Consider the following 57,671-nt stretch of genomic DNA (forward strand, 5'->3'; position numbering starts at 1 on the left):
GGCTTGGTCAGGACCGCATCGAAGACTTCCGCTTCATGTGGATCGATATGCATGCCATACGGGATCAGAACAATGACCGGTGAATCTGTAACCAAGCGCTTCAGCTTGTGTACAAAATCCACAGCACCACCCTCCAACAGTCCCATATCCACAACGGCCACATCAGGCTTAAAGCCCTCCTGAATCCAGTCGTACGCTTCGGTGGTAACTGAGGTCATATGCACATCCATCTCCCATCTGCGCATCAGGGAAGAGGCCCCTTGCAGAATGTCAGGGTCCTTGGCAAGCAGCACCTTTTTGCCCTTCAGTCGATGCTGAATATTGGCAAGCTGAGGCAGTTCCCAATGTCTGCGGAGCGGCAGGCAGATCTCGAATTCTGTCTCCTTGTCTCCCATGCCATGCACCTGAATACGGCCGTTCATTAGGATGGCAAGATTCTGGCTGACCGCCAAACCGAGATTGGTTCCTACCAGCTTCTGTGTACTTATATTTCCATCCAAATTGTTAAATGATCTAAGCTTATTGTCCGAAGACAACATACGTCCGGTGTACTTCACATGGAGTTGAAGCGTACCTGCCTCCTCTGCATCTCCACCAGCTACGGTTGCCGTAACCAATACCGAACCTGTCCGTGTTGAATCTAGAGCATACTGAATGACATGGGCCAATAGTTGCCCGATCTTGATCTCATCCCCGACAAAAACCTGGGACACATTCAGATCAAGGTTCAATCCCAGCTCAATGTTCTTGCTCAGCGCCAGTCCCGCATAGAGATAAACGGTATTCTCAATCGTGGCTACCAGATCAAATGGATCATCGTGTACAACCGTTTTGCCTGCGTCATTGACGTTAAAACTCATCATATTATTCAGCAGGGAGAGCAGAATGTTACCGCTGGTTTCAATCATATTCACATATTCTGCCTGCTCGTCCGACATATCTGGTGTACGCATCAGATCCGTTAATCCCAGAATGCCGTTCAGCGGATTACGTATTTCGTGGCTCATCAGCGACAGCATCTGCGTCTTGGTCATTGCCTCAGACTCCGCACGTTCCTTCTCTGCCTGCAACTGCTCTTGTAGTTGCTCCGAATCACTCAGCTTCTGTTCCTGGACTTGCAGCGTATCTTCCAGATCCACAACATATCCGAGAAAAACGGCCATGGCTTGCAGAGTTTTCATATCCGTTTCACTGATCACATAATCAGGGTCATCCATCAGACAGATCGTGCCGAACGTTTCCCCGGATCTCCTCATAATGGGAATCCCCACAAAGAAACGATTGCCCAGTCCGCTTGTTACGTCCATTGATTTCGTAAGGGGATGTTCACATGTATCCGTGATGATCAGACTGCTGCCCTTATCTCTTAAGACCAGGCTGCAATATGACGCTTCAAATGGAAGTTCACTACCTTTGGCGATCAACTCTTCCTCGCGGTTAAAAGCTTCCATAATAACATTCGTCACGCCATCATTCGTGGCAACGAAAATGGTGTTCACCTTTAATATACCGCTTAATACATCTACAATATGGGATGCGGCTTCCTGTATATTTTCATAGAAGCCCCTTGTAATGCCTAACGTTCCCATGATTCACCCCTCTTGTTTTAGCTGCACTTCAAATCCGTATCCCACAGTATGATTCAATCGATTAACGAGGGATCAAATGTTCCAAAACAGCTGTCACAAACTATTCATATATGAAGTTTTCTATCCTTTTTTCAAGCATCGTCAACTGAACTTGCACGGTAAATAGAAATTATACGCTTACCCTCCAGCTTTGAAAACATTTATCATTCAGGGCTATAAATCATGACAGTCGATCAGCCTCTCCCATGTGATCATTATCACACCTAAATAACAATATATAGTTTATAAATGGATAAAGAAAATCTACATGTAGTGTTCAATGAATGGACATTATCCCTATACAATTTCAATTTCATTATTTAGGAGGAACTGATATGAACATGCTTGAGTATGCCTCTCCACCGGCATCTGATCTTCTATCTGACCTGGGAAGACGAATTATTGGTGCTGAAGATGCCGATACGCTGAGGGAGAATGCCAATCTGAACGGAGACTCGTTCAGCGGCAAGATGAGCAGGCTCGGTTCGGAGACCGCCAAGTGGCATGCTCTGCGTCATGTGTTGCCTAAGGAGCTCGCTCTAGCTGTGGAGAACGGCGATCTGTATGTACACGATCTGGATCAGTATGCCCTTGGGACGACCAACTGTATCTTTATTCCGTTTGACCGACTGCTGGCCTCCGGATTCAATACCGGCAACGGTTCGGTTCGTACACCACAGACAATCATGTCTGCCATGGCACTGGTGGCCATTATTTTTCAATCCCAGCAAAACAGCCAGTACGGCGGTGTATCCGCCAATAAAATCGACTGGGATCTCGCACCTTATGTGAAGCGTTCGTTCCGTAAGCATTATCGGAAGGGGCAACGGCTGTTTGGGGAGATTGCCCCAATTGAGGATGAGCAACTGCATCTGGATAGCGATGAAGCAAAGGAGAAGTGTCCTCGAGCCTTTGCCTTTGCCTGTGAAGAAACGGAACTGGAGACCGAACAGGCTGCCGAATCTCTGATCCATAATTTGAACACCATGAGCAGTCGTGCTGGGGGACAGATTCCGTTCACTTCGCTGAACTACGGGCTGTGCACTTCAGCCGAAGGTCGGCTCGTGTCCCGGTCGTTGCTGGAAGCGACCATTCGGGGCCTGGGTAACGGAGAAACGCCCGTGTTCCCACAACATATTTTCCAGTGCAAGCAAGGAATTAATCAATCTGAGGGAGATCCGAATTACGACTTGTTCCGGCTTGCTGTGACCTGCTCCTCACGGCGCATGTATCCGAACTTTGTCAATGTGGATGCTTCCTTCAACCTTCTCTATTATCAACCGGAAGATCCCGATACGATCATTGCGACGATGGGATGCCGGACACGCACACTGGCTGATCGCTTCGGACGCAATCGTCAGAGCGGCAAAGGCAATCTGTCCTTTAACACCATCAATCTGGTCAAGCTCGGCATTCGATATGGGATCTGCCAGGGAGCAAGAGCCATCGCTGACCGGGCTGGCTTCTATACGGCGCTGGAATCGGTCATGCACAATTCTACGGATGGACTGCTGCACCGGTATCGAATTCAGATGAACCAGCCTGCCAAAGCATCGGACTTCATGATGCGGGAAGGAGTATGGGAAGGCGGTGAACAATTGGCTCCGAATGAACCGGTCGCCGATCTGTTGAAACATGGTACGTTATCCCTTGGTTTTATCGGACTTGCTGAATGTATGACCGCTCTATATGGCCGTCACCATGGACAAGACCTCCATGTACATCGAGAAGCCTTGAATATCATTCGTACGATGAGAGAATTCTGTGACCGGATGAGTGAGCAGCATAACCTGAATATCACCTTGTTCGCTACGCCCGCCGAGGGACTGTCCGGCAAATTCACCAAGATTGATCGTGAGCGATACGGCAGCATCGCGGGGGTCAACGACCGGGAATACTACACCAATTCATTTCACATTCCGGTCTATCATTCCCTTCCTGCCTATCGCAAGATTGAATTGGAAGCTCCCTTCCACTCACTATGTAATGCCGGAGCGATCTCTTATGTCGAACTCGACGGGAACGTAAGGGCCAATACAGCCGCTTTCCAACGAATCGTTCAATACGCGCTGGCCCAGGACATCGGGTATTTCTCCATTAATCATCCGATTGACCGCTGTCCGTCCTGTGGCTATGAGGGCGTTATTGGAGATGTATGTCCCGGATGTGAGGCTCATGAAAACCACGTGCATTTCCAGCGTCTGCGCCGAGTGACGGGATATCTGACCGGTGACTATAAAGTGCGCTTCAATGGGGCGAAGCAGGCCGAAGTGAGAGACCGGGTGAAGCATCGGTGAATCTGTACGGTTACATCCCGGAATCGGTGAATGAGGGGCCTGGCCTGCGTGCCGTGTTGTTCATCAGCGGATGCCGCCATGCCTGTCCGGGCTGCTTCAGCCCCGGCTCATGGAGCTTCCGTGCAGGCGAACCATTTACGGAGGAGCGGCAGCAGCAGATTTTGCATGAGGTAACCTCTCATCCCTTGCTGGAAGGGGTAACGTTATGCGGAGGTGATCCTTTTTTCTCTGCCGCAGAATGCGCCTCCTGGGTTCGGCAGCTTCGGGCTGCACGACCTGATCTGACTGTATGGGCATACACGGGGTTTGTATATGAGGAACTAATTACAGACCCGTCACGGGCGGAGTTATCCCAGCTATGCGACGTCATTATCGATGGGCCTTATATCGCAGCTGAACGTGATGTGTCTCTTCCTTTTCGTGGCAGTCGTAATCAGCGCATCGTTAATGTGGGTGCAACAATGGCAGGCCAGACAATCGTTACCATGCAGTTAGATGCATGGTAACGATTTTTTTATTTGAGGGGGATCAAGCACAGCGTGGGCGATGATATGGTTCATTTTAAGGAGTCAAATCTGCCAATATATCTAGGATTCATAGAGCAATATTTCATTTCCGATCGGATTAATGATATATGTTGCAAGCCCTTAGGTTATCGTCTATGATTGGTAGCATAAGAGCAAGTATACGACGATTGCATCATGATACAATCTATCATCTATGCTTGGTCGCCAATTTCATAGCCAGAGATGTGTACGCACATTTCTGCACACGGAAACAGGTGCCTACCGTGCTACATGCGTGGTCAGGCTTAAAAGGGAAGCACGGTGTAAATCCGTCGCGGTCCCGCCACTGTATACGGGGAGTCTGTGCATATAATCCACTGGTGTAACCACCGGGAAGGAATGCATATGACCATGATCCGCAAGCCAGGAGACCTGCCTGTTTCGACAGCATCGCATGACCTACGGAAGATAGGAAGGTGTTAGAGCAACCGCTACAACTACTTATAGCAGGTGTTCTTTCCCATTCTATCTTTGTGCACAGTCGTCATTCATGATGCCTGTTTCTCGGGGTATGGAATCGGAAGGAATGCCTTTTTTTGATGCTTTCAAAAGAAACACACTACAATAGCTTCAACTTGATGAGTTTACCTATTATAAATGAGGAGGAATTTTACATGTCGCAATCACAGCAACAACAGCCACAAGTACTGACAGGCAACCTCGGTTACCCCCGCATCGGTGCGGGACGCGAATGGAAAAAAGCACTGGAGTCCTTCTGGGCTGGCCGAATCGATGAATCTACGCTTCATCAGGAGCTAACCACGCTTCGGTTGCAGGATCTGAAGAAACAGCAGGCACAGCAGCTCGATCTGATTCCTGTAGGCGACTTCTCCTACTATGATCATATTCTTGACGTATCGGCGATGTTTGGCGTCGTTCCTGAGCGCTTTAACCATTCAGGCGGACCCGTATCCGTATCTACCTACTACGCCATGGCCCGGGGTAATGATCAGGCAACAGCCTGTGAGATGACCAAGTGGCTGAACACGAACTATCACTACATCGTACCTGAGATTCATAATGATACTGCATTTGCATTGCTTGAAAATAAACCCCTTGCCGCCTATCGCGAAGCGAAGCAGGAGCTTGGGCTGGAAGGTAAACCAGTCGTTGTCGGTCCGTACTCGTATGTACGATTCGCCAAAGGCTATGACGCGGAACGCTTCGCAGCAATCGTCACTCGCCTCGTTCCCGTATACGCCCAGCTTCTGTCTGAGCTTCAAGCAGAAGGCGTACAGTGGGTACAGATCGACGAGCCTGCTCTGACGCTGGCCGTCTCTTCCGAAGATGAAGCTTTGCTGCAACAGGTGTATGCTGCCTTGGCACAAGCTGCACCGGAGTTGAAGCTGCTGCTTCAAACGTATTTCGAATCGGTGGAAGCTTATCCGGTCGTGACAGCTCTGCCTGTTGCCGGAATCGGCCTGGACCTGGTCCACGGCTATGAAGGCAACTTCGCCAGCCTGCGGGAGCATGGCTTCCCGCAGGATAAATGGTTGGGCGCCGGTGTCATCGACGGGCGCAACATCTGGCGTGCCGATCTCGCAGAGACGGCGAAGCTGCTGGAGCAGGTGGCTGAATTCGCAGCCGAAGGCAAGCTGATCATTCAGCCTTCCTGCAGCCTGTTGCATGTACCGGTTACTGCCGCTCAGGAGAGCGCGCTTGATCCGGTACTGCGCAATGCCCTGGCCTTTGCTGACGAGAAGCTGGAGGAAATAGCGACGCTCGGCACGTTGTTGTCCGGCGGTGCAAAGCAGGCGGACCAAGCAGCGGCTTTGGCTGAAGCCAGCCGCCGCGCCCAGGCAAGCACCGAAGCGGTGCGCCTGCTGAGTGAGTCCGAATCACGGACACGCCTGAGTGGTGCGCCTGCAGGGGTGCATGCTGATGAGCAGCTGCTTCGCAACGCGTCATTCCAGGAGCGACGCGAATTGCAGCAGCAAAAATGGTCGCTCCCGCTGCTGCCAACAACAACCATTGGCAGCTTCCCGCAAACGGCAGACGTGCGCAAAGCACGTGCACTCTTCCGTAAAGGGGAATGGAATGCGGAGCAATATGATGCCTATGTACGTGAACAGATCCAAGAATGGATTACTATCCAGGAGGAAATTGGTCTGGATGTGCTGGTACACGGTGAGTTCGAACGTACCGATATGGTCGAGTTTTTCGGTGAGAAGCTGACCGGATTCGCCTTCACCAAAAATGGCTGGGTACAGTCCTACGGCTCACGCTGCGTGAAGCCACCTGTAATCTACGGAGATGTACTGTTCAATGAACCGATGACGGTGAAAGAAACAGCCTATGCACAGACACTGACCAGCAAACCGGTGAAAGGCATGCTAACAGGTCCGGTAACGATCCTGAACTGGTCCTTTGTCCGCTCGGATATTCCACGCAGTGAAGTATCCTACCAGATTGCTCGCGCCATTCGCGACGAGGTTGAAGCGCTGGAGCAAGCAGGCATTGAGATGATTCAGGTCGATGAGCCAGCTCTGCGTGAAGGACTTCCGCTCAAACGGAGCAAGTGGGATGAGTACCTGCAATGGGCCGTGGAATCCTTCCGTTTAGCTACTGCTACCGTAAAACCAACAACGCAGGTGCATACCCATATGTGCTACTGCGAGTTCGATGATATTATTGAAGCCATCAGCGACCTAGATGCAGATGTGATCTCGATCGAAACATCCCGTAGCCATGGGGAACTGGTAGGCAGCTTCGAGCAGAATACGTATGACAAAGGCATCGGACTCGGTGTATACGATATCCACAGTCCGCGTGTTCCAGGCAAGGACGAGATGTTGAATATGATTGAGCGTGCACTTCAAGTGCTGCCAGCAGATCTGTTCTGGGTAAACCCTGACTGCGGACTGAAAACACGTGGTAAAGCTGAAGTTGTAGATGCATTGAGCATCATGGTGGACGCTGCTCGTACAGCAAGAGAACGAGTAACCGCTGATTCCTCAATCTAAACAAAGCTTGTGAATGCAAATAAAAGCCTCCGAATTCCTTCGGAGGCTTTTTTCATTTACTATCATTCTATTTGTTTATCTGGCAATGTCTTTTTATCCGACTTAACGAATCTCGAAATGGCTGACACGTACTCCTGCGCCAGTTCAACGTGTCCTGCCAGTTACCGTCCGGTACACCCGGAACAACCATGCAGAAGCTAAAGGTATTTGAAACTGCAGCTAACTCTTCTAAAGGATCATATATTATCATTTCTCTCTATTTTATTCCTTATTGCATGACGATATATGATATAGGCAGTTATTAAATAACAATTTAAAACAATCGTTTATCAGATCAGAAAATTGAGGAGATGGACCTTTCCAATGGATATGATTCAATCACTAATCGCATGTATGCCCTTTTTTCGGGATACGATTCGCCAAGATGTAACCCTTTCCATTATTGACCGGGAGAAATTCCTGTATTTTTCCGCAGGAGAGTCGTTAAAACAACTGGAGTTCAAAGCAGGTGATCCACTGCTCGAGCCTAATCGTGATTTTGCCGATCTGAAAGGCGGTACGGACAAACAATTTGATCATTACCCGAAGGAGTTATTTGGAGTGCCGTTTGATGTCGCCTACCTTCCGATCAAAAATGAACAGGGCGAGGTCATCGCTATATTCAACCTGCTCTATAGTATGGATGATCAGGATCAGCTGCAGCAGCTCATGAATGCTACCGAAAACCTGACCAACCAGTTGATTGACAGCGTTCAGCACGTAGCTGCACATTCGGAGGAGCTGAGCGCCACCACCGAAGAAATTCGCAACAACTCCAAACAAGCTGTACAGAAATCAGGCAACGTGACTCAGGTCGCCAGCTTCATCCGTGAAATCTCGGAACAAACGAATCTGCTCGGCCTGAATGCCGCCATCGAAGCTGCTCGTGTCGGTGAAGCAGGTGCAGGATTTGGCGTCGTCGCCAAGGAAATCCGCAAGCTGTCCGTAGATACAAAGGAAGCGACCACGCGTATTGAAGAGTCCCTCCTCTCCGTCCGCCAATCCATTCAGGGGATGGAGAATGAACTTGGGGAGATTACCGCGAGTTCTCAGGAGCAAGCGGAACTGGTTAACAATTTTATGAGCACGATTGAGCAGTTGAATGCAACGAACCAACAATTGAAACAATTTGTGCACAAACTGATTACATTTGACGGAAAGTAAAAAGGAAAAAGAAACTCCTAACCCACTCAACCAAATGCACAAACAAAATCCTCCGAATCTCTTCGGAGGATTTTTCATTTACTATCATTCCATTTTGGTCATGGTCATCTTGCTAATGTTATTCTATCCGACTTAATGAATCTCGAAATGGCTGACACGTACTCCTGCGGACAACATGAGGTATACATCCTGTTGACCTGATACACCTTTCAGGTCTGCCTTAACCGTGGACCACTGCTGTGCCTTACCCTGTGCCAGCTCCACGCGTCCTGCCAGTGTACCGTCAGGTGCGCCCAGTCGAATTTCCAATACCGCATCTGCCTGCTCTGATGATACACGAGCTTCAAGCGCTGCTGCATTGCTTCCCAGATCTGCATCCTTGAAGGCAATCCAGCCTTGTTCACCAATCACACGGACAGAGGCTCCGCCTTCTTTGCTCTCATCCAGATCCACACCGAAGTATGCATCGTAATTTTCGGCGCGAGTAGCCACACCCAAATTACGTGAAGGAATAGTCTCCCCTTGTACCGTCAGGTCAGCAACAAGCTGAACATCAGCAGAAGATTTGCCCACCATAATGGAGTAGGTACCGCTTTCGACCACATAGCGATCACGGGTTACATCCCAGATCGCCAGTTCCTGAACTGGCAGTGTGAAGCTGACTTTCACTGTAGCCCCAGCTTCAATATGAAGACGACGGAAACCTTTTAACGTTTTGAGTGGACGTTTAACACGGGACTGCCCGGCACGCACATACAACTGCACAACCTCATCACTGGCGATCGTTCCTGTATTCGTCACATCCACATGCACAGTAATGGTCTCTTCGACTCCAGCTTGGGCCGGGTTCAGCTCCAAATTACTGTATTTAAACGATGCATACGTTAATCCATGTCCGAATGGATATAGTACATCACCTTCAAAATACTGATACGTACGTCCGGATTGAATGATATCGTAGTCTCTGATATCGGTCAGCTGATCTGCCGATTGCACCCACGTCATATTCAGGCGGCCTGCTGGTGCATAATCGCCATACAATACGTCAGCCACAGCGTTCCCCAACTCTTGTCCTGCATGGGATGTATACAATACAGCCGGAATGTTCTCCTGCACCCAGTTGGACGTGAACGGGTAACTTCCCACGATAACTACAACGGTATTTGGATTCGCTGCATAAACGGCTTCAACCAGACGCTGCTGGGATTCAGCCAGGTCCAGACTTGGGCGGTCGATCTCTTCTTTACCATTCACAAGTGGATTGTTGCCGACAAATACAATCGCTGTCTCCGCTTCCTTCGCGGCCGCTACCGCTTCCTCCAACCCATTCACCACAATATCCTTTTTGAACGTTTCCGTAGCACCGAAAGATTTCAACTCTTCGGATACCGCAAACGCATCGTTTCCATTATTGGGTGCCGTTACTGTTTTACCGTTCCAAGTCGTCAGCCCCACGCTTCCGTCCTGTTGTGGCAACAGATGGAATACTTCCTTCACAAACCAGCCATATACTTCATCCGCCGATGCCGTAACCGTTTCTTCATCCGTCGTCAGGTATTTCCCATTACTGTCTGCCTTCAACGTGTAGCTGCCAAAGCCCCAGTCACTCACTTTAAATGTCTCAGCATTCCCTGAAGCAATGATGGATGATTTCTCATCCTCAGCCAATCCGACAGCCTTACCGCTTGCCACTGAAGTCAATGTAATGCGGTCATTGCCATCCTTGAATGCAACCTTGTCGCCGCCTACTTTGCCACTGATCGCTTCAAGCGGGGATACGCTATATGGCATGGTGCCTGCATACCAGTCACGATAGACTGTTCCGCCCAGTTGGCCAATCACGGCCACTTTGCCGGATTTTGTTTTATCCAGTGGAAGCGTGCCTTGATCATTTTTAAGCAATACAACTTGTTCTCTCGCTGCTCTCAGTGAAAGGGCCTTCGCCTTCTCCGTCATCATCGCTTCTTCACCAATCGAAGCATATGGATTGCCCTCAGCCGGATCAAATTCACCTAGACGGAAACGCACACGGAACGTATTGAACAACGCCAGATCGATGTCTTCCATTGTGAGTGTACCTTGCTCCAGCCCTTCACGCAGCGCCTGCTTCGACAGATCCGCATCATCGGTAATACTGTCAATTCCGGCTTTGACGGACTCCACTGTTCCTGGTGTGTGAGAATCATAGTATTTATGATCGTTCTTGATCCCCATGACATCCCCTGCATCACTCACGATGAAGCCATCCATGCCCCATTCGCCCTTCACAATCTCGTTTACAAACGGATGCAGCAATGCCGGTGTACCATTAATAGAGTTGTACGCGGTCATCATTGATTGTGCGCCGCCCTCTTTGAACGGTTTCTCGAACGCTTTCAGATAATATTCACGCATGTTGCGCGGATCAATACTTGATGAACCACTGCCACGATCCACTTCATTATTGTTTGCAAGGAAATGCTTCAACGTAGCAACCGCCTTGTAATACTTCGGATGGTCGCCCTGGATTCCCTTAACCAGCGCCGTTGTCAGTTCAGCAGTCAGTTCCGGGTCTTCACCATAAGCTTCTTCGTTCCGCCCCCAACGTGGATCACGCTCCATATCAACCGTAGGTGCCCACAGAGTCAGACCGTTTACTGCTGGATTGCGTTTATAAAATACACGTGCCTCGTCTCCGATCACGGAGCCGATCTCTTTCATCAGGTCCGCATCCCAGGTACACGCCAGCCCTACTGGCTGCGGGAAGGAAGTCGCTTCGCCAAGCCAGGCCAGACCATGGGCTGCTTCTGTGCCGTGTTTATATGCTGCGATACCCAGTCGTTCAACTGCGGGTTGGTATTGCAGCATCGATTCGATTTTCTCATCTTCCGACAGACGGGACACGAGGTCCTTTACACGTGTATCCAGTTCGATCGTTGTATCCTGAAACGGATATTTCGTTTGGTTGGTCATAATATGGAATCTCCTTTGGGAATTCATTGATTTATTTAGAATGATAGCGGATACATAATTGATAAATTAATACGATGTATTCTTGACGTATCCGACCTCACGATTCGAAGATTTAACCTTTTAGAACAAGCACTTTACGAGCCGTCGTTAACTCTTCATTTCATTTACTAAAACGGTTTCGGTAAATCTATCATATAGCATGTTTAGCAAAAAAAACAGGGGGGCTTCACAGGAAAATGTGAACTTTCCTCAGGAAAGTATGCGGACAATCGTTTTATTCTGGCACAGTATGGTAATCATGGATAGGAGTATAGATATGACGTACTTATTGAGCTAAGCATAGTCCTTAATGAAGAAGAATATTGAAGGAGGAAAATCAAGTGAGTGAGCATCAACAGCCCCCGACAGGTTTGCCTTCCATACCGGAATCCCTGTGGAGAGCGACAAACACATTCAATGAATATCCGAAACTGACAGAAGATACAACAGCCGATGTAGCCATTATTGGTGCAGGAATTGCAGGTATCACAACAGCTTATTTACTGGCCCAGACGGGGATGAGCGTGGTTGTGCTTGAAGCTGGAAAAGTACTGGATGGCACAACAGGCCATACAACGGCCAAAGTATCGGCACAGCATGGTGTAATATTTGATGAATTGCTTCATCATTTTGGAGAAGAACAGGCCCGCATGTATTATGAAGGCAATGCAACAGCCGCCAAGTGGATGCGCGATCTGGTAAAAGAGAAACAGATTGATTGCCAGTGGGCAGAGGAAGATGCCTATGTCTACATTCAATCCGAGGAGAATCTCAAGAAGCTGGAGATTGAGCTGACTGCCTATGGCAAGCTGAATATTCCTGGTCAATGGGTTGATCCCCTTCCCATCCCTGTTCCGGCCAGAGCAGGTGTTAAGATGCCGGGACAAGCTCGCTTTGACCCGCTTAGTTATTTACATTACCTGCTGGAATCCGCAGTCAAGCAAGGTGTCCGCATCTACGAACATACAACGGTAACCGATGTGGAGGAAGATGCCTCGCTACATGTGCGGACATATGAGAATGGTCCATCCGTAACGGCCGAACATGTCGTTGTTGCCTCCCATTTCCCGGTCTATGACCCCGGATTTTATTTTTCAAGGCTGCACGCCGAGCGTTCCTATGCTGTTGTTGTTGAACCTCAGAAACCTTTCACAGGTGGCATGTATATCTCTGACGATAAACCCTATCGATCCCTGCGTACTGTCATTCATAAAGGGAAGGAACACATCCTCTTTGGAGGGGAAAATCACAAAACCGGACAGGGCATATGCACTGTCGGTCATTATGAAAATTTGGAGCGTTATGCAGCCGATACATTTGGCATTCGCAACATCCCTTTCCGCTGGTCAGCTCAGGATCTGATCTCCATCGATAAGGTCCCTTACATTGGGCCAATTACTGGACGACATGAACGTGTCTATGTAGCTACCGGCTTTGCCAAATGGGGCATGACCACAGGAACGATGGCTGGACATATCCTTACAGACCGGATTACTGGACGAGATAACTCTTACGCAGCAGTATTCGATCCTGCAAGATTCAAGGTAGACCCTGGTGTGAAAAACTTCCTTGTAGAGAATGTCAATGTAGCCGCGGAACTGATCTCTGGCAAAGTCGGCATTATTCACAAGAACACGGGAGAACTCGGCAACGATGAAGGAGCTGTTGTTCGCCATGACGGCAAACGTGCTGGCGCCTACAAGGACCCGACTGGCAAACTCTTTCTTGTGGATACCACCTGCACCCATTTGGGTTGTGAAGTGGAATGGAATGCCGGGGAACGTTCATGGGATTGCCCATGCCACGGATCACGTTACGATTACGCGGGCAAAGTCATTGAAGGACCTGCCGTTAAAGACCTTAAGATGCTGGAAGCACAAGAATAAACCAAGCTGATACCCCCATCAGCGTATATCTTCATCCCATAGACCCGGATCGGAATCCGCCTTCAGACGGAAGTAACCGATTCGGGTTTTGCGTATGCTGATCTATAGATAAAATAGCGAGAAAACGAAGTTAATCCAACTTAGCGGGAAATCGTGATACGGAACTATTTTAAAATCACTACCTTGCATTAAACAGTACCGGATGCTATGATGAATTTACGACTACTGAACAATACACACTAGTGATTGGATAGAGCAACAAGGAGGAACCCAAGTGAATGTTAATATTCAATTCAAAAAAGGGGTGCTGGAACTATGCGTCCTCGTGTTAATCAACCGCCAGGATCGTTACGGCTACGAACTGGCTCAGGCTGTATCCCAGCATATTGAAGTGGCGGAAGGTGCGCTGTATCCCCTTTTGCGAAGATTGGTCAATGACGGCTATTGTACGACTTACCTGCAGGAATCCAGTGAAGGACCACCACGTAAGTATTACAAACTGTCTGATACCGGCCGTGACTATATGAAGACTCTGACGAATGAATGGAATGGTTTTGTGCGCAATGTCGCAAATCTTATAGAGGAAGGTACCCCCAATGAATAGACAACAATTCATGCAGGCAATGGAGATTCATTTAAGACCGATGGACCCGCTGGAACGGGCAGAATTGCTCGCTGATTATGAACAGCATTTTGAGATGGGATTAAGAGAAGGAAGACCGGAAGAAGAGATTGCACGGGAACTGGGGCATCCGATCGAGATTGCCAAAGAAGCGCTCGGTGACCGGTATGATGCACAAACGCCAGGATCTGATCCGTTCTACGCACGGACATTCGAAGAAATGCGTTCACAGCAAAAGAAGGGAAATCGAGCTGCACGCAACTTCTTCACGGCAATCGGACTTTTTTTCCTGAACATTATACTGGCGATTCCACTAGGACTGACTCTGTGGTCGGTATGGCTCACGATTGCCAGTTTGTCGCTGCTGGTCGTAGCCCCGGTTGCTGCTGCTGTGGATTTCTTATATCTCGGCCATTTCGAGTATTCTGAATTATTCGTTTCGATTGGAGTATTCGGTATAGGCATTCTATTCGCCATTGCGACAAAAAGGGTGTTTACAGCCTTTAAGTTGATCACTCTTCAGTATATAAGATGGAATCAAAAGACGATGAAGGGAGATGTCTAATCATGAGCACCAAAAAATGGATCGCTTTAGCGATACTATGTATCGGCATCGGTTTGCTCGGAACCTCCATATACGGAGTTCAGTTCGGAGACGAGAGAGAACCCTACTCCAAACGTTGGGAATTCAAAAATGATGAGCTGCACAATATCATGATGAATGCCAACTTAAGCGCAGATATTGAATTCGTTGTCAGTCCGGATTCCAATGGCTATATTGAAGTCGACGGAAAGTGGGACCCGGCCACCATTGAAGCTTTTAAACAGGCTTCGATCACGGATGGAACCTTTACGTTAAACCAGGAAGAGCGTTTGCGTTTGCAATTTTTCACCCTTTATTGGAATAATCAGCAGCAAACGATCACAGTAGCGTTACCTGAAGGACATCAGCTGGATGAAGTTAACATCGTCTCTTCTTCCAGTGACCTGGATCTGAAGGGTCTGCATGCCAATACCTTGGACCTTAACACTACGTCTGGAAGCATTCACCTTCAGGACATTACCGTACCAATCATTCAACTCGATCTAACTTCAGGAGACATTAAAGCTGCAGCAATTGCAGGAGATATGGAAGTCAAACAAACTTCCGGAAGTTTCACGCTGAATGGCATTGATGGCGATGTGACCCGAAGTGTACAGTCGGGAGATACCAAAATTACGCAATTGAACGGTGCAGCAAATGTTAACTTCACTTCCGGTAGTGTGAAAATTGAGCAAGAAGTTTCCGGTCCAATTGATGTATCGGGACAGTCAGGAGATATTTCCATACAGGCGGCGCCTGATTTTGACGGTATTTACGATGCACAGGCCACTTCCGGTGATGTAAATATACCTGATTCCCCCATGGTAAGCCGTGAGGTCATCAAAGCTCGCACTACCTCAGGCAGTATCAAAATCAAACAATTATGATGAAGCAAATATTCGAACTGTGGGTAATATAGTATAATTAAATGCTAGTCCAATTCTAAGGAGGAGTTACCCACATGGAACTTAAAAATAAAACGGCTGTCATCACTGGCGCTGGTAAAGGTATTGGCCGTGCCATTGCTGAAGCACTTGCCAAGGAAGGTGTGCATCTCGGACTGATCGCTCGGACGGCCTCCGATCTTGAGGCTCTCCAGCAATCGCTGAGCCAGGAATATGGTGTAAAAGTAACCAGTGCTATTGCGGATATTTCCGATCGCACTCAGGCTGAAGCAGCCGTAGCTGCGATTGAGATGGAGCTTGGCGCAGTCGACATTCTGATCAACAATGCAGGCATTGCAAGCTTCGGCACACTGCTGGATATGGACCCGGAAGAGTGGGAACGTATCCTGCATGTTAATGTCATGGGTACATACTATGTAACTCGTGCCGTACTGCCAAGCATGATTAAGGAAAGCAGCGGTAGCATTATCAACATCGCCTCCACCGCAGGCGAGCGTGGATTTGCTACAGGCTCAGCTTACTGTGCTTCCAAATTCGCACTGCTCGGCATGACCGAATCCCTGATGCAGGAAGTGCGCAAATCCAATATCCGGGTTACTGCGTTAACACCAAGTACAGTGAACACGGAGCTGGCAACCAATGCCGGACTCAAAATTGGAGACGAAGACCGCATGATGCAAGCGGAAGACGTAGCTGAACTGGCTTTGGCGACGCTCAAACTGTCGGACCGTGTATTTGTTAAAGCCGCAGGCATCTGGACAACTAATCCACAGTAAGCAGGAGTAGTCAGACCATTTATAAAGAACAATGAATGATGGAAGCAACCATTTCTAATGATGCACTACGTCGCCATCCGGCCGCCCGAGAAACCTCTGGGCGGCCTTTTACATATTCAGCAGCCGCCATCGTGTCCGAATACGATTCATCACGCTGAATCTCTACCCTTATGATTAATGCAGCGTTACTTCTCTCATTCTCCATTCCGCGATTCTCTGCTTATGCGTTCCACAAATGGTCCAAATCCAGTTCCTTGGACACGGCGATCAGTACTACCGCGGGTTCCTCCCCAATATTGGTTACTTCGTGGGGAACGATGGCATTCCAGCTGAATGAATCCCCCGCTTCCAGAATCTCTACGTCCTCACACTGCTCTGCGCGAATTCGGCCTTGCAGAACCAGATGACTCTCTTCTCCGGCGTGCTTATTAACCCCAGTCGATGCACCTGCTGGCAGCTCTACAATGGACATGCGCATGGCACCCTTTGACGTTAGATGCTGTACTTTGATCTGCCCACTTCCGGCAGTCGTCTCTTTGCGCTCATCCTTGCGCACCACGTTCATCCGCTGCTCCGGTGACAGCAGCAAGTATGGCAGTGGCACTTCCAGATAATCCGCGATACTTTCAAGCGTCGCGATGGACGGTGATGTTTTATTATTTTCCACGTTGCTGATAAACCCCTTGGACAGCCCCGTACCCTCGCACATTTGCATGATGGTGATCTGTTTTTGTTTGCGGATCGTACGAATGGCTAGACCAATATCCATGTTGCAATCCTCCCCCTTTGATCTGTATATCCGATACCCAACCATCGTTATTGAGCATTATAGATTTCTTATACGGAACATATTTTCATAATACAAAAAAAATATTGACCCTACAATGGAATCATGATAAATTTTGTTCATCAATAAGAATATTAATTTCATATTAGTGAACTTTATTTTGATTACTCATTTCTTATCAGGTGGTGGTTGCATTGAATTATTCATTGACTTACGAGGTTCGGCTTCCTTCCAATTACAATACAGAACAACAATATCCCGTTATCTTTGCCCTGCATGGCATGGGTTCGGATGAACAGGATATGCTTCGCTTAATGGAGCCTCTTCAGTCCAATTTTATTATCGTTGCCGTACGTGGGCCCATTGTTCAGGGTAGCGGCTACGCCTTTTTTCAAATTAAAAGCATTGGCAACCCCGTCCGTGAGTTGTTCGACGCCTCTGTTCAGGGACTGCAACAGCTAATGGTTGACTTGTCTGCCAAATATGCCATTGATCCCGCACGGCGTTATATCGCCGGATTCAGTCAAGGAGCCATTATGGCGATGACGCTCTCGCTGATCATGGGAGATGCAATCAAGGGAATTGTAGCCATGAGTGGTTACATTCCGCAATTTGTGAAAGACGAATACAAGATACAGCCCAACTCGGAGTTATCTGTATTTATATCGCATGGCGATCAGGATCATCTCTTCCCGCTGCAACTTGGCGAAGATAACGCCAGCTTCTTCCGGGAACAGACCAATAACGTTACGTATGTTCCATATCACGGTGGACACCAAGTCACCCCCGACTTATATCAACAATTTCAACAATGGCTTCGGACGGATGCCGCCAAGCTGACTGCCGAAGACCCGAAAGGACTGAATTCATAATGATGCCATCCCTGTTTATCGCTCACGGTGCACCATCACTCGCACTGGAGGAAAATGCATACACTGAGTTTCTGCAAAAACTTGGACAGGAACTGCCGAAACCCAAAGCGATCGTATTGTTCTCTGCTCACTGGGAATCTACAACTCAATTGGTTTCTTCAGTAGCCAACTACGAGACCATCTATGATTTTGGCGGCTTCCAGCCTGAGCTGTATCAGATCAAATACCCTGCACAAGGACATGAAGAGATAACAGCGGAGATTCAGCGCCTGTTCGGGGATGCTGGTATTCCGGTGGAAAGCGACTCTGTTCGTGGTCTGGATCACGGTGCTTGGGTTGTGCTTCGCCTGCTCTATCCAAATGCGGACATTCCGGTCGTTGCTTTATCCGTGAACCGTTATCTGTCCAATGAACAGCAGTATCAGGTTGGGCAGGCACTCGCCACATTGCGTGAGCAAGACGTTCTCGTCATTGGCAGTGGTGGGACGGTACACAACCTGCGTCAGTTAAACTGGGAAAGCGCAGGCGTTGACCCTTGGGCCATGGCGTTTGACAACTGGCTGCAAGACAAACTTGTGAGCTGGGATACAGCGTCCCTATTCGCCTATGACAAGCTGGCACCATCAGCCCAAGCAGCCGTGCCTACGCCAGAGCATTTTGTACCATTGCTGCTCGCCATGGGTGCGGGAGATCAGAACAAGCAGGCATCACTCCTGTTCAAAGCCTATCAGTATGGCAACCTGAGCCTGTCTTGCTGGAAATTTGATTGATCCATTGATATAACACCTTATATAAAAATAATCAGACACTCGTGCGAACTCGCACGGGTGTTTTTGTGATATGACCTTTTTTGCATAATGCTGGGAGTTGTAAAGCAAGCTATAATAACATTTAGTGGAAATGACCAAGCTGTAATTAAGGAATACTCTTTCTACACCTATCACATCTTTCTGGGAGGAACATTCGAAGTGGCTGAACAACCAAAGTCTGAGAGCTTAATGTCTCTCGTCAAAAAGGGGAACACATCCTCGGCTGTAGCTATGGCAGGAAATGCTGTACTTGCACTGTGCAAAGGAGGAGCCTTTCTATTCAGTGGCAGTGGCGCCATGTTCGCCTCGGCGATGCACTCTCTAGCCGATGCCATCAACCAAGGGTTTGTCTTTGTCGGAAGTGTGTTGTCCGAGAAAAAACCTACACGCCGCTTTCCGACCGGATTCGGGCGAGTCATCAACATTTTCTGTATGATTGCCGTTATCGTTGTTACCATTATGGCGTATGAAACGATCCATGAAGGCATTCATCTGTTACTGCATCCAGCTGCTCATTCCGGTGGTATCTGGATTAACATCGGCGTGCTGGTGCTTAACATTGTGATCGATGGAGCCATTTTGATTAAAGCAATGAAAGAAATTCTACACGAAGCACGTGCGCCCAAAGCGTCAGGCCTCGCCCTGTTCCCTGCTGCAATCAAAAATGTAGGACGTGCCGCGCCGCCAACACGCCTTGTATTTTACGAAGATATTGTAGCGGTACTCGGTGCGACACTCGCACTGATCTCTGTCGTTGTCATTGCACTGACCAATTTTGCATTGCTCGATGGAGTCGTGACAACCATTATTGGATGCCTGATGATCGCTGTCGCTTTCCGTGTAGGTTATGACAATATGATCGGACTGATTGGTGTAGCGGCTCCACAGGATGTTGAGGATAAAGTATCCCAGACCATTCTGGCAGACTCTCATGTTGCAGATATCCAGATGATGCGCATTATTCAGGAAGGTCGTTATTACCACGTTGAGGGTCTGATCGAACTGACCAAAGGATTGAGCCTTGCCGATGCAGATGATATCAAGTTCCGTATCCAAGAGAAGTTAATGACAGATCCAGACATCGCCGATGCGGCCATCTCTATTATCGAAGATGATGGTGTGAACAGCTGGGGCAAGAAGCATTCTGATGTGGTGAAATAAGGGCCTGCTCCCTTTTATAAAAGATAAAAGAAGCCTACTCTTCGCGGAGTGGGCTTCTTTACATAGCAAACAACGTGACATAGCTAATATAACTCCATGGCTGCTAAAGTTGGGCTAAACTTGTTGGTTAGAATTCGCTGAGTGACCAGCATGGGGTTTACTTCTGCCACCTTGCTTCATGCCCATCTTCATCAATTTATCCAGCCATTTCAGACGGAACGCCTCAGTGGAGCCTTTGATTGGACTAATCTCGGTTACACGTACCGGGGAGACCCCGCAGAATTTGAGAATATTGGATTTCATGACCCGGTGCCCTGCATGTCTGTAAATCAATCGATTGTACCAGCGTGGTGTATCCATGGTCACAATGATGTGGGCAGACCTTCCTTTCAGCAATTTGTCCCATAGGGGTGAGTCCTCCCGATCTTTCATCGCGAATCCAGGCAAAAACACCCGATCAATAAACCCTTTCAAAATAGCAGGCATCACTCCCCACCACGTCGGATATACAAACACCAGATGGTCCGCCCATCGGATCAATTCCTGAGCTCTCACCAAATCAGGCTCCAATTCCGTCCGCTGACGGTACCCGTACTGAAGATTGAGATTAAACTGAATATGGCTCAGGTCGATCAGTTCCACAGAACTGCCCGATTGTCGAGCTCCTTTTATATAGGCTTCTGACAGTGCTTTGCAGTAACTTTGCGGATCCGGATGACCATTAATTACCAAAATATTTGACTTCATACATCTGTTCCTCCTGTATAATAAAGTTCATGAAGGCCGAAGAAGCAGGCATATCACAAGCATAGAATGAACGCATACATAAACAAATGATCAACGGCGCCAAAACATTGCTGATTCGCGCAAAAGGGGGTAGCATGAACAACCATAATCACGGTGTGTCCATTTCCATGTTGTATCCGATTATGAAGACGCTGGTGAACAAAGGGTACGAATCCGAAGCGTTTTTCGAGTACGTCAGCGTAGATCCTGCTATTATGCAGAATCCGGAAGCACGTATTCCAGTTGAAGAGTTGGAACGGATTATGCAGTATGCTGCCAGATACTCGGATGATCTGTATTTTGGATTGAACCAGGGACAACTGCTGGACTTTGCGGACCTTGGCCTTCCTGGTTACGTCATGATGCATTCCAAGACGATTGGAGATGCACTCGCTGCTTATCAACGATATAACATCATTCTATATAGTGGATTTAATCTGGATTGGAAAGTAGCCGGAACGGATTTGATCCTTCAATTGTCTTTGCAAAATTCGGAGAAGCAGATGTCCCGTCATTGTGTGGAAGATATGGCTGTCTCGATGGTGTATTTGATCAGCAAACTGGCGAATCGCCGGGTGGAGTTAAAAGAGGTTCAGTTTAGTCATCAAGCCCCCGATGCTTCAGGCGATCTATCTCCTTATGTTGGCATGTTCGGAATAGAGCCTCGATTCGGGGCTACCCGTACACTCCTGCGAATGCACAAAGACATTCTGGATCAGCCCGTATTATATTCGGATGCAAGAATGCTGAAGGTCTTTGAAACCATGGCTCAGGAAAGCAAAGATGAGCTTCATTCATCTCAATCCTTCTCTGGCAAAGTAAGTCGATGGATGATGGAGAGCCTACCAACCTTCTTTCCCACATTACAACACACCGCAGAGTATCTGGGCGTGAGCATTCGCACACTTCAGAGCCGATTGCGTGAAGAAGATACAACGTATCATGAGATATCCGTTCAGGTACGCAAGGAAATGGCATTGCGATATTTGCAGAAGGGAACCTATTCCGTGGGGGATATTGCGTATGCCTTACATTTTTCGGAGCAAAGCGCGTTTCAGAATGCCTTCAAAAAGTGGACGGGACAGACTCCCGGGCAATACCGTTCCAGTCTCAAACAGCCCATGCAGCCCCGTAGTTGAATAATCCCGAATCCAATCCTCCTAAGGGGATTAGTGATTACATGTTTTTGAACCTAGACTTTAGTCTAGGTGAAGTTTAACTCCAAAGACCGAGGATACCCTTTTGCGGTTCATGGTATGCTGTGAATAACGAGAAAACATACTCCATGACCGTTCGGGAATTGATCTTGTATTGAAAAGGAGAGATATCATGGCTAAACGCACCATCCTTGCGCCTGTGCTTATTTTGCTCGGCGTGTACCTAATTTTGAACCAGGGAGGTTCACTCGGTCCAGGTACAATCTTTGCCACGTTCTGGCCCACCCTATTTGTGATTCCACTGGGGCTATTCTTCCATTGGCTCTACTTCTCCATGATTGGACGAGGGATCGGATTGCTAGTTCCAGGTGGCATCTTACTTACGGTAGGTGTTGTCAGCCAGATCGCCATGCTCTTTGGTAACTGGAGCACGATGTGGCCTGGCTTCATTCTTGCGGTAGCGGTAGGTCTGTTTGAATTGTATTGGTTCGGTGGCCGTAACAAATGGTTACTGATTCCGATCAACATTCTGACGGTTATCTCACTGTTATTCTTCGCCGTCATGTCGATTGGCACGATGCTGAACAGTCTGTCCTTTATCCAGCCATTCGTGGCGATTGTGCTGATTATGGGCGGGGCATGGATCATTGTGGGTCGCAAAAAGCGCATGTAAACTTCTGATTGTTTCCACTTGACCACTCCGATGACAGAACAACTTTTGATCGCTGTTATCTCCAGATTTTCTTGATTCTCCTTTAATAAAGGGAAAAATCCGGAGATAAAGGCGAGCGCTTCGCTTCTTCAGTTTGTTCTGTCCTCTCCGTTAACGTGTAAACTAAATAGAACAAAACACTTGAGCTATTTGCTCTGAGGCAGAGTAAAAATGTAGGGGTGCAGCTCGTCATTTAATTGAAATGACGAGCTGCACCCCTATTTATTCTAACGAACTGTACACGCGCTATTGGTGGTTATTAACTCCCATTGGAGTTTTAATGAATTAGAGAGACGCTGTGCATCTCACTCGAATACCTTTTATTTGCTATGCATTTTAAATTCGAGGAACAAATCGTTATAATGCGAGAGCATTTTTTTGCCCAGATTATTGTACACTTCCAGCTTACCCGTCAGTGTCTCATCTGGATAGAATCGTTCATCCTCCGAAATATCCTCCGGCAGCAGCTTCAATGCCTCGGCGTTCGGTGTAGAGTACCCTACATATTCAGTATTACGAGCCGCATGATCAGGGTCCAGCATGAAGTTGATAAACTGATGAGCACCTTCAATATTACTCGCGGTCTTCGGAATGACCATGTTATCGAACCAAAGGTTCGAACCTTCCTCCGGAACCACGTAATCCAGCTTGTCGTTCTCATCCATAATTTCTGACGCATCACCGGACCATACGAGTCCTACCGCCGCTTCCTCGTTTGCCAGCAGCATTTTGATCTCGTCTCCGACAATCGCTCTGACGTTAGGCGTGAGGGTGGACAGTTTCTTCAAAGCTTCCTGCAGATGATCTTCGTTCGTATCGTTCAACGAATACCCGAGGCTGTTCAGCCCCATGCCCATGACTTCACGGGCACCGTCGAGCAGCAGGATTTGATTTTTCAAACGTGGGTCCCACAGATCATTCCAGCTCTCAAACGTTAACCCATCGACCAGTTCAGGGTTGTACACAATACCCACCGTTCCCCAGAAGTAAGGGATGGAGTACTTGTTGCCCTCATCAAAGGATAGGTCCATGAACCGGGAGTCGATGTTGCTCAGATTGGGCAGCTTGCTGTGATCCAGCGGAATGAGCAGGTTTTCCTCTTTCATTTTGCTAATCGCATACTCAGAAGGAATCGCCACATCAAACGTCGTTCCGCCCTGCTCAATCTTGGTTAACATCGCTTCGTTCGAATCAAACGTCTGATAGATCACCTTGATGCCGGTCTCTTGTTCAAATTCCTTCAGCAAATCGGGGTCGATATAATCGCCCCAGTTGTAAATCGTCAGCGTGTTGCCGCCGGAATACCCCTGACTCTTGTTCAGATACGAAGCGAGAATCATCAAGGCAAAGGCAGCCACAAATACAATCGCAAATGTCCGAACCAGTTGCTTCATGGACGCAGCCCCCTTCCCGCAGGCGTTCGCGCTGCACGGCGGTTAATGAAGTAATACCCAACCACCAGCAGCACCGTCAGCAGGAACAGCAGCGTGGACAGCGCATTGATGGACAATGACACACCCTGCCTTGCTCTTGAATAAATCTCCACAGAGAGTGTGGAGTATCCGTTACCCGTGACAAAGAATGTTACCGCAAAGTCATCAAGCGAGTAAGTCAATGCCATGAAGAATCCGGCAAAAATACCCGGTTTAACGTATGGAAGCACGACACGAGTTAGGATCTGCCATGATCCAGCACCCAGATCGCGCGCCGCATCCATCAATGTCGGGCTCATCTCCTGAAGCTTTGGCAGTACCATAATTACTACAATCGGCACGCTGAATGCGATATGAGACAACAATACCGAAGTGAATCCAAGCTTGATGCCAATCATGGTGAATAGAATCAGAAAGGATGCACCAATGATGACATCCGGACTAACGATCAGCACGTTATTGAGTGACAGCAACGTATTCTTGGTCCGTTTGCGCCGCACATGGTAGATCGCCAGTGCCCCTGCCACACCGAGCATCGTCGAGATCGCAGAGGACAGGAGCGCAATAATGAACGTATTGAGTACAATGATCAGCAGCCGGGTATCGGCAAATACTTCCCTGTACCATTTCAATGTAAATCCTTCGAAACCGCGCATATGCCCGCCACTGTTGAAGGAATAGAAGATCAGATACGCAATCGGTGCGTACAGTATGGCGAATACAACGGCCAGATAGACGTTAGACAGCTTTCCGTTTCTTCCCATTACGCACCTCCTTCTTGCCTGATCCAGTCAGGAACATAATGATCGCCATCGCAATAATCAAAAAGACGGCAATCGTCGAACCCATCCCCCAGTCCTGGGTGACGAGAAAATGCTGCTCAATCGCTGTTCCCAGCGTAATTACCCGGTTCCCCGCAATAAGGCGGGTAATCATGAACAAAGATAGCGCCGGAATAAATACGGCCTGACAGCCGGATTTCACTCCGCTGAGCGTCAACGGGAAGATAACCCGGCGGAACGTCAGCCATGACGATGCCCCAAGATCCCGGGCCGCATAGATCAGCGAAGGATTCATCTCTTCCAACGCGTTGAAGATCGGCAAGATCATGAATGGAATGAAGATGTACACCGAGACAAAGATAAAACTGAAATCGGTGAACAAAATCTGTTGCGTGCCAATACCCACCACTTCCAGTAAGGAATTGGTCAAGCCATACGTGCCGAACAGGCCGATAAAGGCGTACGCTTTTAACAACAGATTGATCCAGCTTGGCAAAATTATAAGCAGCAGCCACAGCTGCTTGTGCTTCGTACGAGTCAGTAGATACGCCGTCGGATACGAGACCAACAGCGAGAACACCGTGATCAGAAATGCATACCAGAACGAGCTCAGGGTCATCTGCATGTACACAGGTGTAAAGAACCGAGCGTAGTTACCCAGCGTGAAATTACCTTCCACATCGAAGAACGAGTAATACACCACCAGCAGAACCGGAGCAACTACAAACAACACCATCCATAATACATATGGAATCAGATACGCATTGCGTGTACTCGCCTTAGTCTGCATGAACGGCCTCTTGATAGGCTTCCAGACGTTTATCGAACTCTTCTTCCGTCTCATTAAAGCGCATGACGTGGATGGCTTCCGGGTCAAAATACAGTCCAATACGAGCGCCTACGACGGCTTTCTTCGTGGAATGCACCAGCCACTCATTACCCGCATCATCGTATGTGGATATCTCGTAGTGCACCCCACGGAACAGCTGGGAGTCCACGTTGACCTGCATCTTGCCCTGTTCCTCGGTTGTAATCTCCATATCCTCTGGACGGATCACAATCTCTACAGGCTCGTCCCGCTGCAAACCCTGATCGACACACTCGTACTCTGCGCCAGCGAATTCCACCACAAAATCTTGCTTCATTTTGCCGGATACAATGTTCGATTCACCAATAAAGTCCGCCACAAAACGGTTAATCGGCTCATCATAGATATCATTCGGTGTTCCGCTCTGTTGAATGACGCCGCCGTTCAGGACAAAGATCTCATCTGACATCGCTAAGGCTTCTTCCTGATCATGCGTGACAAAAATAAACGTAATGCCCAATCGCTGTTGCAGCTCACGCAGTTCATACTGCATTTCTGTCCGCAGTTTCAGATCGAGCGCCGAGAGCGGCTCGTCCAGCAGCAAAATCTCGGGTTCATTCACAATCGCCCGCGCAATGGCGACACGCTGCCGTTGTCCGCCAGACATCTCGCCAATTTCACGGTTTTCATAGCCAGAGAGATTGACGAACTTGAGTGCTTCCAGCACTTTGCCTTGAATTTCAGCGGTTTTCATTTTTTTGATCCGCAAACCAAAAGCTACGTTCTCAAATACGTTTAAATGTGGAAATAAGGCATAATCCTGAAATACGGTATTCACCTGCCGCTGGTGAGCCGGCACTTGGTTAATCAGTGCTCCGTTAAAATAAATACTGCCCTGTGTCGGCTCCGCAAAGCCGGCGATCAGGCGCAATATCGTTGTTTTCCCACAGCCTGACGGGCCGAGTAGCGTATAAAATTTACCCCGCTCAATCTCGAAGCTGACCTCCTTCAATACGGCTTCATCCTGATCGTATTGCTGGGTCACCCGGTCGAACCGGATAATCGGTTGTTGTTCTGACATGCTTCATTTCGCCCCCTTTAAACTTGAGGTATACCTTGAGCCTGTACACTTCTTTTCATGCATGCTTCATTACAAATCCCATCTATTATATATGATTCAGCTATATCCGCAATGGTTTTGATGTAAACGCCATGTGTTATTTCTTCTTATTCTCACAAATACAGCATACATTACGGGTATATGTCGATATCTACGCATCCATGTAGAGCGATTTCATGAGGATTTCGGAATCAAGTCATGTGAAAGGAGTCCTGTTCGTGGATATTCGTCGTAACCTGCCTTTGCTGATGATCATTTGTTTTCTGAGTCAGATGGGCGGTTTCATGATCCTGCCCCTGTTCCCTTTGTTTATTGAGGAATTCGGCCTGTCCGGCTGGATGATGGGGGTTATTTTTGCACTCTTTTATGTCGGTAAAGTGATTGGCGGGGTGCCCGCTGCGGCACTCTATCGAAAAATCGGGGGCAAGCGGGCACTTATTGCCATGCTGCTGCTGCTCGCTGTTTGTATGGGCGGTTTCGCTGTATCTTCTGTCGCACTAGTATTTGGTCTGCTGCGGCTGCTGCAAGGGCTCGCTTCTACCGGACTTACGGTCGTCGTACGTTCCATCATTGGGGATGAGGGGAATGTCGACAACCGGGGGCTCTACAACGGTTATATCAGCAGCAGTGAAGGTGGGGGCATGGTGCTGGGTCCGGTCATCAGCGGTTGGCTCTCGTTGCATTGGCCTTTGTCGGTGCCTTTTTTACTCGTTACCGTGTGCTGCCTGATGGCTGTGGTTGCGGCAATGGGGATGAAGACAGCAGCAAAGCCCAATCCTGTATCTGAAAATGTGGCGGACGGTCACGACTTAAGCGAGTCTCCAACGGATGCCAAACCAACGCAAACGCCTGCCGATTATACAGTTTCTCCAGTAAACGCTACTCCTAGCCCAATCATTCCGTCCACCGGACTTACCCGGAGGCAGCAACTGATTGGCTACGGTACGGTTCATTTCCTGGAGATGAGTGCTTATGCCGTGTTTCTGACTTACTTTGCATTGTATGCAGCTCATATCATGCAGTGGGACCCGTTTGCGATTAGTCTTGCCTTTACCGTCGTTGGTATTTCTACACTCGCGGCTGCTCCGGTAGCCGGTTACCTGTCTGATCGAATGGGTGATCGTCTGCTGCTCTGCATGTTCGGCATGCTGATGATTGGCATCGAAGTGGTGGTTTTTCTGAGCACATCTTCATATGTGCTGGTTTACGTGGGCATGCTGATCGGCGGCGTAGGCGGTGCATGTTACATGGATTCGTTCTTTGCTCATATCGGGGATCATATCCCGGACGAGGGTAGAAGCTCCGTCATAGGCAAAATTGTCTCTGTGGCAGAGATCGGTTCCATCGTGTCCCCTCTGGTGGCTGCTCTGCTTGTGGAGCGTGGATCGCTGTATACCGTGTTTGTGTTCAATCTGCTTCTGATTGCTGCTGCCATTGCCGTTCAGGCTGTGATGCGCAGCCGTTACAGATCGAAACGAGTGTAGACGCACAAAACTGCCCACAACATCAGTGGGCAGCCTCCAATCATTTTTTACCCAATAGTGCTGCGATATGTAGTGCATTTTCTTTGATTTTATTTTTCAAATAAGGGTCTGTGTTCTCAGGCAATTCCGTCGGCTTGTAAAACTTTGCTTCAAGAACTTCCACCCCATCGGGCTTCAAATCACCTTCGAACTCTGTGCAAATATAACCAATGACCACATTATAATATTCATGCCCGTTTCTTAATTTCGTATATAACTCTTTCCCCGAAAAGACGCCGTATAGCACGAGTTTCTTGATCTGTATTCCAATTTCCTCTTTGACCTCTCGCCTCGCAGACTCTTCCACCGATTCGCCCAACTCCATAAACCCACCCGGTACTCCCCAGGTATGATCCACATGTCGAACCAACAAAATTTCACCTGATTTATTCAAAATCAAAATACTCGGTCTCACCAGAATAACCGGTGCATTGCCAACCATTTCTCGAAGCGATTCAATGTAACCCATGGGTAAGCCTCCTATATTAAGTCATGATCCTCATTATAGAAGTGCAATTAATTTCCATATAGAGAAAGAATCTTCAGCTTTATTTCCTATTTTAGAATCCGTGCTTTGATGAAAAAACAGAAAAAAAAACAACCCGTTCACACATCAGTGTGCAAACGGGCATTTCATTGGTGGGTTCTCAGCATGAGGCTGCTGATCCCCCTCGGGTTGTTGTTTTCCCCTGTCCATCCGTTCAGCTTCCAATTTCTCTGAATCCGATGTGTAAGAATGATCTCCATAGAAAAAGTTGGGCTTCACAATCTCATTGCGATAGGAACTGTGGAAAATATGCGTCGTTGCCGGCGACACCGGCGGAATCAGCCAGACCCAATCTCCTGTCAGTTCGCGCCCGGCCTTCTCTTCCCGCTGCTCAAACAAGGCAAATTGCGCTGCCGCTGTGTGGTGATCCACAATGCTAACGCCTGCTTTCTTGAACGAATGCAGCACCGCTACATTCAGCTCTACCAGAGCCCGATCCTTCCACAACGTCGTTTCACTCGACGTATTCAAGCCAAGTGCTGCCGCTACCGCTGGTAGTTTATTATACCGAAACGTATCTGCCAGATTGCGTGCGCCAATCTCAGTGCCCATATACCAGCCGTTGAATGGTGCTGCCGGGTAGGATATGCCGCCAATCTCCAGCCGCATATCGGCGATCATCGGTACACCGTACCAGCGCATGTCCAGTTCAGCAATCTCAGGACGCTCCGGGTGTTCGATCCTCACTTCCACGATGTCTTCCTTGGGCACAGGATACCACTCTGGAGCTTGCCCCTTAGCCTGGATAATCAATGGAAGCACATCATAAGGCGTACCCTCTCCCTGCCAGCCAAGCGACATTGCTGTCTTCGTTAGCTCAACGGAGGCAGGATCACCTACAATGCCTTCCGTCGTCTCATATCCGGCATAACGGATTAACTGGTGATTCCAAATTCGCACAGGGGCTCCCTTCGGTCCATCAGGTGGAAGAATCGTAATCATGGGAATAATCTTCCCTTTGTTGGAAGCCGCTCTGATGTGCGTCATCACAGCATCTGCTGCCGTTCCAACCGTATCTGCATGACGTGCATCAACGATGCGCAGTTTATCCCAGAATAGCCGCCCGATGCAGCGATTGCTGTTCCGCCATGCCATTTTACAGCCATGCTCCAGTTCATCCGCAGTATGCACATATGTGCCTGTGTGCTCAATCTCGTTCAAAACTGCAACAAGCCGGGCCTGCGCGTCTTCACGCGAATGGCCCAGCTCTTCATAACATCTATATATAAACCGTTCAGCTTCATCCCGCAGTTCTTCCAGGTCTGTCCGCATTATTCACTCCACCAATCTATACATCTTGAATGCCATCATTATACGGCAAGCACACCGGATTTGTAAGCGAACGGGCACTTTGTTCACGGACTCTACATATCGTTGTTCAGGATGCAGGGTAACTTAGCTTATTTGCCCAGAAATGCGTTTAACATCCAGACCTCTTTATCCAATGCAGCAGTGAATCCAATCAACATATCTTCAGTTGCATTATCCTCAGCTTCGCCAGCTGCTTGAATACCCTCGTTAATTACACCCACCATCGCTTGCAGATCAGTAACTACGGTTTCTACCATTTTTTCAGCCGACAACTGTCCCTGTGCTTCCTCAACAGGTGACAACCGCAGTTGCTCAGCCATCGTTGCGACCGGACGTCCACCAATCGCCAATAGACGTTCTGCGGCTTCGTCCATATTCGCCGTAGCCAAGTTATACAGCTCTTCGAATTTGGCATGCAGTGTGAAGAAATGAGGACCTTTCACATACCAGTGGAAGTGGTGCAATTTAGTATACAGTACAGCCCAACCAGCGATCTGGCGGTTCAGGACCTCTTGAAGTTCAGTAGCATGGTTTGCAAAAGTATTGTTTCTAGTTTGGATTGTGCTCATGGAATTTATCCCCTCTCGAATACGATATAGTTTTGATTTTGATAACGTAGTAATTTAACTTGCTTCCGTTTGTTTAATTTAGACTTAATCTAAATCTTGTTTTAATTATAACACTGCCCTTATCCTTTGTGAAGACTTTAGCCTACTCTTTCGAATGAAGATTCCATGAAGCTACGCTTCATGTTTGGACAGTGTGAGAAGACCGCTTTTAACACCTCTTACACTTAGTATCTATACCTCGATTTTCGCCGGTGTACAATGACAATCCTCACGTGGTATATAACAAAAAACAGCCCTAATCCTCATTGAGGATCAGGACTGCACCAACGCACATAGCGCACGCTTTATTGTTGGATTAACTCGGATGTAAGGATACAGCTTACCTCTTCATAACTACGCGCAACGTGATGAGGCTGATGCTCTGATTCTGGCAAAGCATCACGATGGTTGAACCAGATCACTTTCCATCCGGCATCCACTGCACCGACAACATCATTGCGCCAGGAATCGCCGATATAATAACTGGAACCGGAATCCGATCCCGTCTGCCTGCTTACATGCTCAAACAATCTACGATCCGGCTTGGCGTAACCAAGGGTACCCGATATGAAGATGTGTTCCTTGGGAATAAGACTGAATACATCCAGCGCTTCGAGCTTCCGCTGCTGATGTTTTCCTTCTCCGTTGGTAATTAACCCTACCATATGACCTTCTGCAAGAAGTCTTCGAATAAGCTCATATGCTCCATCAAAGGGCTGGATCTGAAACTGTCTATTCAAATACTGTGCTTGCAGTTCTTCAGCCTGCCCCGGTTGTAGAGGATGTCCAAATTCCGCCATGGTCAGCTCAAATCTGCGATGACGCATCCGTTCCACCGCTTCCGGTTCGGGTACAGCAGACAAGTCTTCTTGGGCAGACAGCCGGTCGCTATAATAACGGAAGCGATGGTATGCCTCCCCATACGGGAAATCATCTGGTAAACCAAGAACTTGCTGTAATGCGCCACGAAGCGGCTGCAAGTGGTCATACAAAGTATCGTCTACGTCGAAAAATATAGCTTTTGGGGCGTTGTCGTTAGATAACATGATGGATCTCCCTTATTCGATCTCATAAAATTTAATTAATAATTACAATAATGTGGAAATAAATCCCGATAAATGCTAGCATATTTCTATAACGAATATTGCAAGGAGGTAGATTATATGGCATTCTCCTTATATCCCAAAGAACACAAGCGAAAAGTATACAACTTAGTGTTAAATCTCTTCCTTTTTGTTGTTTCGACATCAGTGCTAATTTATATCCATTATAGTTACACTACTGTTCCAACATACAGCAACTTAATACTCATGGGTCCTATGATCAGTTGTGCCACAAGATCAGTGTACTATGCAGCAACTCTCAAGAAAATGAAGACGCATTGATAATCCACATCGACAATATAAATGTTATCGTTGCCATAAATGAGCTTCAAAAAAAAGGTAGGTGCACTGTATTCTTTCTCTACAGTATACCTACCTTTTTCTAATTCTTCACTTTAACTTATTTACAGTATTCCGCGATCAATCATCTAATTAAGAGATACTTCACGAATTATGTGTATTCCAATTAAAGTATCAACGGTACAACCTTGCCTGCATTCACATCAATCAGGCCGTGATCCGTAATTTTCAGAGCCGGACTTACCGCAAGGGAATGGGTACTGATGGACATGATTGGGTTATAGTGCACATAACCAAGAGACAACATCGCTGCACGCAGCTCTTTCACTTGGTGTGATACTACTGCCAGCGGTTCCTCCGTCAATATACCACCCACAGGAAGTTCAAGATGGGACAACACTTTGCCGTCTTCCACCACACAGAACCCACCCTGGCTCGAAATTACCGTGTTAGCTGCTAAGATCATATCTTCACGATTGCGTCCTACGACCAATAGGTTGTGGTTATCATGTGAATATGTTGTTGCAATGGCACCACGCTTGATCGTGTCTCCACCAATCAAACCATGTGCTCGGTTACCGTTCACACCATAACGTTCAAAGGTCGCAATCTGTCCATATCCGCTCTCTTCCCAGAGAAGTTCACCATTCGCAGCCTGAACCTGTGCAATATGCTCTTCCACAAAGGTTGAACCATCCTTCACCATCATAACCCGGCAGTTGTTTAAACCATTTTCAGATAACTGCGCGTCTGAGTCAGATGCTTGACTTTGCCCGTTCACCTTCGGATCAGACAAACGGATTGCGAAATCCTCGGCTCCCAGCAGATCCAATTGCACGCTTTGGTAAAAGTGAGGCGGAAACTGTCCACTAATTCGGTCCTGCTTGTACGGTTCGTAGTCGTCATAAGCTTTACGGCCATTTTTGTATACCTGCTCTACAGCAAGTGTATCTAAGTTGGACAATAGCACATAATCCGCCACTTTGCCTGGGGCAATGCTACCTCGATCAGTCAATTTCATACGGGATGCAGGGGTTGAAGTTGCAGCGTAAATCGCATCTTCGGGGCGCATACCCATCCGAATGGCCTTACGTACGATATGATCCAGATGTCCCCGTTCCACCAGCGAATCCGGCATAACATCGTCCGTTACGAAGCAAAAATGCTGAGCGACATCATGCTGAATCAGGTACTCCATGACTTCTGGCGTCATCGATTTTTCCTGAATTTCAATGAACATGCCTGCCGCAATTCGCGCCTGCAAGCCTTCAATACTCTGATGCGTATGATCAGAATCGATGCCCGCATAGATCAGTCGGTGCAGATCCAGCCCAAGCAATTTCGGTGTATGACCTTCGATCACAAGATCTGGATAGTTTTTGCGAATATGCTGAAGAATCTGATTGGTCTTGCATTCCGGATCACGGATGACGTCCACATAGTTCATTATCTCACCGAGACAGATGATCTCTCCAGTAGCGAGCAGCACATCCATGTCTTCGATTTCGATTGAACCACCTGTTGTTTCCATCGGTGTCGCCGGAACGGAGCTTGGGATAGCGTAGAACATGTCCACTGTTGTCTCACGACTTGCCGACATCATCTCCTGCACACCTTCCAGCCCAAACACATTCGCCATCTCATGCGGTTCCGCCACAATGGACGTTACTCCGCAGCGGATCAGGCCATGGGAAAAGGTTACTGGTGTCACCATTGTACTCTCAATGTGCAGATGAATATCAATAAGGCCCGGAATCATGTAACGTCCACGTGCATCAATCACTTCATCAGCTTCAATCATCTCCGGGCCGACTGGACCAACATACATAAATCTACCGTCCAGTACAGCCACGTTGTTCATTTCGAATCGTTTATAATAACTGTTATACACATGTACATTCTTAATTAGTTGATCTGCACGCATGGGGCATAATCTCCTTCTTCATGAGCATCTTACAGCGATCCAGAGCAGCAGTTACAACTAGCTATATTGCTCTGGAGTCAGCCGATAAAATGCCTCTTTTGCTGCTTCTGCTTCCTGCGGCTATTCCACAAGGACAAGTTTATCCTGCGGGAAAATCAGATTAACCCGCTGTCCGCTGAGATAAGGTGTCTCCATCTCCTGATTGGCTGTGAAGTCGCCAAGTTCTGTCTCAATGACGTACTGATAACTGCGTCCAAGATACGTGCTTACTTTGATAATCCCTGGCAAAGCATTTGCCATGTCCCCAGAGGTATCTCCGCTAACCATCAGATCATCCGGACGAATCGCACCTTTGCGTGCACCGGGACGTGCTGTTCCGGGATGCGCTGTTGCCGTGAACAAACGACCACCCGCTTTCAGCGTGATCACCTCTCCTGCATCACTGCGCTCTGCGAATTCAATAAAATTGTGGAAGCCGATAAATTGGGCTACAAATTCTGTGGCCGGGTATTTAAAAATCGTCTCTGGGCGGTCGAGCTGCTCGACAACGCCTTTGTTCATAATCGCTACCTGATCCGAGATGGAGAAGCACTCCTCCTGATCATGAGAGACATAAAGTGTCGTAATGCCCAGTTCCTGCTGAATCCGGCGGATCTCCACCCGCATATTCAGCCGCAGGTTGGCATCCAGGTTACTAAGCGGTTCATCGAACAACAGCAAATCCGGTTCAATGACGAGTGCGCGGGCAATCGCCACACGTTGACGCTGTCCACCGGACAGTTCCTGCGGGAAGCGTTTCTCAAAGCCGTTCAGGTTCACCACTTCAAGGATGCGCATTACGCGTGAAGAAATATCCTTGTCTTTTACCTTGCGCATCCGCAGGCCGAAGGCCACGTTGTCATAGACAGACAGATGCGGGAACAGCGCATAACTCTGAAATACAAATCCGAAATTCCGCTTGTTTACCGGAACCTTCGTATAATCCTTGCCGCCGAACATAAACTTACCCTGTGTTGCTTCCAGGAATCCGGCGATGAGGCGCAGCGTAGTTGTTTTGCCGCAACCGCTCGGTCCGAGCAGGGAGAGCAGCTTACCTTTTTCCAGCTCCAATTGAAAATCCTTCAGGATCGTCTGGTTATCGTAAGCCACCGATACGCGATCCAATGTCAGCAATGCCATAGCGTTCTGCGCCTCCAATTAACGTTTAGTAAAGTATGAGAATCCGCCCATGATCCGTTCGATCACGAACATTAAAAGTCCAGTTAATACCATCAAAAGCACGGAAATGGCTGCAATGGTTGGGTCAAAATAATTTTCTACATAGGTCAGCATCTGAATTGGCAATGTGCTTACCCCTGGTCCGGTCATAAACACGGAAATGTCCACGTTGTTGAACGACTCCAAAAAGGCAATCAGCACCGCAGCGAGAATTCCTGAGCGAATGTTAGGCAGCACGATCTGGAAGAACGTTCTTACCCGTCCCGCGCCGAGACTCAGGGCTGCTTCTTCTACCGCAAAGTCAAAGCTCGACAGACTCGATGCGATAACGCGAATAATAAATGGAAGCATAATAATCGTGTGACCGATCAGCAAACCCAAATACATCGGCAGATGATAGATCACGATGAGGTATTTCATCAATGTAAAACCAAGCACGATTCCCGGAATGAGTACCGGAGACAAGAACAATGCATTCAGCACGGACTTGCCCTTGAAATCATAACGACTAAGTGCGTACGCAGCTGGAACCCCGAGCAACAGCGCCAGCAAATTCCCCAGCAGGGAAATGATGATGGACGTCTGGAACGTGCGGAGGAAACCGCCTGTGTTGAAAATATTCTCGTACCAGCGGAGGGAAAAGCCCTCCGGCGGAAATTTGAGTACCGTCCCCGGTTCAAACGAAGTCACCGAGATGATCAGAAGCGGGCCCAGCAGAAAGATAAAGACCAGCAGACTGAACAGGCCCAGCCCGATATGTTTCTCCCGCATATGTCTACCCCTTCGGATTTAAAGTTTTGGCCATTTTGTTCATGATACCGACCACGACAAACGTAATGACAATCATAATCGCAGCAACGACCGAGGCCAGATACCAGTCGTTCAGGGTCATGGCGTTCTGATAGAGGAACGTCGCAATTACACGCTGTTTGCCTCCCAATAGTGCAGGCGTTGTATAAGCCGTCAGGCTTCCGACAAAAACAAGTACGGCTCCGATAACAAGCCCTGGCACAGCCAGCGGGAACACCACCCGGCGAAATGCCGTGAAGCGGGATGCACCCAAACTCTGTGCTGCCTTGAGCAGATCACCATCGATGTTCTCAAGCACACCGACCAGGGAAATGATCATAAGTGGCAGGAACAGATGGGCCAAACCAATCATCATGGCTGCCGGCGTATAAAGAATATCCAGCGGCTTGTCCACGATACCAAGCCCAACAAGGGCGTTGTTAATCAGCCCTTTGCGTCCCAGAATAATCATCCAGCTAAACGAGCGCACAACCGGGCTCGTAAGCAGCGGGAAGATTGCCAGCGCGAGCAGAATTCCTTTGCGACGCGGCGCTTTCTGTGAAATATAATAAGCTGTCGGGAATCCGAGCACCACGCAGACGATGGTGGTGACCACGCTGACCTGCAGCGTCGTAAGCAATATTTTCAAAAAGTAAGGGTCTCTGAAAAAATGCATGTATCCTTCAAACGTGAAGGAGTTTTCTTGAAAAAACGTCGATCCGATCGTCAGGACAATCGGAATGATCATAAATGCCGCCAAAAACACAAATCCCGGCAGCAATAGCCAGTATACTGATTTCTTCATCGCGGTACTCCTGACTTATAAAATGGTTTTAATCACACGTTTCATTGGAGCACATTTCAAAATAAATGCTATACGTTCGTCGCACCAACCGTTACGGTTACGAATCGTTCTTTCGATCGCTGTTATCCTTGGATTTTCTTGATCGCCTTCTGTTAGAAGGAAAAATCCAAGGATAAAGGCGAACGCTTCGCTTCTACAGAATCGATTTCGTCCCCTCCACTACCAGCGAAATACGTAAGGAATGATTTTTAGACTATACCCCAATGCCGTGAAGATCATAGCTACGCATTTAACGCATTAATAAACAACTCAAGAAATGCTTCGGCATCTACCGTTTCGCATACCAGTGTGTTGGGTTGTTCACCCAAACGGTTTTGGAAGTCACATACCATCTGACCATCGCACAGGCGGCTGGCCGTCTCTACATCAACGTAATACGATTTGCGTCCAACCAGTTCCGGGGCAAGAGCGACACCAACGGCCAGTGGATCATGCAGGGCACAAGCGCGTATGCCGTTCATTTCTTCATACCGCTTGATGTAAATCTCCGTGCTCTGTGCCACGTAATCGCGCAATACCGGATCAGTTAATCGTCCGATGGCTTCTTCATTCAGCAGCGTTTGGCGGGTAACATCCAAGCCCACCTGCGTAAGCTTCTCGAAACCTGCGTGCAATACAATGCGTGCGGCTTCGGGATCGGCGTACGTGTTGTACTCCGCAGTAGGTGTAACATTGCCATGTCCACGAACGACGCCACCCATGAAGATGACTTCCTTCAATAATGTAGGTAGTTCAGGACACTTCATTAACGCAAGCGCCAGATTCGTTAATGGCGCGGTCATGATCAATGTTAGTTCGCCTGGGTACAACTTCGCTTGTTCAACGATAAATTCCGGCGCAAAGCCTTCATCTGCCTGCTTGGACACGGCCGGATCGGGCAGCGCACCACCCAATCCGTCTTGCCCATGTACCCGGTGCTCATAGTGAGACTTGCGTGTGAGTGGCCCAGCCGCTCCGGCAATGACCGGAATGGAGGGTGCTCCCACCAGCTCGAGAATTTTGCATGTATTATCCGTTGCCTGCTGGAGCGATACATTCCCACAGACCGTGGTAATTCCGAGAATGTCCAGCTTCCGACTCTTGACGGCCAGCAAGATGGCCAGCGCGTCATCAATACCGGTATCCACATCCAGAATGATGCGATTTCCTGTTTCACTCATACATTCCCAACTCCTCTGTCGTTCAATGATTGCTTGCTGCAAATTTTTGTTTGTCGAGCATAATCTATACCTGTCTCTAAACCTTATCGTTCTAACGCTAATTATGCTTATTGTGCAATCTCGCGGTTCCAACGATCTGTCCATGCTTTAGCCTGTTGATTCACAAATTCCATATCCAGCTTGTTCAGCTTGCCAACTACGTCCGCACCATATGTTACGCCTTCAGCTTCTTCGGCATTCAATTCAACCTTCGTATTTACTGGGGAATCCACTTTAGCTTTGGCGGATTTGGTTTGTACATCCTGGCTCAACTGCCAGTTGATGAATTCTTCGGCGAGTTCTTTGTTCTTACTGCCTTTCACGACATTGATCGTATTCATGACTGCATATGCACCTTCGCTAGGTGTAACAAACTTCGCATTTGGAACTGCAGCTTTCAGGTCTTTGAAATACATTTCCATAATCGGTCCGCCCGCAATCTCTTCTTGGGAGAACATGTTCACGAATTCGGAAGTTTGCGTGTAGAATTTAACAACGTTGCTGCTTAATTTTTTCAGTTCCGCAAATGCTGCATCTTCATTAAACGTTTCGTTTCCGGCTACACGGGAAGCTGCATCCAATACCATTGGGCCTGCTGTTGCCGTAATATTCGGAATGGTCAGGTTACCCGCAAACGCCGGGTCCCACAGATCTGCCCATGAAGTGACTTCTTTGTTAACGAGGTCTGGATTATAAGCGATTCCGAGCTGTCCAACCGTATAGGCCGGGCCGTAATCTTCGCCAAGCGGTGCTTTGGCAATATCATAAATATCATTCACATTCGGAATTTTAGAGCGGTCGATTTTCTCAAACAAACCTTCATCAATACCTTGCTGTGCATAGTAATCGGACAAATAGATCACATCCACATTGGATGTACCTTGGCGAATTTTGTTCAAACGCTCAGCGTTGTTACCCACTTCAAGCACAATGTCTACATTATGTTCTTTTTCAAATGGACCAAATACTTCTTCATTGAAGAAATCTTCCGAGAACCCCCAAGTGGAGATGACCAGTTTGGTTGGCGCCGTGCCTCCGCTGCCTGATCCGCCTGTTGCGTTCTCTGTGCTGCTGCCGCATCCTGCAAGTAATACCGATGTCATTGCCACTGCCGCCAAACCGCTAATCCACTTTTTCATCATGATCCTGATTCCCCCTGATATGTGTGATTTAACAACCCAAACCATTAAGTTGAACTAGCTTGATAACGCATTTCACGTAGAAAACAGAAAGAACCTGGAGAAACGAAGTGTTCGCCTAAAAGCTTTTTGAAAGAAAGCTTCTTCGGAAACATAAGCTATCACAAGATTTCTACCTTTATTAAAGGGAATAAAAGAAATCTGGGGATAACAGCGATCGGAAGGTCTTCTGATTTTCGAAGGGTACATGCGTTATTTAGGGCTAGTTCAACTTAAAAAAACAAAAAGAAAAGCATTCTTGTATAAACAAGAACACTTTTCTTCGTAAACAAAGGAAAGCGACACCCGCTGCCGGTACATCATCGGTTTCTGCTTCAGAATCAATCCGAAGTCAGACGCCATCATATGAAATTGTTTGGAATCCGAATGATGAATTAGAATCGTGTGCAACGCATACATCGAACCTGTCGATCCATCCTATGCTTGTTCCAATATCACATTCGTGATGGCCCACTGCGTGGACGCATCATAATCCCGTAATACAGCTTCGATTGGCAAACCCATGTGCTGCTCCAACTTCTCCCTGAATTTCTTCTTATACAAGACAGACATGCGGAAGTCCACTTCCAGCTTCAAGCCGGGGGCCTCCCCTTCCAGGGCGTCAGAGCGCGGTGAACGTCGGTGCTTCGCGTAGAAGGTTACAATGTTCTGATCAATGGTCACTCTCAGGAGAGTGGTCCCAAAGCCGAACAGTTCCTTCGAAATTTCGTTATAATACTGGCACATCTTCTTCTTGCTCTCATTGCTGTCCAGCAGTTCCATGAACTCACCCACATCATTTACTACCGTACGTTCGACGTGTTAACACGATTGATTATACATATATCTACGATTTTAGGCAACCCAAAAGATATAGTTAACATGCAAATAACACATAAAAGCGAACGATAGGTATAAACTAGCGAAAACAATTCGTAAATATTCACCGTGAGCGTGCTTAGCGTTACCTGTATCTCTTTTCTCTATTATTCTTGCTTAAAAACCCAATTTTGATACTCGTTCTCTGGATGAAACTCAAAACGACTGAGCATCACCTTTTCCTGATCCGCCTTGAACCGTGGCGTACGTACTTTTTCTTGTAGTAAATGAGACAAAAATCCCACAAAGGACGGTGAGGTCACATAGCCAAGTGAACCTGCATCCGTCCCTTCTGGGACATTATTAATATAAGAAATTATAAAGCCGACGTTGGATGTTGCTGCAATGCCTCTAAACCCAATGCAAGGGCACCGCATAGTCCTGCGTGCTGGCCCAATCCCGGCTGGACAATATATTGATTGATATGTTGCGTTATTGAGGCTGCATTCACATAACCATTCAGATTTCGTACAACCCGCTCCCGGATCATGGGGAACAGATGACTTTGCTGCATCACCCCTCCGCCCAAGATGACCTTTTGCGGGGAATGAAGCAGAATGGCTGTCGTGATGGACTCCGCAATGTAAAAGGATTCGATCTCCCAGGCAGGGTGGTCTGCCGGCAGTTCGCTGCCAGGGCTCTGCCAACGGGCTTGAATGGCTGGCCCCGCAGCCATGCCCTCCAAGCAATCGCCATGATACGGACATAATCCGGCAAAATGATCCTCCGGGTGCCGTCTCGTCCGGATGTGCCCACCCTCTGGGTGCAGCAATCCATGCACACGTTTACCTCCCGCTACAAGTCCAATCCCAACACCTGTGCCGATTGTATAATACACACAGTTTTCCAATCCCTTTGCTGCTCCCCAAGTGACTTCTCCAAGGGCCGCTGCATTCACATCCGTATCCCATCCGAAGGGAATCGGGAATTCGCGCTTCAAGGTTCCAATAACATTACAGTTTCCCCACCCTGGCTTGGGCGTTGTTGTAATGTAACCACAGGTGGGGCTATCCGGTTGCAGATCAATCGGACCAAAGGAGCCGATTCCGATTGCGGCTACTCCTTTATCCCTGAAATAGTCAATAACCTTCGCCAGTGTGGTCTCTGGATGTTCCGTTGGAAAGCTGCACCAATCTTCAATTCCCCCTCGCTCATTACCTACACCACATACAAACTTTGTTCCACCGGCTTCTATTGCTCCTATACGCATCTTGCTGTCCCCCTAGTGCTCATTTCAATTGGACTTCAGCTCGGATAGGGGATAGCTCGTAGATATGAAGCGAAGCAAATACTACATCCTTATTTTCGGACTGAACAGAGATTCCCTCAGAACCCGCATCCGGATAGATCAGATCGGTAATCACCGCTTGACCGTCATTGGCAAATACCTCTACGGATGAGTAATCCACAAAGATACGCAGATGTTGGTTGCCGTCCACTGCTTTTAATCCAGCTGCATGGCGACCCAGGAAATGTTCATGAAAATCGATAATACCCGATCGACTGCGATCAACATATACCTCATTCTGACGAACGTCCACGCCGATGAGAGTTTCATTGTCCGCACCACTTCGTAATGCAAATTGAACAGATTGATCAGAAGGCCATTCCGCATGAATCTCATAGTTTACAAGGCCCAAGGTGTTCAACTGCTCACTCACTTGTCTAATAGAAGTATTCTGTAAGGACAGTACTGGCGTGCGTGCGTGCTCCAGCTCGCGTACAGGACGCTGAACCAGCAGGACTTCTCCGTCCCTTTTCTCCAATGTCAGCTCTCTCGCAATGGTCATCGCGCCGCGGTATGCTTCGGTTGGTGTCTGATTGGCATACATCCAGTTGCTCATCCAGCCCATAAACAGACGTCTGCCGTCTTCGGCCGGAATGTCGGACCAACTGACCCCTGCGTAGTTATCCCGACCATGATCAAGCCAGCGAACGGTATGGGAAGCTTCATCAGGAACAAATGTAATGCCATCAAAATCTCCGGTGAAGTATTGCGTTCTGGAGCCTTCTTTGAAGGCTGGATCTGCACCAATGCTGACGAGCATCACCCATTTCTCCTGGCTCGCATCTCCATCCACGGCCAGCGGGAAAAGGTCAGGGCACTCCCAAACGCCATCATGCGAACCGATCCCTGCGCCGAATTCACTGCCCAGTGTCCAATCCTTCAGATTGGGGGAATGGTACAGACATACCGTTTGACCACAAGCGATAATCATAATCCATTCCTTGGTCTGTTCATGCCAGAACACTTTGGGATCACGGAAATCCACGAACGACTCATGCTCCAGTACCGGATTGCCCTCGTATTTCACCCATGTTCTACCACTATCCTTGCTGTATGCGAGGCTCTGAGACTGAACGGGAGGATTGTTTGGCACCTCCTGATGATGGGTAAAAATAGCCACCAGTCCTGGCTCATCGTTAAAGAATCCGGACGTATTGTTCCAGTCCACCACGGCGCTGCCGGAAAATATCATGCCATGCTCATCCGGCGCCAAAGCCACAGGCAGCTCTTCCCAGGTAACCAGGTCCTTGGTCACCGCGTGTCCCCAATGCATCGGTCCCCATGTTGTGCCAAATGGATGATGCTGATAGAACAAGTGATACTCGCCTTTGAAAAATACCATACCGTTGGGGTCATTCATCCAATTTTTCTTGGGCGAGAAGTGATAGGCGCCCCGGTAATCCGTTGTTGAAATGGTAGACATGTTGGTTTACTCCTTTGGATCAAACCGTTGAAGAGGGGACTTGCTTCACTCACGCACCTTAATGCTATGTACGGCAGAGTCTCCTCATCCAGTTTGTTTTATTGGGTATTGCGGTCATATCCCGCTTGTTTAATTTGAAGCCACTCTTGCAAGCCGAGACGATCCAGCTCTTTCAGATAAGCATCCCACTCCTGATCGATCTTTCCGTTCTGATACCATTCCGTGCGCATACGCAGCACATAGGCGAACAGATCGGTCTCAATCGTGGAGAGGCGGTCGAGTTCATCAATCGAGAAGAACACTTTTGGATAGACGTTTTCTGCTTTCATATGTGGAACCATAACTTTGTCAAGCAATTCCATACGCCATGCGGCATCATCCGGTTTGGTCGTGTATTTATCATAGTAACTGTCGAGAATGGCCAGTGGTCCTGATATACTCGTTTTCTGTCTGAGCTCAACAGGTGCAGAGCCTTCCAGCGGAAGATGCTTCAGCATGCCTTTGGCTTCATCGAATTCAAATATATTCTGCTGTGTCTCATCGCCGTAGGTTCCCCAGTTGTTCTGCACGGATTGGAGCGGATCGTACAATTGGTCCACCCACTTCGCTGTGGATTCCAGATTTTTATTGCTGCTCGTAATAACCATACGTCCCCGGTCGAGACCAATACCATTCGTACGTGCAACATTAACCTCTCCATTGGGCCCGGCAACCGGAGGCAGAACATCATAGGTATCATTCATGCCTGTAATGTTGGCCTTATCCCAAGTGAAGTACATGCCATACTTGTTGTCTTTGCCCTTGGCCAGATACGTATTCCAATCCTGCTGATACGCTTCGATGTCCACGAGACCTTCCTGAACCAATTCGTGAATATATTTGACCGCTTCCTTGTAGCCTTCATCAGCTGCCGTGAATACCACTTTTCCATCGTTGGTTACAACCGTGTGATCCGAGTTCTCTCCAAGTCCAAATGCGGCAAAGAGAAATGTCAGATCTTCTCCGCCAGGCTTGTTAATGAAAGACAACGGGATTTCGTCCGCCTTACCATTACCGTTGGGATCCTGGGTTTTGAACGCAATCAGCACTTGTTTCAGCTCTTCGGTCGTCGTTGGCATCTTCAATCCAAGCTTGTTCAGCCACTCTACATTGATCCAGGGCAAGTCATCAACCGCCTGTATGCGCTGCTTGCCACTTCCGAGCTCCTCAATCCAGGGAAAGGAATAAATATGTCCGTCTGGAGCCGTAATCATGCTTTTGTATTCGGGAGCTTCCTCCAGCACCTTTTGCAGATTCGGCATGTATTGCTCAATCAGGTCTTCCAGTGGAATGATGGCCCCGTCCTTCGCCAGTTTCAGGAGATCATAATCCCCATAACCTGCATCAAAGATGGCATCGGGCAAATCACCGCTGGCTACCGCCAGGTTTCTTTTTTCCGCGAACACATCACTCGTGTAGTTTTTCCAGTTGATATGCACATTGGTTTTCTCTTCGAGTCTCTTGTTAATCAACTTCTCGTTCGGATCAGCAGGGGCCAGCGGAGAACTCTGTGTTATAAAATTCAATGTCACTTTGCCATCAGGCGACTGGACTTCACTCGCTGCACCGCCTCCTCCCCCGCCACAGGCCGAGAGCAGGAGCATAGCTGACAACATGGAGATGGATGCCGTTGTAGCGGCTTTTCTGGACTTGTTCACTTTTTTCATGATAATGACCTCCGTGGATTATGTTGGATCGAACGCGCTATATTTCAGGCTGTTCACTATTTGAGCGAACCTACCATGACACCTTTTTCGAAATATTTCTGAAAGAACGGATACATGATGATGAGTGGCAGACTCGAAATGACAATGGCTGAATATTTGATCATTTCCGAGAGCCGTTTCAGTTCTGCCATCGCAAGCTGATCACTGATCATGCCCGGTGCAGCCTGATTCTGAATCAGAATGGAGCGCAGAACGAGCTGTAACGGATGAAGGTTCGGGTTGTCCAGATAGATCATGGCGTCAAAATAGGAATTCCACTGCCCTACAAACGCGTACAACGCGAGGACAAAAATGATAGGTTTTGATAACGGAATGACGATCTGGAAGAAAATCTTCATCTCGGAGGCGCCATCCACATTGGCGGCTTCTCTCAGTTCTCGCGGTACCCCTTTGAAGAAGGTTCTGGAGAGAATGATGTTCCATACGTTGACTGCGCCTGGGATGATAATGGCCCATACCGTGTCCAGCATGCCGAGATTACGAACAAGCAGATAGGTAGGAATTAAACCGCCACCGAAGAACATCGTGATGATAAATATAATCATGAAAAATCCCCGCCCAGCCAGCCTTTCATCAGACAAGGCATAACCTGCAAATATCGAGACAGTCACCGTTACGAGTGCAAAGGAAACCGAGTACAGCACCGCATTGGCAAACCCTCGAATCATGGCCGGATTAGACAAAATCATCTGATACCCGTCCAGACTCCAGTCGGATACATTGAAGGACAATCCCCGATTCAGCAGCACAGTAGGGTCCATAAATGAGGCGATAACGATGTAAATCAAAGGAACGACCACAACCAGTACAGCACAGGTGAGAAAGATGGCGTTCAGTGCGAGGATCAGACGATCCATTCCCGTGTGTTTGACTACCATGGATAATACTCCCTTCCTAATAGAGGCCTTCGCCTTCATTCAATTTCTTCACAATCAGATTCACAGTCACCAGCAAAATGACATTGATGACCGAGTTGAACAATCCCACTGCCGCAGAATAAGCGTAATCTCCGGACTGCAAGCCCACCTTGTAGACATACGTGGCAATGATCTCGGAGGAAGGCAGGTTCATGGACGTCTGCATCAGGTAGGCCTTCTCAAATCCAATCGACATGATTCCGCCAGCGGCAAGAATAAATACGATAGCCATAATCGGACGAATCGTCGGAAGGTCGATGTGGCGAATACGCTGAAGTAGATTGGCTCCATCCAGATTGGCTGCATTGTGAAGTTCCGGATCGACATTGGCCAAAGCAGCGACATAAATGATGGAAGCCCAGCCTGCTCCGGTCCAAATATCCGACAAAATGTAGATCCAGCGGAAATATTCCGGCTCGGACATGAACATGATTGGATGACCGGTAATCCATGTCGCGAATTGGTTAACCGGTCCTGTCGGGGATAGGAAGATGAACAGCATACCCACAACGACAACAACCGATATGAAGTTGGGTGCATACAGAAACAATTGAATATTTTTTTTCACTCCAGCTTTACGTACCTGATTGAGCATAAGAGCAAGTAGAATGGGCACCGGAAAACTGAATATCAACCCCAAAAAGCTCAGTTTAAGCGTATTCATTAAAATGATATCGAAATTGGGTGAAGCTATAAATTTCTCGAAATGCTTTAGTCCTACCCACTCACTGCCCATGATGCCTTTGATTGGACTAAAATCCTTAAATGCGATAATGGCTCCGTACATCGGGATGTATTTGAAGATAAGGGTCAGGATCAGAGCTGGTGCGAGTAACAAATACAAAAAATAATTCTTTTTGAACTGCTGCATCCTGTGACCGGTTGATGTCCTCTCTTTCAACGCCCTTCCTGTACCCTTTTTGGTATCCACCGTGTTATCCAACACATGACCTCCGTTCATTCCTGAAGTTGACAATTGTTTGTAGTAAGGGCTTTCAATATTTACAATTGCTCATTTAATAATTTACAATTTAACAGGTAATCTAGGCATTAGTCAATACATTTTGTAAAAAATAATTGTGCATTTGATAACATTTTGTGTATTTTTCGAGTTATAAATGTGCATTAAATGGTATATATAACGTTTGTTTAATTCCCTTAAATCTGTCATTCCCCTTATCATCAGTAGAATACTGCGAACTAATTATCATTTGTAACGAAACTTTTGAATATAAATAATAGCGCATTATCTGAATTAAAAATGTAAACTGAATTGTGCATATGTAAAATTGTGATTGCTATTTGTTTCGATCTATTATACATTTGACTAAGATAATACTATGGACGACCATATGATCATTAGAGGTGAAGCACTAGATGGCAAAAGAAAAGGTTACGATACAGGACATCGCGGATGCTTTGGGCATCTCCCGGAATACAGCTTCCAAAGCCTTGAATGATAGCGGAAACATCCCGGATGAGACACGTAATCGTGTAATTAAAAAAGCAATTGAACTTAAATATAAACAGTTTGCCTATATGGAAAATGAGCATGTTCTAACCAAAGCTCCAAGCAATATCGCCCTGTTAACGGAAAATCTGCCCAATACATCTCACTTTGGTTCAATGTTAATCAGCGGTCTGGAGAAAAGAATCAGCGCAGAGGGGTACAATCTCTCCATTCATATTGTGCGTGAGGTTGATCAGGATTCACTTACACTTCCTAACAATTTTGATATTTCCAACGTAGATGGCATCATCTGCATTGAATTGTTCGATCTGAAATATACGCAGCTTATTACCGATCTGGGAATTCCCACCATCTTCATCGATTGCGCTTCTGACATATGTTTTCCGGAATTTCATGCAGATTTGCTGCTGATGGAGAATGAGCACAGCACGTACCAGTTAACCAGAAAGTTAATTGAGAGCGGTTATAACCATATTGGATTTGCCGGGGATTACAATCATTGCAAAAGCTTTAATGAACGTTGGGTAGGGTATCAGCGGGCCATGCTGGAAGCGGGCCTGCAGGTCGATCCATCCCAGTGCATTGTGGATGATGACCGCATGTTCTTCTCGAAGCCCGGCTGGTTGAACGAGCGAGTAGCGAAGCTGAAGTCTCTGCCTGATGCGTATGTGTGTGCCAACGACTTTATCGCAGTCGACTTGATCAGAGCTTTGAGAGCGAAGAATGTTAAAGTGCCGCAGGATATCGTCATATGCGGATTCGATAACGCACCTGAATCACGGATTATTGAACCTGCATTAACGACGGTTCATATCTACAGCAACGAAATGGGCATTAAGGCTGCGGAGATGCTGTTATCCCGGATTGACCATCCGTCTCAGCCTTATCAGGTCTCGCATATCGTGACCAAACCGATCATACGGGAGTCCACTCCCACACTTATGAATGCCAATCCACAAACCGTTTAACTTATCTCATGAATCTCTAAAAAAATAAATAGCCGTATCTTTCACGCAGAGTAGATCGTGAAGGATACGGCTTTTTTTAAAGGGACTTCTATATGCCCTTTGTATGATGCATTCACAATATGATGCGAACAGGACGCAGCCTTTAACCAAAACTCGTAGCTCCGTGCTACACGGATGCCTTGGATGCTCCTTTGGCCGAACGTACCTCTGTGCGAATCAAATTAAAGATCATAAAGACCAGCACAACGAGTTGTGGAATAAAGGTCTCCCATGTCGGATACATGCCAAGCCAGCCCATCGTTGGCAGACTCGGCACAACATGAGCCCCCAGCGCTGCTGAGACTTGAAGGGAGTGAATACTCTCTCCAAGGAAACGAAATACCAGATAATAAATCAGCAGCGTAGCGGTCAGGAAAAACCATCGTACAGGCAGACGTACACTGAACTGAATAATGGCCACAGCCAATACAATCAGGATGAGCAATGCTGCCCCCATACCGATCAACATCTGCGAGGTATCAATTGCAGGCGCCATGCCAATATAAAAGATCGCAGTCTCCGCACCTTCTCGCAATATGGCGAGTCCCGCCACAGCAAAGAGTGACCACAGACTCCCCCTTGCCAGTGCACCACCTACCTGTCGCTGTACATAACTATTCCAGGAGCGGGTATTCGATTTGCTATGCATCCAATGTCCAACCGTCAACATTAGTACAACGGCTGCAAGCCCCGTATACCCCTCAATCATCTCCCGTGTACTACCCGATGATGCCACAGCAAGGGTCAGCGACAGTACAACGGCTAGCGCCGCACTAAGCAGCAGACCACTACCAGCACCAGCCCAGATCCAGCGCCGGGCCGCAGTCTCGCCACTTTTCTTGGCATAAGCGAGCAATGCAGCCAGTACCAGAATGGCCTCCAATCCTTCGCGAAGCAGAATCAATGCTGCATCCCATGCCGTGTATGAGGTGGTAGCCGTTAACGGCTCCAGCCGATTGATCATTCGGGTTACAACCTCGGTTGCCTTCGCCGTATTTGGCGGATTGGAGACGACATATCCGGATGCTTCCGCCATTTCATTCTCAATAGCCGTATATGAAGCGGGAGATGATATCTGCACCTGACCTTCAACTAAAGGCCAGGCCACGATAAACTGCTCCAATCCCGTTGCAGCAGAAGTGGTATCCCCGGCTTGAATCTGCTGCTCTATTTGCTCCAGTAATTTCAGCAGGTCGGACAATGAAGAAACACCAGAGGATGCCGACGTATCCTCAACTTCCCCTTCCTTGAGTGTCCCTGCACTGTAGTCCGTGAGCAACGTGACCAGTTCCTGCATACGCTCTGTTGCCTGTTCTTCCTTGCGGGGCTCGGCCTGCATTGAAATACGAACCAGGCTGATGTCCTTCTCCAACTGGCTGTATACGCCAAAATGATCCTGACGGATCGGAGCTTCGGTGCCTTTCCAGGCCGTAACAATCCGTTTATAGGCAAGCTCTGCCTGGGTCCAATCGCCCTGTTCCATTGCACTCAAACTTTTACGTGCGTCCGGCAGCAGCCTTTCGGCCGCTTTACGGCCTGCGTCCCTGCTCTCTTCCGCACCCTGAAACGCCTCAATGTACTGATTGGTCGCACGGGCAAGATCCGCCAGTGCTTTCTTGGCAGCATCAGAATCCTTGCCCGACAGTGCCTGTTCCGCTTTGGACAAGGCATCACCTACACTACTTACGGCCGTCGCAACCTGATCTGCGTTCTGCTCCGGCACCAACGTGCTGGCAGCATCCCACAGTTGCCGGAATTCGGCGACGTCCTCCGTGGCTTCTGCCAGCTTGCCCTGTCCCGCTTCAACCAAGGCGCTGCCCACAGGCGGCAATAGACTATCCAGTTGTTTTTGCACGGACTGCTCATTGTTTTGGAGCCCCTCAGCAGAAGCGTGTGGCATGCCCGGTAAACGAATTACACTGGACCCCACCATCAGGAACACCAGCAGCATCAGCAAGGAGCGCATCAACCTTCCTTTGTACAGCCGCTTCGGCGCCTTCCGATCTGCGATCCTGCTCATCTTTGTCATCCTCCCCATTCCTCTGAAACCGATCAGTGCCATCTAACCTTCTATTAAATCAAGGTGTCCCCAATATATCCGCCATTCGTAATCCCCGGGAAACAGGCAAATACAGCACTGCCTGTGTGCACGGTATATTCGTTCAGCTTGTCGTTCTTTGCCAGTCGTTTCTGAATCGGAATAAACTGCTTCTCCAGGTCCCGTTGATAACTAATGAACAGCAAACCTGCATCCAGCTGTCCGGTCTTGGCATCGAGCCCACTCGAATACGAGTAGGAGCGGCGTAAAATTTGCTGACTGCCATCACCCTTCGCGAGACGCAGATGTGACGTTGCCGGAATGACAGGCTGTCCATCGGCAGACTTGGCCTTCAGATCTACCGGATCGAACTCGCCGCGGCTGCCGAGCGGCGCTCCGCTATCCCGGTGGCGGCCAAATGTCGCCTCCTGGTCTTTCAGTGTGGAGCGGTCCCACACCTCCACACGCATACGAACCCGGCGGACGGCCATATAGCTGCCGCCGGCCATCCATCCCGGACCGTCAGCAGGCTGCGCCCAGACGGTCTGGTCCATCAGCACGGCATCCGTTGTATCCGGATTGCCGGTGCCATCCTTGAAGCCGAGCAAGTTGCGCGGTGTTCCACCCGCAGGGTCAGCTCGGCCCGTGCGCTGGAATCCTTCCTGCGTCCAGCGCAATACCGCATGCCCGCGTGCGATGCGCGCGAGATTGCGGATGGCATGGAAGGCGACCTGCATATCGTCTGCGCAGACTTGCACGCACAGGTCGCCACCACACCACTGCGGGTCCAGCGCATCTCCGGCGAATGCCGGCAGATCGCGCAGGCCCTTGGGCTTCCGGCCCTGCAGCCCGAAGCGCCCGTCAAACAAAGAGGGCCCCACACCAAACGTCAACGTGGTTCGTGACGGTGTCAGGCCTGCCGCTTCGCCCGTATCGGTAGGGGGCGTATTCAGCGTTGTATTATGTTCGCCAATCATTTCTCCGGCGGCCATGGCAGCGGCGGCAGCCGTCCAGTTCTTGAACAGACGGCGGAGATCATCCGCACTTCCCGCCGTCACATCAAAGGCGGCGAAGCAGATGAAATCCTGAGCCGGGGTGGTGATGCCCGCCTGATGCTTGCCATAGAAGGGCAGGCCCTTGTCTGGCGCGGCCTCTTTCACTACCGCCGAACTGCTTTTGCGGCCCAGCGCCATCAGTCCGCTGGCACCGCCTCCGCCCAAGAGCAGACCCAATCCGGCCACGCCGGTCAGCTTCAGCATTTCACGCCGTGACAACGGCTTTTTCAGCGAATCCTTTTTCTGCTCAGTCATTGTTCTACACTCCCAGTACTTGTCCCATGTTCGACAGTGGCTCAGCCAATGCATCCAGGTTCTGACTCAGCTTCTTCACGTCCTCATCCTTCAGCTTCTCATAGGAAACGTACCCGTCTCCATCCTTGAATGGAGCAAGCTCTTTCTCCAGCGCATCGAATCGGTCCGCAATTTGCTGATTCAGATCCTTGTCTTTGGCAGCCAGATCATCCTTGAGCAGGTTATAAATCTCGCGTGCTCCCTCTACATTCGCTGCAAAATCATACAAATCCGTATGGGAATAACGTTCTTCTTCACCGGTTACCTTGCTGGAGGAAACCTCATTCAGAAGTTCTACCGCACCCGTTACCATCAGACTCGCATCGATATCCATCGTCTCGACTTTAGCACGCAGGAGCTTCGCATCACTTAACAATGTATCCGCAAAGTCAGTCATGCCTTCGGTCGTCTTGTCTTCCCAAAGTGATTTCTCAATCCGGTGGAATCCGCGCCAGTCGGCAGCCTCCACATCTCCGTCACGTGCATCGATATTCGGGTCAAGATCGCCAAGTGCTTCGGCTACCGGTTCAATGCGTTCATAATACATACGAGCTGGTGCATATAATGATTCGGCAGTCTCCAGATCACCAGCTTTCACGGCATCCGTGAACTTCTCCGTTTGCTTCACGAATTCATCGATCTGCTCAATTGCAAACGCGCGATAGCCATCCACTGCGGTTGTATAATCGCTCCCGGTCGCTTCCTGATCTGCTGCATCCGTGGTTTCTGTGGAAGTTTGGTTTTCGCTTTGAGCAACAGGCGTTTCTGCCTGCTTGTCCGAAGCCGCTTCATTATTGCCGCAAGCGGCGAGTAAAACGGAAGTTGCCAGCACAACAGCCGGCAATGTCAATATTTTTTTCAACACGATACACTCCCTATGGTTAGACTGATTTGTCTATACTCGTGCGATTAATATGTCGATGAGTACAAACCCTTGGATTAACGTTCATTTAATGATAATGATTATCAATTTCGGTAATGACATCATAATTCCGGCGCATACTTATGTCAATATGAAAATAAGGGGAGCAGTTTAATCATATACTCAGGTGGAAAATACCGGGTATTAATTCCCTTGAAAACATAGACAAACTTCGTCATCAGCCGTTAAAATGAGACAAAATGTCTAGATTACTTTAATTTATGAAATTGGAGGCTCATGCCATGAAATGCCCAGTATGTAATCATGAAAATGGAAATGCCAGTTTTTGCGAGAGGTGCGGCGCTAATCTAGCCCCTTCCTCCCCTACTGCAAATTCCGCTCAGGAGCAACAATCCGCTGCTGCCGAACCTGAATATACCCGTTGGTCGAGCACACAGACGACACCTTCTCACGCTCCCATTTCTCCCAACACACCTTCTGCTCCCAGACCTGTACAACATGTATCCGACTCTTCCAGCACAGAGGACGCTTCATCTTCAGGAGACAAAAACACCAATCAGTGGAATAACATCGTACAAAATGAGAAAGTTCAGCAAGCCAAAGAAGTAAGCAAACAGTATCTATCCTATTTCCTTAGTGTGCTCACTCGTCCTTATCAAACCATGAAAACCGTTGGTGAACAGCACTCTCTTAACGGCTGGATCACGATGGCTCTGATTGCGATCCTATCCTCTACATACTTTTTGATTACATTCGGCCGGATGGATATGGACGGATTGTTCATTGGCGGGTTTATCAGACCGCTATTGTTCACCGCCATTTCCTTGATCGTTGCGATCGCATTGATGTATGCCATACTGAAGATTGAGAAAATAACGTTTCGCCCCAAAACGCTGGTTGCCCAGTTTGGATCATTACTAGTTCCCGCTGTAGCGTCGCTCGTTCTGGCGAATCTGTTTATTGTTATCTCGTATTCCATCGCTATCTTCTTCCTCGTTGTCTCGTATTTGATTATCTTTGTATCTCTTAACACGGTGCTGTTCCAGTATCCGCTGAATCGTACGAAGGCAGCCATCGATAGCATGTACAGCGTGTTGATTGCCAATGTTGTATTGTTTTTTATTCTATCTCGCTCTCTGGGCACTACAATCATTGGATTGATTAGTTTGATGTTTTCTCCATACGGTCGTATGTAGTATCTAGTTCAAAAGCTCTTACGAAGGCTCTCCCTGCTTATGCGAGGAGGGTCTTCATTTGTTTTCAACGTCAGCAGATTGCACTCGTTGCGTTCCATACACTATAATGTGTAGTGTAAAAGGTATGTCCTTTTTTACGTAAGGATATGAGGTGAGAAACACTCCATGCTTAAATGGAACCTGTACCATTGCCATCAACACTACATTATGTAGTGTATGGTTGTGATCATTCATTTTATTAAGAAGGGTTGAGGAATTATGGACATGAATATGAATCATATGCAAATGGAGCACGAGGCAGGGACATCCTATCTTTGGCTTATCATTGGGGCAGTCGTTCTATTGCTCTCCATCGCAGCTTATATCTGGTCTGCACGCACCCAGAAGTCTGTACTGGCACATATGAAGAAGAATGAACGAGCTGTGATTAAAAAGAAAACCCGATCCATCCGCCTGGCTGCTCATGCCCTACTGGGGGTGTCGATCATTGCGTTTGTTCTTTTCTTCATGCAGGGCGCATTTACCAAGTATGACGTTGCGGATCTGAATGCCGGTGCTGCGATCGAAGTGACTGACGATAAATACTACGGAGCCGATCATACGGAAGAGCCGATTCAATATGAGATGACCATCCCGACATCGGGGCCTCATAACCCGCATGATATCAAATTTGGATTCTACACCGATTTCCCCGGTTATCCTTACCTAGTACATAATCTGGAGCATGGGGATATCATCATTTATTACCGTGAGAATGCAAGTGATGAGCTGAAGGAGCATCTGAAATACCTTGCCAAGTTCCGCAAAGCTGGATCAGGTATTCTCGCTGTACCGAACAAGGACATCCCCGAGGGCAGTGAGGTCATCGTGACGGCATGGACCAAAACGATGAAGCTGGACCAATTCGATGATGCCAAAGTTGGTACTTTTATTAATAAATATATTAATCAAGGACCAGAGAAGATCCCTGCCTCCATCCGCCAGGGTGGCGGGACGATGTAAAGCCCTCTTTGTAGTAACAGCAGCAAATGGTTCCTGCAATCATGGGGAGTCCAAGAGATGAGATATCCATTTATACGTTTCAAACAAGATAAGCTCCTGGATCTACTTGATCCGGGGGCTAATTCTTTATCATGCAGATGCCGATATTTTAAATAGAAATGAAATACATATATGTACGTTAGCAAAGTAGCAAAAGCATTCCCAATAAGACGATTCATCCAACTTCAATATAAGAATTCATAGTCCTACATATCAAGGGGGAACATTTCTACTAATGAACAGTTTGTTTATGCGTATCTTTTTATTTTTTTCCTGTCTGATGCTGGCGGCAGGAGCCGTTCTTGGCATTACCATGTATCGCTCATCTGCACAGCTAGTTGAACAATCGATGGGCATGCAGGCACAGGCTGTTGCCGAACGAGCAGCGCAATCCATCGACACCTCCCTGTATGCGCCACTTAGTACAGGACAGGATCAAACCGAGTATTACGATACATTGCGCGAACAACTCAGCCAGCTTCGCCAGTCCAATGGATTGAAGTATCTATACACGCTTGGTAAGCGTGAAGATAACGGAGCCGCATCGTATTATTACGTGGTGGATGGCGCTGCTCCGGATGTGGAAGAGGATGATTTCTCTCCCTACGGGTCCCCAGAAGAGAACCACTATGTGGGAATGCTACAAGCCTTTGCACAAAACGAACCTTTCCGGGGCGATCTGACCCAGGATGAGTACGGCGCAACGATTACAGCCTATGTACCAATTCACGGGGCTAATGGGGAACTGCTTGGTCTGGTTGGCGCCGACCTCGACTCCACCGCCGTCTACGAGCTGATGACACGCAATCGGATGACCATGATCTGGACTGCCCTTGCCATCGTATTACTCAGCGTGCTGCTGGTCTATGGATTTGCTCATTATTTGACCCGTCCTCTCGTGAAACTGAAGAAGATCATTGCTGAGGTGGGCAAGGGTGATCTGACCGTCGATGTCGAGCTTGGACGGAAGGATGAGGTCGGACAACTGGCTTCGGAGTTCAAACATCTGGTCACGGATACAAGAGATGTCATGACAGGCATCCGCAAAAGCTCCGATTCCCTGCTGCAAGCAGCCGAAGGGGTATCCAGACACTCGCAGGCGACAGCGGAAGCCAGCCAGCGCATTGCTGAGCACACGGATCACACAGCCAAAGGGGCTGCGGAGCAGGTTGCACGCGCGGGGGAAGTTACTGTAGCGATGGAGGAAATTACACGCAGCATGCAGCATATTGCGAATTCATCTTCCATGGTGGCTGATGTATCCGAGGAGACGACCCATAACGCGATACAGGGCCAAACCAACATCAACACCGCGATCGACCGCATGGACAAGATTCATCAGGCCAACGCCCAGATGGAAGCATCTACCTCCCAGCTTGCGCAATACTCCAGCAAAATTGAATCGGTAGCCCACATGATGAAGGGTATCGCTTCCCAGACCAGTCTGCTTGCATTGAATGCAAGCATTGAAGCTGCTCGGGCCGGGGAACATGGCAGCGGATTCGCCGTTGTTGCTTCCGAGGTTCGGAAGCTTGCGGGGGAATCAGAGCAATCGTCCCAGCATGTGACTGAACTGATCGCAGAAATGACGAGACAGACTGCCGTTTTATCTTCGCATATGTCGGCCAGTACCTCAGAAGTTCAAGCCGGTCTTGCTGTTGTTCAGGAAGCAGGACGTTCATTCACGTCTATTCATTCCGGCATTGAGACGATGAATGAACGTCTGCACGAAGTGTCCGCCGCTTCCGAACAGCTCTCCGCGAGTGCCGAAGAAGTATCTGCTTCCGTTGAGGATATGGAACATATCTCGCGCAAGTCCTCTTCCAGCATTCAGGAGGTTTCGGCTGCAACTGACGGGCAGCTTCAATCGATGGATGAGATGAGCACGTCCGCGGAATCTCTTCGCGTGTTGTCCAGTGAGTTAAACGGGTTGATAAGCCGATTCAAAATATAAATCGGATTGCAGGTGGGCAATCCATGGGAGCCCACCGGATGAATACAAAAAAGCCGCAAGGCAGGGAACAGGAACATGGGGTTTACCCCATTCCTGCTCACTCTGCCTGCGGCTTTTTATTGTTCTACCTTTAATGGAGGCTGGCCTTGAGGCTGCCTGAATTAATAACGCTGCGGAGCAGCTTTTTTGCCCAAATCCGTCATGTATGTGAAGAACGCTTCTGGATCAGTATCATACACGAGTTGTACTGGACGTCCGTCTGCTTGTTCCACCGTACGGCCTTGGCTTGGACCATCCGGGATCACAATACAGTTCACCGTTTTCTTCTTCACGATGTCTTCACGTCCAACGGAAGCCGTAGTCAACACATCCCACAGATAGTACGTGGAATTCGTTTCACTGTACACCAGTGGCGGACATCCTGCGTAACAGTTACCCAGGAAGTCAACGCCTTCAAAGCGGCGCTCTGCAGCCCAACGGTTACGTACAGCGGGTGTCAGAGGCACTTTGTTTGTGCTTTCCAGGGCTACCAGATCAATCTGGATACCGCTCTGCCATACACGGTAAGCCGCTTCCGGGTCCCAGAATACGTTCCATTCTGCTGTACCATCATGCTCAGGCTCTTCAACGTTCCCTCTTTCGAACGTACCACCCATCCACACGAGCTTGTCGATTTTCTCTTCAATGTCTGGTGCTTCGTCCAGTGCACGCGCGAGGTCAGTCAGCGGCCCTGTGAACAGGAGCAGCGTTTTGCCTTCGGTGTTGCGCACTTTCTCAATCAGATGCTGGTGAGCCGGAACGGCAGACAAAGGAGCTTCCATTTTGCCAGATTCGTTCAATACTGGAAGTGCATCTACATAGAAGGAGTGCAATCTCCACGCCGCAGGAAACGGATTCTTCCCTCTGGAGTTGGATTTCGCTACCTCTACGGAATATGTGCCGAAGCGATCGATAATTTTACGGCTGGCATCTGTAGCTGGCTCCAGATATCCATCTGCCGGAATAACCGATACACCGGTTACATTTACATTGTCCATTTGCAGAAGC

General features: G+C 48.3%; 48 protein-coding genes and 1 riboswitch (2 of these 49 only partly in view). Of the genes, 19 read left to right on the top strand and 29 right to left on the bottom strand.

Going from position 1 to position 57,671, the window contains the following annotated elements; all coding sequences use genetic code 11:
• Positions 1-1,589 carry the 5' portion of a hybrid sensor histidine kinase/response regulator gene (locus BUA17_RS11510; RefSeq protein WP_063567217.1) on the bottom strand. The gene continues 49 nt to the left of window position 1, outside the view, so only the first 1,589 of its 1,638 coding nucleotides appear in the window; the start codon lies at positions 1,587-1,589; its stop codon lies off the left edge, out of view.
• Between the two features lie 374 nt (positions 1,590-1,963).
• Here BUA17_RS11510 and BUA17_RS11515 point away from each other — a divergent pair, with 374 nt between their 5' ends.
• The 4 genes from BUA17_RS11515 to BUA17_RS11530 all read left to right on the top strand — a co-directional run bounded on the left by BUA17_RS11515 (position 1,964) and on the right by BUA17_RS11530 (position 8,657).
• The gene (locus tag BUA17_RS11515; protein ID WP_072733683.1) at positions 1,964-3,925 is read left to right on the top strand and encodes an anaerobic ribonucleoside triphosphate reductase; all 1,962 of its coding nucleotides are present in this window, start codon (positions 1,964-1,966) and stop codon (positions 3,923-3,925) included.
• Positions 3,922-4,431, top strand: coding sequence for an anaerobic ribonucleoside-triphosphate reductase activating protein (nrdG, locus tag BUA17_RS11520; RefSeq protein ID WP_072733684.1), 510 nt, complete (start codon positions 3,922-3,924; stop codon positions 4,429-4,431). Before BUA17_RS11515 ends, nrdG begins: the two co-directional genes overlap by 4 nt.
• A gap of 256 nt (positions 4,432-4,687) precedes the next feature.
• A riboswitch (cobalamin riboswitch) is annotated at positions 4,688-4,886 on the top strand.
• A 219-nt stretch (positions 4,887-5,105) separates the two neighbouring features.
• A complete protein-coding gene (metE, locus tag BUA17_RS11525; protein ID WP_072733685.1) occupies positions 5,106-7,454 on the top strand; it encodes a 5-methyltetrahydropteroyltriglutamate--homocysteine S-methyltransferase in 2,349 nt (782 codons plus the stop codon).
• A gap of 363 nt (positions 7,455-7,817) precedes the next feature.
• The gene (locus BUA17_RS11530) at positions 7,818-8,657 is read left to right on the top strand and encodes a methyl-accepting chemotaxis protein (RefSeq protein ID WP_063567213.1); all 840 of its coding nucleotides are present in this window, start codon (positions 7,818-7,820) and stop codon (positions 8,655-8,657) included.
• A 132-nt stretch (positions 8,658-8,789) separates the two neighbouring features.
• On the opposite strand, the gene BUA17_RS11535 is transcribed toward BUA17_RS11530, so the two are convergent.
• Positions 8,790-11,609, bottom strand: coding sequence for a glycoside hydrolase family 3 C-terminal domain-containing protein (locus BUA17_RS11535; protein ID WP_063567212.1), 2,820 nt, complete (start codon positions 11,607-11,609; stop codon positions 8,790-8,792).
• A gap of 380 nt (positions 11,610-11,989) precedes the next feature.
• Between BUA17_RS11535 and BUA17_RS11540 the strand changes: the two genes are divergently transcribed.
• The 5 genes from BUA17_RS11540 to BUA17_RS11560 all read left to right on the top strand — a co-directional run bounded on the left by BUA17_RS11540 (position 11,990) and on the right by BUA17_RS11560 (position 16,420).
• On the top strand, positions 11,990-13,534 hold the full coding sequence (locus BUA17_RS11540) for an FAD-dependent oxidoreductase (protein WP_072733686.1): 1,545 nt from the start codon (positions 11,990-11,992) through the stop codon (positions 13,532-13,534).
• Between the two features lie 274 nt (positions 13,535-13,808).
• Positions 13,809-14,138: a PadR family transcriptional regulator gene (locus BUA17_RS11545; protein WP_063567210.1), complete on the top strand. Its 330-nt coding sequence runs from the start codon at positions 13,809-13,811 to the stop codon at positions 14,136-14,138.
• Complete coding sequence (locus BUA17_RS11550; protein WP_064641806.1) at positions 14,131-14,721, top strand: HAAS signaling domain-containing protein; 591 nt, start codon at positions 14,131-14,133, stop codon at positions 14,719-14,721. The genes BUA17_RS11545 and BUA17_RS11550 overlap by 8 nt, the downstream gene beginning before the upstream one ends.
• Positions 14,722-14,723: 2 nt before the next feature.
• Positions 14,724-15,626, top strand: a complete 903-nt coding sequence (locus BUA17_RS11555; RefSeq protein WP_072733687.1) for a DUF4097 family beta strand repeat-containing protein — start codon at positions 14,724-14,726, stop codon at positions 15,624-15,626.
• 74 nt (positions 15,627-15,700) lie between these two features.
• The gene (locus tag BUA17_RS11560; RefSeq protein WP_064641804.1) at positions 15,701-16,420 is read left to right on the top strand and encodes a 3-ketoacyl-ACP reductase; all 720 of its coding nucleotides are present in this window, start codon (positions 15,701-15,703) and stop codon (positions 16,418-16,420) included.
• 19 nt (positions 16,421-16,439) lie between these two features.
• On the opposite strand, the gene BUA17_RS30850 is transcribed toward BUA17_RS11560, so the two are convergent.
• Positions 16,440-16,625, bottom strand: a complete 186-nt coding sequence (locus BUA17_RS30850) for a hypothetical protein (RefSeq protein ID WP_139295652.1) — start codon at positions 16,623-16,625, stop codon at positions 16,440-16,442.
• A 15-nt stretch (positions 16,626-16,640) separates the two neighbouring features.
• The gene (locus BUA17_RS11565) at positions 16,641-17,189 is read right to left on the bottom strand and encodes a helix-turn-helix domain-containing protein (RefSeq protein WP_072733688.1); all 549 of its coding nucleotides are present in this window, start codon (positions 17,187-17,189) and stop codon (positions 16,641-16,643) included.
• Positions 17,190-17,401: 212 nt separating this feature from the next.
• On the opposite strand from BUA17_RS11565, the gene BUA17_RS11570 reads away from it, so the two are divergent.
• The 3 genes from BUA17_RS11570 (at position 17,402) to BUA17_RS11580 (ending at position 20,049) form a co-directional block, all read left to right on the top strand.
• Positions 17,402-18,079 carry an alpha/beta hydrolase gene (locus BUA17_RS11570; protein WP_072733689.1) on the top strand — a complete coding sequence of 226 codons (678 nt, stop codon included), beginning with the start codon at positions 17,402-17,404 and terminating at the stop codon, positions 18,077-18,079.
• A complete protein-coding gene (locus tag BUA17_RS11575; protein WP_072733690.1) occupies positions 18,079-18,849 on the top strand; it encodes a dioxygenase family protein in 771 nt (256 codons plus the stop codon). Before BUA17_RS11570 ends, BUA17_RS11575 begins: the two co-directional genes overlap by 1 nt.
• A gap of 198 nt (positions 18,850-19,047) precedes the next feature.
• Positions 19,048-20,049 carry a cation diffusion facilitator family transporter gene (locus BUA17_RS11580; protein ID WP_095206212.1) on the top strand — a complete coding sequence of 334 codons (1,002 nt, stop codon included), beginning with the start codon at positions 19,048-19,050 and terminating at the stop codon, positions 20,047-20,049.
• 114 nt (positions 20,050-20,163) lie between these two features.
• Here the strand turns inward: BUA17_RS11580 and BUA17_RS11585 are convergent, their stop codons facing one another.
• On the bottom strand, positions 20,164-20,796 hold the full coding sequence (locus tag BUA17_RS11585; protein ID WP_072733691.1) for an NAD(P)H-dependent oxidoreductase: 633 nt from the start codon (positions 20,794-20,796) through the stop codon (positions 20,164-20,166).
• Positions 20,797-20,930: 134 nt separating this feature from the next.
• On the opposite strand from BUA17_RS11585, the gene BUA17_RS11590 reads away from it, so the two are divergent.
• Both BUA17_RS11590 and BUA17_RS11595 read left to right on the top strand, forming a co-directional pair.
• The gene (locus BUA17_RS11590) at positions 20,931-21,974 is read left to right on the top strand and encodes an AraC family transcriptional regulator (protein WP_072733692.1); all 1,044 of its coding nucleotides are present in this window, start codon (positions 20,931-20,933) and stop codon (positions 21,972-21,974) included.
• Positions 21,975-22,164: 190 nt separating this feature from the next.
• Positions 22,165-22,665 (top strand): hypothetical protein, encoded by a 501-nt coding sequence (locus BUA17_RS11595; RefSeq protein ID WP_063567201.1) that lies wholly within the window; start codon positions 22,165-22,167, stop codon positions 22,663-22,665.
• Between the two features lie 359 nt (positions 22,666-23,024).
• On the opposite strand, the gene BUA17_RS11600 is transcribed toward BUA17_RS11595, so the two are convergent.
• Genes BUA17_RS11600 through BUA17_RS11615 form a run of 4 tightly spaced genes read right to left on the bottom strand, consistent with a single transcriptional unit; the run spans position 23,025 to position 26,808 of the window.
• Positions 23,025-24,098, bottom strand: a complete 1,074-nt coding sequence (locus BUA17_RS11600) for an ABC transporter substrate-binding protein (RefSeq protein ID WP_063567200.1) — start codon at positions 24,096-24,098, stop codon at positions 23,025-23,027.
• Complete coding sequence (locus tag BUA17_RS11605; protein ID WP_063567199.1) at positions 24,095-24,901, bottom strand: ABC transporter permease; 807 nt, start codon at positions 24,899-24,901, stop codon at positions 24,095-24,097. The genes BUA17_RS11600 and BUA17_RS11605 overlap by 4 nt, the downstream gene beginning before the upstream one ends.
• On the bottom strand, positions 24,876-25,709 hold the full coding sequence (locus BUA17_RS11610) for an ABC transporter permease (RefSeq protein WP_024632841.1): 834 nt from the start codon (positions 25,707-25,709) through the stop codon (positions 24,876-24,878). The genes BUA17_RS11605 and BUA17_RS11610 overlap by 26 nt, the downstream gene beginning before the upstream one ends.
• On the bottom strand, positions 25,699-26,808 hold the full coding sequence (locus BUA17_RS11615; RefSeq protein WP_063567198.1) for an ABC transporter ATP-binding protein: 1,110 nt from the start codon (positions 26,806-26,808) through the stop codon (positions 25,699-25,701). The genes BUA17_RS11610 and BUA17_RS11615 overlap by 11 nt, the downstream gene beginning before the upstream one ends.
• A gap of 257 nt (positions 26,809-27,065) precedes the next feature.
• Between BUA17_RS11615 and BUA17_RS11620 the strand changes: the two genes are divergently transcribed.
• Entirely contained in the window at positions 27,066-28,331 is a 1,266-nt protein-coding gene (locus tag BUA17_RS11620) for an MFS transporter (RefSeq protein WP_170867832.1), read from the top strand.
• Positions 28,332-28,371: 40 nt separating this feature from the next.
• On the opposite strand, the gene BUA17_RS11625 is transcribed toward BUA17_RS11620, so the two are convergent.
• From BUA17_RS11625 to BUA17_RS11710, 16 genes are all read right to left on the bottom strand, one after another.
• Positions 28,372-28,839 carry an NUDIX hydrolase gene (locus BUA17_RS11625; RefSeq protein WP_072733694.1) on the bottom strand — a complete coding sequence of 156 codons (468 nt, stop codon included), beginning with the start codon at positions 28,837-28,839 and terminating at the stop codon, positions 28,372-28,374.
• 144 nt (positions 28,840-28,983) lie between these two features.
• Positions 28,984-30,189, bottom strand: a complete 1,206-nt coding sequence (locus tag BUA17_RS11630; RefSeq protein ID WP_072733695.1) for a nitric oxide synthase oxygenase — start codon at positions 30,187-30,189, stop codon at positions 28,984-28,986.
• A gap of 128 nt (positions 30,190-30,317) precedes the next feature.
• Entirely contained in the window at positions 30,318-30,797 is a 480-nt protein-coding gene (locus tag BUA17_RS11635; protein WP_072733696.1) for a Dps family protein, read from the bottom strand.
• Between the two features lie 344 nt (positions 30,798-31,141).
• Positions 31,142-31,882: an HAD family hydrolase gene (locus BUA17_RS11640; RefSeq protein WP_072733697.1), complete on the bottom strand. Its 741-nt coding sequence runs from the start codon at positions 31,880-31,882 to the stop codon at positions 31,142-31,144.
• Positions 31,883-32,405: 523 nt separating this feature from the next.
• Positions 32,406-34,163: an adenine deaminase gene (locus BUA17_RS11650; RefSeq protein WP_072733699.1), complete on the bottom strand. Its 1,758-nt coding sequence runs from the start codon at positions 34,161-34,163 to the stop codon at positions 32,406-32,408.
• 120 nt (positions 34,164-34,283) lie between these two features.
• Positions 34,284-35,342: an ABC transporter ATP-binding protein gene (locus tag BUA17_RS11655; RefSeq protein ID WP_063567191.1), complete on the bottom strand. Its 1,059-nt coding sequence runs from the start codon at positions 35,340-35,342 to the stop codon at positions 34,284-34,286.
• Positions 35,343-35,360: 18 nt separating this feature from the next.
• A complete protein-coding gene (locus BUA17_RS11660; RefSeq protein ID WP_024632851.1) occupies positions 35,361-36,152 on the bottom strand; it encodes an ABC transporter permease in 792 nt (263 codons plus the stop codon).
• 4 nt (positions 36,153-36,156) lie between these two features.
• The gene (locus BUA17_RS11665) at positions 36,157-36,975 is read right to left on the bottom strand and encodes an ABC transporter permease (RefSeq protein ID WP_072733700.1); all 819 of its coding nucleotides are present in this window, start codon (positions 36,973-36,975) and stop codon (positions 36,157-36,159) included.
• Between the two features lie 281 nt (positions 36,976-37,256).
• Positions 37,257-38,195 (bottom strand): nucleoside hydrolase, encoded by a 939-nt coding sequence (locus BUA17_RS11670; RefSeq protein WP_072733701.1) that lies wholly within the window; start codon positions 38,193-38,195, stop codon positions 37,257-37,259.
• Positions 38,196-38,302: 107 nt separating this feature from the next.
• Positions 38,303-39,373, bottom strand: coding sequence for an ABC transporter substrate-binding protein (locus BUA17_RS11675; RefSeq protein WP_063567243.1), 1,071 nt, complete (start codon positions 39,371-39,373; stop codon positions 38,303-38,305).
• A 477-nt stretch (positions 39,374-39,850) separates the two neighbouring features.
• Positions 39,851-40,195, bottom strand: a complete 345-nt coding sequence (locus BUA17_RS11685) for a Na-translocating system protein MpsC family protein (RefSeq protein ID WP_024632855.1) — start codon at positions 40,193-40,195, stop codon at positions 39,851-39,853.
• A 412-nt stretch (positions 40,196-40,607) separates the two neighbouring features.
• Positions 40,608-41,501: an ROK family protein gene (locus tag BUA17_RS11690; RefSeq protein WP_072733702.1), complete on the bottom strand. Its 894-nt coding sequence runs from the start codon at positions 41,499-41,501 to the stop codon at positions 40,608-40,610.
• Positions 41,502-41,520: 19 nt separating this feature from the next.
• A complete protein-coding gene (locus BUA17_RS11695; RefSeq protein WP_072733703.1) occupies positions 41,521-43,002 on the bottom strand; it encodes a glycoside hydrolase family 32 protein in 1,482 nt (493 codons plus the stop codon).
• A 98-nt stretch (positions 43,003-43,100) separates the two neighbouring features.
• Positions 43,101-44,708: an ABC transporter substrate-binding protein gene (locus BUA17_RS11700; RefSeq protein ID WP_072733704.1), complete on the bottom strand. Its 1,608-nt coding sequence runs from the start codon at positions 44,706-44,708 to the stop codon at positions 43,101-43,103.
• A 56-nt stretch (positions 44,709-44,764) separates the two neighbouring features.
• Entirely contained in the window at positions 44,765-45,646 is an 882-nt protein-coding gene (locus tag BUA17_RS11705; RefSeq protein WP_072733705.1) for a carbohydrate ABC transporter permease, read from the bottom strand.
• A gap of 16 nt (positions 45,647-45,662) precedes the next feature.
• On the bottom strand, positions 45,663-46,556 hold the full coding sequence (locus BUA17_RS11710) for an ABC transporter permease (RefSeq protein ID WP_240321538.1): 894 nt from the start codon (positions 46,554-46,556) through the stop codon (positions 45,663-45,665).
• 506 nt (positions 46,557-47,062) lie between these two features.
• Here BUA17_RS11710 and BUA17_RS11715 point away from each other — a divergent pair.
• Positions 47,063-48,124 (top strand): LacI family DNA-binding transcriptional regulator, encoded by a 1,062-nt coding sequence (locus BUA17_RS11715; RefSeq protein WP_072733706.1) that lies wholly within the window; start codon positions 47,063-47,065, stop codon positions 48,122-48,124.
• A gap of 166 nt (positions 48,125-48,290) precedes the next feature.
• On the opposite strand, the gene BUA17_RS11720 is transcribed toward BUA17_RS11715, so the two are convergent.
• The 3 genes from BUA17_RS11720 to efeO are packed head-to-tail and all read right to left on the bottom strand — an operon-like array spanning position 48,291 to position 52,412.
• A complete protein-coding gene (locus tag BUA17_RS11720) occupies positions 48,291-50,183 on the bottom strand; it encodes an FTR1 family iron permease (RefSeq protein ID WP_244552126.1) in 1,893 nt (630 codons plus the stop codon).
• 53 nt (positions 50,184-50,236) lie between these two features.
• Positions 50,237-51,511: an iron uptake transporter deferrochelatase/peroxidase subunit gene (gene efeB, locus BUA17_RS11725; protein WP_072733707.1), complete on the bottom strand. Its 1,275-nt coding sequence runs from the start codon at positions 51,509-51,511 to the stop codon at positions 50,237-50,239.
• 4 nt (positions 51,512-51,515) lie between these two features.
• Positions 51,516-52,412, bottom strand: a complete 897-nt coding sequence (efeO, locus tag BUA17_RS11730) for an iron uptake system protein EfeO (protein ID WP_072733708.1) — start codon at positions 52,410-52,412, stop codon at positions 51,516-51,518.
• A 302-nt stretch (positions 52,413-52,714) separates the two neighbouring features.
• Between efeO and BUA17_RS11735 the strand changes: the two genes are divergently transcribed.
• The 3 genes from BUA17_RS11735 to BUA17_RS11745 all read left to right on the top strand — a co-directional run bounded on the left by BUA17_RS11735 (position 52,715) and on the right by BUA17_RS11745 (position 56,624).
• Complete coding sequence (locus tag BUA17_RS11735; RefSeq protein WP_072733709.1) at positions 52,715-53,629, top strand: zinc ribbon domain-containing protein; 915 nt, start codon at positions 52,715-52,717, stop codon at positions 53,627-53,629.
• Positions 53,630-53,893: 264 nt separating this feature from the next.
• On the top strand, positions 53,894-54,631 hold the full coding sequence (locus tag BUA17_RS11740) for a DUF3105 domain-containing protein (RefSeq protein ID WP_211754046.1): 738 nt from the start codon (positions 53,894-53,896) through the stop codon (positions 54,629-54,631).
• A gap of 274 nt (positions 54,632-54,905) precedes the next feature.
• A complete protein-coding gene (locus tag BUA17_RS11745) occupies positions 54,906-56,624 on the top strand; it encodes a methyl-accepting chemotaxis protein (RefSeq protein ID WP_063567307.1) in 1,719 nt (572 codons plus the stop codon).
• Positions 56,625-56,785: 161 nt separating this feature from the next.
• Here BUA17_RS11745 and BUA17_RS11750 read toward each other — a convergent pair whose 3' ends face one another.
• Positions 56,786-57,671 carry the 3' portion of a nucleoside hydrolase gene (locus BUA17_RS11750; RefSeq protein ID WP_063567354.1) on the bottom strand. It continues 68 nt past the right edge of the window, so only the last 886 of its 954 coding nucleotides appear in the window; its start codon lies off the right edge, out of view; the stop codon is at positions 56,786-56,788.

This window comes from Paenibacillus sp. ov031, assembly GCF_900143165.1.
GTDB classification, from domain to species: domain Bacteria; phylum Bacillota; class Bacilli; order Paenibacillales; family Paenibacillaceae; genus Paenibacillus; species Paenibacillus marchantiae.

What these genes read in the sequence shown, in the direction of transcription:
- BUA17_RS11515 (WP_072733683.1), top strand. Translation starts at nt 1,964, where the DNA reads ATGAACATGCTTGAGTATGCCTCTCCACCGGCATCTGATCTTCTATCT.
- metE (WP_072733685.1), top strand. Translation starts at nt 5,106, where the DNA reads ATGTCGCAATCACAGCAACAACAGCCACAAGTACTGACAGGCAACCTC.
- BUA17_RS11530 (WP_063567213.1), top strand. Translation starts at nt 7,818, where the DNA reads ATGGATATGATTCAATCACTAATCGCATGTATGCCCTTTTTTCGGGAT.
- BUA17_RS11535 (WP_063567212.1), bottom strand. Translation starts at nt 11,609, where the DNA reads ATGACCAACCAAACGAAATATCCGTTTCAGGATACAACGATCGAACTG.
- BUA17_RS11550 (WP_064641806.1), top strand. Translation starts at nt 14,131, where the DNA reads ATGAATAGACAACAATTCATGCAGGCAATGGAGATTCATTTAAGACCG.
- BUA17_RS11555 (WP_072733687.1), top strand. Translation starts at nt 14,724, where the DNA reads ATGAGCACCAAAAAATGGATCGCTTTAGCGATACTATGTATCGGCATC.
- BUA17_RS11560 (WP_064641804.1), top strand. Translation starts at nt 15,701, where the DNA reads ATGGAACTTAAAAATAAAACGGCTGTCATCACTGGCGCTGGTAAAGGT.
- BUA17_RS30850 (WP_139295652.1), bottom strand. Translation starts at nt 16,625, where the DNA reads ATGGAGAATGAGAGAAGTAACGCTGCATTAATCATAAGGGTAGAGATT.
- BUA17_RS11565 (WP_072733688.1), bottom strand. Translation starts at nt 17,189, where the DNA reads ATGGATATTGGTCTAGCCATTCGTACGATCCGCAAACAAAAACAGATC.
- BUA17_RS11575 (WP_072733690.1), top strand. Translation starts at nt 18,079, where the DNA reads ATGATGCCATCCCTGTTTATCGCTCACGGTGCACCATCACTCGCACTG.
- BUA17_RS11585 (WP_072733691.1), bottom strand. Translation starts at nt 20,796, where the DNA reads ATGAAGTCAAATATTTTGGTAATTAATGGTCATCCGGATCCGCAAAGT.
- BUA17_RS11590 (WP_072733692.1), top strand. Translation starts at nt 20,931, where the DNA reads ATGAACAACCATAATCACGGTGTGTCCATTTCCATGTTGTATCCGATT.
- BUA17_RS11595 (WP_063567201.1), top strand. Translation starts at nt 22,165, where the DNA reads ATGGCTAAACGCACCATCCTTGCGCCTGTGCTTATTTTGCTCGGCGTG.
- BUA17_RS11600 (WP_063567200.1), bottom strand. Translation starts at nt 24,098, where the DNA reads ATGAAGCAACTGGTTCGGACATTTGCGATTGTATTTGTGGCTGCCTTT.
- BUA17_RS11605 (WP_063567199.1), bottom strand. Translation starts at nt 24,901, where the DNA reads ATGGGAAGAAACGGAAAGCTGTCTAACGTCTATCTGGCCGTTGTATTC.
- BUA17_RS11610 (WP_024632841.1), bottom strand. Translation starts at nt 25,709, where the DNA reads ATGCAGACTAAGGCGAGTACACGCAATGCGTATCTGATTCCATATGTA.
- BUA17_RS11615 (WP_063567198.1), bottom strand. Translation starts at nt 26,808, where the DNA reads ATGTCAGAACAACAACCGATTATCCGGTTCGACCGGGTGACCCAGCAA.
- BUA17_RS11625 (WP_072733694.1), bottom strand. Translation starts at nt 28,839, where the DNA reads ATGGGTTACATTGAATCGCTTCGAGAAATGGTTGGCAATGCACCGGTT.
- BUA17_RS11630 (WP_072733695.1), bottom strand. Translation starts at nt 30,189, where the DNA reads ATGCGGACAGACCTGGAAGAACTGCGGGATGAAGCTGAACGGTTTATA.
- BUA17_RS11635 (WP_072733696.1), bottom strand. Translation starts at nt 30,797, where the DNA reads ATGAGCACAATCCAAACTAGAAACAATACTTTTGCAAACCATGCTACT.
- BUA17_RS11640 (WP_072733697.1), bottom strand. Translation starts at nt 31,882, where the DNA reads ATGTTATCTAACGACAACGCCCCAAAAGCTATATTTTTCGACGTAGAC.
- BUA17_RS11650 (WP_072733699.1), bottom strand. Translation starts at nt 34,163, where the DNA reads ATGCGTGCAGATCAACTAATTAAGAATGTACATGTGTATAACAGTTAT.
- BUA17_RS11655 (WP_063567191.1), bottom strand. Translation starts at nt 35,342, where the DNA reads ATGGCATTGCTGACATTGGATCGCGTATCGGTGGCTTACGATAACCAG.
- BUA17_RS11660 (WP_024632851.1), bottom strand. Translation starts at nt 36,152, where the DNA reads ATGCGGGAGAAACATATCGGGCTGGGCCTGTTCAGTCTGCTGGTCTTT.
- BUA17_RS11665 (WP_072733700.1), bottom strand. Translation starts at nt 36,975, where the DNA reads ATGAAGAAATCAGTATACTGGCTATTGCTGCCGGGATTTGTGTTTTTG.
- BUA17_RS11670 (WP_072733701.1), bottom strand. Translation starts at nt 38,195, where the DNA reads ATGAGTGAAACAGGAAATCGCATCATTCTGGATGTGGATACCGGTATT.
- BUA17_RS11675 (WP_063567243.1), bottom strand. Translation starts at nt 39,373, where the DNA reads ATGAAAAAGTGGATTAGCGGTTTGGCGGCAGTGGCAATGACATCGGTA.
- BUA17_RS11685 (WP_024632855.1), bottom strand. Translation starts at nt 40,195, where the DNA reads ATGGAACTGCTGGACAGCAATGAGAGCAAGAAGAAGATGTGCCAGTAT.
- BUA17_RS11690 (WP_072733702.1), bottom strand. Translation starts at nt 41,501, where the DNA reads ATGCGTATAGGAGCAATAGAAGCCGGTGGAACAAAGTTTGTATGTGGT.
- BUA17_RS11695 (WP_072733703.1), bottom strand. Translation starts at nt 43,002, where the DNA reads ATGTCTACCATTTCAACAACGGATTACCGGGGCGCCTATCACTTCTCG.
- BUA17_RS11700 (WP_072733704.1), bottom strand. Translation starts at nt 44,708, where the DNA reads ATGAAAAAAGTGAACAAGTCCAGAAAAGCCGCTACAACGGCATCCATC.
- BUA17_RS11705 (WP_072733705.1), bottom strand. Translation starts at nt 45,646, where the DNA reads ATGGTAGTCAAACACACGGGAATGGATCGTCTGATCCTCGCACTGAAC.
- BUA17_RS11710 (WP_240321538.1), bottom strand. Translation starts at nt 46,556, where the DNA reads ATGCAGCAGTTCAAAAAGAATTATTTTTTGTATTTGTTACTCGCACCA.
- BUA17_RS11715 (WP_072733706.1), top strand. Translation starts at nt 47,063, where the DNA reads ATGGCAAAAGAAAAGGTTACGATACAGGACATCGCGGATGCTTTGGGC.
- BUA17_RS11720 (WP_244552126.1), bottom strand. Translation starts at nt 50,183, where the DNA reads ATGAGCAGGATCGCAGATCGGAAGGCGCCGAAGCGGCTGTACAAAGGA.
- efeB (WP_072733707.1), bottom strand. Translation starts at nt 51,511, where the DNA reads ATGACTGAGCAGAAAAAGGATTCGCTGAAAAAGCCGTTGTCACGGCGT.
- BUA17_RS11735 (WP_072733709.1), top strand. Translation starts at nt 52,715, where the DNA reads ATGAAATGCCCAGTATGTAATCATGAAAATGGAAATGCCAGTTTTTGC.
- BUA17_RS11740 (WP_211754046.1), top strand. Translation starts at nt 53,894, where the DNA reads ATGAATATGAATCATATGCAAATGGAGCACGAGGCAGGGACATCCTAT.
- BUA17_RS11745 (WP_063567307.1), top strand. Translation starts at nt 54,906, where the DNA reads ATGAACAGTTTGTTTATGCGTATCTTTTTATTTTTTTCCTGTCTGATG.